This window comes from Cellvibrio sp. pealriver, from assembly GCF_001183545.1.
GTDB lineage: Bacteria > Pseudomonadota > Gammaproteobacteria > Pseudomonadales > Cellvibrionaceae > Cellvibrio.
Map to the genome: position 1 here is coordinate 3911136 of NZ_KQ236688.1, position 57671 is coordinate 3968806.

Consider the following 57671-nt stretch of genomic DNA (forward strand, 5'->3'; position numbering starts at 1 on the left):
GTTGAATTGTGCCTCGCTCACCACGGCACCAAATCCGCTTGCAGGGGGATTGGTAGTGGCAGTGCGGACAATGATGGATGACGCGCGATCATTGAAGTTGCTGATACAGCTGTTGTCGCCACGGATAGTGACTGAAGCACCGGTAAAGTCCCAATTCTCATAGAGCACCGCCTCGTAGCCTGCGGCAACGCGAATGGAGGATATTTGGTCGTTACGTGCCCCAAGCGAGGTCATCGCATTGACATCAAATGAGCCAGTATTAAAGCCTGCTGACCAGCCGCCATAGTTGCAGTGCTCATAGGCGGTGACGAGGCCGGTGGTGCCGCCACCGCTGCCGACGACTTCAATCCAGTTAAAGTTCCAATTGGCGGTTTGGGCAAATACGCCCAGATTGTAGGTGCCCGCATTGATATATACCGTGCGGCTTACCGTGGTCCAATTTTGCCAACCACCAGTGTTGGGGATGCTGAAATTGCCGAGTTGGATGGCACCTGCGTTTAAATCGACCGATGCGGTTGCTCCGGATGGGCTCGCCACGCGCATGCGGATGGTGTAGTTGCCGCTGGTAGGTATAGAGAGGTTGTTGTACACCAGCCATTCGGTTGCTGCTATCCAGCCGACGTTGTAGCCGCCGCCGGAATCGGTCGTCATCTCAATATCCACTGCATCATTGCGGAAGGCTCCGCCACTGTTGCCTGCGGTGGCATCGAAAAAAGCGTTGTAATTTTCAGCTTGGTAAACCACTGCTTGGCTGGGAGCCGCAAGTGCTGCACACAGAAGCAGGGCGGGCGTGGCCAAAAGCGGTTTATGGCGTAGCCGGGTGATACAGCGAGGGAGACCGGAAAATAGGTTGATCATTGTTATTGTCCTCATTGGATGGGTGCGGTTAATCAGGCCCCCATTGCACCGGAGTCAGAGGGGTGATGGAGCCTGATGCCAGAATGCAGATACATGGCCGGATGTGAGCGGTTGTTATTTTATGATCGCTTGCGTTGGTGATCCGGTGTGTATCTGGCCGGGCAAACTCACCGGTGCGGTCTCTATCTCAGGGCAAGCAGTACAAGCCAATCCAGAGCAAATCAGACCAGAGCGGTGAACAGTTTTTGCCAGCGAGTTGATCATTAAACATGCGGCGGGTGATTGCCAGTCCCAGTTTGGGTTTGCCTTTAACTGCCACTTTGACGCGCGAGTGCGACTTTTCTAAAAGGCGATAGTCAGGCGGCGATAGCAAAAACTCGAACTTTGACGACTTTCGTTGCGCAGTAGTAATAAGGCGTTCGGGTTTTGGATAGATGTGACAGCGGTATCATTTTCTGCTGAGAGAAAAAAGCGGTGTTTAGCGACCAGGGATTTTCATGAAAGTGATGAAAAACCTGTCATTCTTGTAAATTATTTTCTTTTCATGGCGTTTTTTTAATGATAGCCTAGAAAAAATGATCGTTTTTTCTGCTTTTGTTACGAAAAAAACTATGCACAAAGAAAATAATTTACAAAAAGTGCTAACGGATCGGCTGCTTAGCCCAACCGGTAAGGGGTTGGGAGATGTCAGTTTGCAGCCATCGATAGCCGCCACTCCCCAATTAGGCTGGAACCTGCTTGAAGAGCAGGTGAGTCTGCCGGTGGCGGTGCTCAGCCAGACGCGCATCCAACACAATCTGGGTTGGATGAAAGCCTTTATTAGTACTTACGGGCTAAAACTCGCACCTCATGGCAAGACCACCATGAGCCCGGCGCTCTTTCATCAGCAACTCGCCCATGGCGCTTGGGGTATTACTCTGGCAACTGCGCCTCAGGTGCAGGCTGCGCATCACTTTGGTGTGCGCCGTGTGCTGATGGCCAACCAGTTGGTCGGGCGCGCCAATATGGCGATCATCTCCCGCTTGCTGCAAGACCCTGAATTTGAGTTTTTCGTGATTGTCGATTCAGCCGCTAACGTCGAGCAGCTCGGGCAATTTTTTGCGCAGTCCGGCCAGACGTTGAATGTGCTGCTGGAGTTGGGCGTTGCTGGTGGGCGTACGGGTGTGCGCGATCCCCAAACCCGCGACTCGGTATTGGATGCCATCGCCCTTTACCCGCAGTCGCTCGCGTTGCGAGGGATTGAAGTGTACGAGGGTGTGCTCAAAGACGAAGCGGCCATCCGCGATTTCCTGCGTTTGGCCGTACGCGAGTTAATGACGCTGGAAGCGCACAGCCAATTGGCCGATGGTCAGGTCATTCTCACTGGTGCCGGTTCCGCCTGGTTTGATCTGGTCGCTGAAGAGTGGACAGGTGTCACCCTTGGTCGCCCGCTCGATATCATCCTGCGCCCTGGCTGCTATCTCACTCACGATGTGGGTATCTACAAAGCCGCTGAAGCGCGTATCCATGCCAGCAACCCGGTTGCTCGCGCAATGCAAACCAGCCTGCTGCCTGCGCTGCAGCTGTGGGCTTACGTTCTTTCCATTCCCGAGCCCGGCCTTGCCATTCTTGGCTTGGGCAAGCGCGACGCCGCGTTTGATGCCGGCCTGCCTATTCCTGCTATGCACTTCCGGCCCCAAAACAAGGTGCACCCCGGAAGCGAAGCTCCCATTGCTGCCCCTGCCGATTGGCAGCTCACGGCGATGATGGATCAACACGCGTTTATGAAGGTCTCGCCTGATGCTGACCTGCAAGTAGGCGATATGCTCGCGCTGGATATTTCCCACCCCTGCCTGACCTTTGATAAATGGCGGCAGCTGCTGGTGGTTGACGATCACTACACGGTAGTCGATGCCGTGGAAACGTTTTTTTAGGGCGCGCCATGGACGCTTTTTTCTCAGCCCTGCTCACGCCCGGCCAATGGTTATTGGTGTACGCCGCCATCAGCATCATTGCGCTGATTTTGTTGATTGCACGCTACCGCCTCAATCCGTTTATCACACTCACGTTGGTGTCGCTCGGTTTGGGGTTGATGGCGGGCATTCCGGCAAAAGATGTGGTGTTCGTTTATGAAGCTGGCGTGGGTAAAACCCTCGGCCACATTGCGTTAGTTGTTGCGCTGGGCACCATGCTCGGAAAAATGATGGCGGAATCCGGTGGGGCCGAACAAATCGCGCGCACCATGATCCGCTGGTTTGGCGAAAAAAATGTGCACTGGGCAATGGTGTTTATCGCCTTCCTGGTTGGCTTCCCGATTTTTTTCGAAGTCGGTTTTGTATTGTTAATTCCGATTGCCTTTAACGTGGCGCGCCGCACCGGCACCTCCATGTTGTTAGTCGGTTTGCCGATGGTGGCCGGTTTATCGGTCGTACACGGTTTGGTGCCACCACATCCTGCGGCGATGATTGCTGTCGGTGAATATCAGGCAAACGTCGGGCGCACGATTTTTTATGCATTGATTGTGGGCATTCCCACCGCGATTATCGCCGGGCCCATTTTTGCAAAATGGATTGCGCCCAAAATCCAATTGCCTGCGCACAATCCACTTGAAGAACAATTTATTCATGCCGATGCCGAGCGTCAGTTGCCTGGTTTTGGCATCACCTTATTCACCATCATGTTGCCGGTGGTGTTGATGTTGTTGGGCGGTTGGGCCGATCTGATTGCTGAACGCGGTACGCGCCTGAATGATTTCTTGTTGTTCATCGGCAATTCTGTTGTTGCGCTATTAATTGCAACCCTCGTGAGTTTTTACACACTCGGATTAGCGCGTGGATTTAATCGCGATTCTATTTTGAAATTCAGTCACGACTGTTTGGCTCCCACCGCGGGCATCACGTTATTAGTGGGCGCGGGTGGTGGGTTGAATCGTATTTTGGTGGAAGCGGGCATCGCCAAAGAAATTGTTGCCTTCTCATCGGATATGGCACTAACACCTTTGATGATGGGATGGCTAGTTGCTGCGTTAATGCGTATCGCCACCGGTTCGGCCACCGTTGCCATGAGCACCGCTGCGGGAATTGTTGCGCCAATCGCGCTTGCAGCGGGTTATCCGCATCCTGAATTGTTGGTGATTGCCACCGGTGCAGGCTCATTGATTTTGTCGCACGTCAATGACGGCGGCTTTTGGCTCATCAAAGAATATTTCAACATGACCGTTACCCAGACATTAAAAACCTGGACGGTACTGGAAACCATAATCTCTTTTGTTGCGCTTGCATTTGTATCGCTGCTCGCAGCCATGATGTAAGCGATAAACGTTTAAAAAAACAGGTCTTAAAACGATGACGGCGTTGTTCGATATTGTGTACCACATGCGCGCCAGCCGCGACCGCTTGTCAGCGACTGAGCAAAAAATTGCCGATGCAATTTTGGACGATATCGCATTCGCTGCCGCTGCCAGTATTGATCAGCTTGCGCTAAAAGCGGCGGTGAGCATCGCGACCATTTCGCGTTTTGCAAAGTCCGTGGGTTGTGAAGATATCCGCGATCTGAAATTAAAACTCGCACAAGCGAGCGCTGTCGGTACGCGTTTTTTGGCAGAAGTACCTGCAGTTGAAGAGAGCGCATTTTATTCGCAAATTTGCAGCGAAGTGGAATCAACACTGCGCGCTAATTTATCGCGTTTTGTAGAGGCAGATTTTCGCAATGCTGCGGCGTTATTAAACAACGCGCGGTTGATTTATATCGGCGGTATGGGTGGCGGTTCCACCATGTTGTCGGAAGAAGTGCAGTTCCGTGTGGCGCGTTTGGGCCTGGCCGTAACGGCCTACCATGATCCGGTGTTGTTGCGCATGTTGGCGGCCACTCTGACGGAAAAAGATGTACTGGTGTTGCTATCGGTCACCGGTGTTACACCGGAATTGTTGGAAGTGGCGGATATCGCCCGTGAATACGGCGCGCAGGTGATTGTGTTCTCTGCACCGCAATCACCGCTCGCGAGTAAAGCCAGTATTTTTATTCCAATCGTGACCGAAGAAACCGATTTTATTTACAAGCCGTCAGCCTCGCGTTACGGCATGTTATTGGCGATCGACATACTCGCTACTGAATTAGCGCTCGCGCGTAAAACCGAAAGTAAAGAATTATTGCGCCGCGTGAAATTTGCGTTGGATGAATACCGCGGCGGCGATAACCGTTTGCCATTGGGTGATTAATAACGAATTGATATGGCCTGTTGTTTTTGACGATATAGACAGGTGTAAGTAGGGAGCAAGTGGGTGAATTTTGATTTAATTATTCGCAATGCGCAGATTATTGATGGCTCCGGTTTACCGGCGTATCGCGCAGACCTTGCGATAGTTGCAGGGCGTATTGCTGCGATCGGCGATCTTGCCGGTGCGCATGCTGCTGCAATCCGCGATGCACAAGGACAGGTGTTGGCTCCTGGTTTTATTGATGTGCACACGCACGATGATTTGCAAGTGATCCATGCACCGGACATGCTACCTAAAGTGTCGCAAGGGATTACGACAGTGGTGGTAGGGAATTGTGGTATCAGCGCAAGCCCTGTCACTTTGAAAGGAAACTTGCCTGATCCAATGAATTTATTGGGTGCACCTGATGATTTTTGTTACGCCGATTTTGCCAGCTACAAACAAGCGGTTAATCGCGCGCAACCTGCGGTCAATGTTGCGGCGCTTGTCGGGCATACCGCACTGCGCAATAACCACATGGATCGCCTTGACCGTGAAGCAACGCGCGACGAAATTGAATTGATGCGTGTGCAATTGCGTGAAGCGCTTAAGCAAGGTGCGTTGGGTTTATCGTCGGGTCTGGCCTATGCATCGGCTTACGCCAGTACAACAGAAGAAGTGAAATTATTGGCTGAGGTGCTGAATGAAACCGGTGCAGTTTATACCACGCATTTGCGTACAGAATTTAATGAAATTATTGCTGCGCTGAATGAAGCATTTGATATTGCCGACCATGCCAAAGCGCCCGTTATAGTGTCGCATTTAAAGTGTGCCGGCGCAGGTAATTGGGGGCGCAGCGGTGAAATATTAAAGCACCTGGAACATGCGGCAGAACATCATCCGGTAGGTTGCGATTGTTATCCCTACAGCGCGAGTTCATCGACGTTGGATTTGCAACAGGTCACCAGCGATTTCGATATCGTCATTACCTGGAGCGAACCGCACCCTGAGCAGGGTGGAAAAAAATTAGCCGAGATCGCCAATGAATGGGATGTGAGTTTGTTGGACGCTGCAAAAAAATTGCAACCAGCTGGCGCTGTGTATCACGGTATGAATGAACAGGATGTGCAAAAAATTCTCGCGCATCCGTTAACCATGGTGGGGTCTGATGGTCTGCCGGTTGATCCGTTGCCACACCCACGTTTGTGGGGTGCATTCCCACGTGTACTTGGGCATTACAGCCGTGATTTGAAATTGTTCAGCTTGCCTGAAGCTGTGCGCAAAATGACACGTATGTCGGCTGATCGTTTTGGGTTGGATGATCGCGGCCGTATCGAAGTAGGCGCAGCGGCAGATGTAGTGTTATTTGATGCGGAAAAAGTACGCGATGCCGCTACCTTTACCAATCCACAGCAATTGGCCGAAGGTATCAATGCTGTGTGGGTGAACGGTGTATTGACCTACTCGCAACAACATTTAACGGGCAATCGCGCCGGGAAATTTTTGGAACGCCAGCGTGATTTACGAATTGGGTTTTATTAACAGTCGAGTGATATGAGCATCGGTGTTTCTTCTGTGACTCGCCGTGAATACGTCCATGTAGGCTCGAATGCGACATCCATGTCGCATACGGTCACAGAAGAAACACCGAAGCTCATTTACAAGATGATCGCAATAAAAATATAGAAAGAGATTTGTTATGACAGATATAAAACGTTATGGCGTTGAAGGTGGAAAAGGAACTGGCGGGCAGCATTTGCCATTCGCGCGTGCAGCAGGCGCAGATGGATGGTTATTTGTGTCAGGGCAAGTGCCCATGGTCAACGGTGAAATTATCGATGGCGGCATCGTTGCCCAATCACACCAAACCATTAAAAACGTATTGGCTATTTTAGCCGAAGCAGGTTACGGCCCTGAGCATGTGGTGCGTTGCGGTGTGTGGCTGGATGACCCGCGTGACTTTATGTCATTCAACCGCGTATTCATGGAATATTTCGGTGCTAATCCACCTGCGCGTGCTTGTGTTGTATCGAGCATGGTAGTGGATTGTAAAGTTGAAGTAGATTGCGTGGCCTATAAAAAACCATAAGCCACGAATGTAGATAAAACCATTAGATAAAATTAGATAAAAACGTTAGATAAATTTAGATATAAAGAGAAAGATAAAAACAGTTTATGAAAAAGTATTTGTTGTTCATCGTTACTGCATTGTTTCCGCTAATGGCCACCGCCAATAGCGGGAAGCTTGCGTTGATGCCCTATCCACAATCTGTAGTGGAGCAACAAGGGCAATTGGTAATGAATGAACAATTGCTGTTTGCGGTAGATGGAAAAGTAACGAAGGATCTTCATGTTACCTTGGATCTATTTGCTGACAGGGTAAAAGCACAAACCGGAAAAACAATTCACTGGAAAAAAACCAGTGAGAAAAAATCGCGTGTGCTGATTCGTATAAAAAATGCAGCGCCACTTTCAAATAGTGTGGCGCAGTGGGATGAGTCCTATCAGTTAACAGTTAATGCAGGTCGAATCGAATTATCGGCTGCGCAATTGGTCGGAGCACAGCGCGGTTTGGAAACGCTGTTGCAATTAATTGGTACCAACAGCCAGCTGACGATTCCGTTGGTGACGATTAACGATTTTCCTCGCTTTAAGTGGCGCGGTCTGTTGTTGGACACATCGCGGCACTTTTTTTCGGTGGATACAATCAAGCGTCAGATTGATGCAATGGCAGTAGCCAAATACAACATTTTTCATTGGCATTTAACCGATGACCAAGGCTGGCGTTTTGAATCCAAGCGCTATCCAAAATTACATACATTAGCCTCCGATGGCGAATACTACACCCGCGCACAAATGCGTGATGTTGTAGCCTACGCGCGTGCGCGCGGCATTCAGGTTCTGCCTGAAATAGACATGCCTGGTCACGCGAGTGCGATTGCAGTTGCTTATCCGGAGCTGATGTCTGCGCCCGGGCCTTATGCAATGGAGTATCGCTGGGGTGTGCACAAGCCCACATTAAATCCTGCGAACGAAAATGTATATAAATTCGCAGATGCGATTTTTAAAGAAGTCGCTGATATTTTTCCGTTTGAATATATCCATATCGGCGGTGACGAGGTTGATCCCGAGCATTGGAATACCAATCCGGCGATACAAGCGTTTATGAAAGCAGAGGGCTTAAAAAATCATCGTGCACTGCAAGCCTATTTCAACCAGCGTTTGCAATCACTACTGGAAAAACACCAGCGCAAAATGATTGGCTGGGATGAAATACAGCACCCGGACTTGCCCAACAATATTGTTATCCATTCCTGGCGTGGTCCGGATGGTGTGAGCGATGCAGTAAGCCACGGTTTTCAATCCGTATTGTCAACCGGATATTATTTGGATCAGCCGCAATCGGCTGCTTACCACTATCGCAATGATCCCATTCCCCCTGCGCCTGTAGTGATCGAAAATATATCCGCTAACGAAACACTTACGGCTTGGCGTTTTGAGATGCCGCGCAAACGTGGCAAGCCTGTTACAGGAACTTTCACGCTGACCAATCGTAATGGTTTTATTGATTTTACTGGCAAGTCGCGTCGTGAAGTGCAGTTAAAAAATATCTCGGATGTTGGCGCACGTTTTTCAGTAGATACCTGGATGGGGCCGGTGGAATTTTACGTAAGTTTTGCTGGTGATAAATTACAGGGGCGTGCGTTGGTGGGTAATGCACCTTACCGCGTAAGTGGTGAAAAAGTAGCGACAAATGTTGCACAAAAACAGTTACCCGTAACCGAGCCTGTGGTGCATTTAAGTGCACAACAAGAATCGTTAATTCTAGGTGGTGAAGCTGCGCTTTGGGCTGAAATAGTGAATGAGCAAAGCATTGACGTACGTTTGTGGCCGCGTGCATTTGTTGTCGCAGAAAGGCTCTGGTCGGCGCGGGAATTGCAAGATGAAAATAGTATGTATGCGCGGGTAAATTCAATTGCAACGCTTGCTGAAAAATCAGTGGGATTGCAGCATCGGCTACAGCAAGACCTGGCGTTGCAAAAATTGGCAGGTGACGGTGATATTAAACCCGTAAAAATATTTGCTGAGTTATTGGAGCCCGCACATTACTACCATCGTCAGCACGAAAAATCCGCTTACGAGACCTATTCCAAACAGGACCCGCTCAATCGCTTGGTTGATGCATTGCCAGCTGAAAATGAGAATTTACGGCAATTCAACCTGAGGCTAAGCCGCTGGTTGGAAAATCCGCAACATAATGCAGATTACTCTGCATTAAACGCGCAACTGCAGTTATGGAAAAACAATCTCGACAATTTAAAACCGGTTTTGCTGCTGAATCCCCAGTGGCAATCACTGGTAGAAAAATCGAACAGTGTTGTTGATAGCAGTTTGCGATTACTGGCATTGCGAATGAGCGGAGCGGCGCTTTCTCCGGCAGAGAAAACGCAAGTAAAGGATGTGATTTGGCAGGCGCGAACGCTGGATCAGGAATTGGTAATCGCCGCTGCGGTTTCGTTGGAAATCATTCTGGATTCGTTTACTACTTTTTAACCTTGATTACAGGGGAGAAGTTTTGTAAATGCGATTGACAACGTTGTCCAGCTGGATGTAAGTTTGGGGAGCCAACGGGTAGTCCTGAAGGCTCAGGTGACGAAGAATAATTGAAGGTGCGCAGCAGACATTACGGTGCCGATGCATAAAAAATTCGCTCATAGACCAGCGTAGCTGGTGTAAAGGGGAGGGCGAAGCATAGGCAAGTTACTGCAGCGTTAAATATAAATACGTTATCTATGATGACCTGCGCTATTGGTAGACTGATATGGTTGAAGTAGCCCTGTTTAATATTAATGACATTCCACTCTTATTCAGTGGATTCCTTGCGTTAGTGTTGGCTTTTTTGTTGTTTTTTGCCCAACAACCGGGGCGCATCAAAAAGCTTTACTGGCAATTGTTGGGCTTGTTCTTTTTCCTAAGTGCACTGCGTGTATTCGATACGTTGATCTATTGGAATATCAACTTGCGCGATACCTTGTCTCTCGTATCCGCGAATTTTTTCTTTCTGTTTGGATTCGTGTTTTTTTTGCAGGGGCCACTGTTGCTATGGTTTACGCGCGCAGCCATTTTTCGCGATTTTGAACTTAAGCGCCTTGATGCGCTTCATCTGGCACCTGCAGCGATTTATCCGATTTATATCTACCACATTTATCATGGTTTGGATCCAGAACAAAAAATGCAGTATGTGCATGATTGGGCCCATGTGATTGGTAACCCCTATTTTGAAGCGCTCATCTGGATTCAAAGAGTGGTGTTATTTGCATATAGCCTGTATTGCGTTTACCACTTGTATCAGTACAAACACCATTTGATTACACGTCATTGTGAGTTGAACAAGGTGGATTTGCATTGGCTGAAACTGTTGGTTATCGGATTTTGCTGTATTAATGGGTGGACATTCTTGACCTTAATAGATACCCGGTTTTTGCAATTGGCGGATGCCAGCATACTGGGCGAATCAGAGAGTTTTCTGTATTTGGTATTCATGAGTGTATTGATTGTTTATCTATTAAAGAATTCGCATGGTTTTTCGGATATTCAAATCGAGCACACGATTGCACCGGAGCCCACACCGGAGGAGCCCCAGCAGCAATTGGTAGAGAAGTTGACGCATTTTATGGAGCAAAACAAACCTTATCTGGAGCCGCACATAACGGTTGAGCGCTTGGCGATCAAACTCAATGTGTCTCCTAAACTCTTGTCTTGCACCATTAATAATAAGTTGCATATGAATTTTTTTGAGTTGATTGGCACCTATCGCGTCGCAGAGGCGAAAAAACGTTTGGCTGACTCAGAGCTGCGTCAAAAGCCGATCAGTGAAATTATGAAAAGTTGTGGTTTTAACAGTAAATCGGTTTTCAATCAGGCGTTTAAGAAAACCGTCGGTGTTACCCCAAGTCACTATCGCCAACAGCATTTGCATTAAGTGAAAGGTAATACTTTTGGTAGTGCGGGTTTTATTTTGAGAATGCAGGTAGCACAGGTTTGTAGGTCGCTGTTACTAATTCGGCACCATTACAAATCCGTGTAATGAATAACAGTGGAGTACCTGTGATGAAGATGATTAACAATATCCGTGAGCGATTGATGCAGCGCCTGTCTGTGGTGAGCGCTTGTGTGCTGCTGAGCATGATGTCTATCAACCTGTGGGCAGGTAGCGCATCGGCTGAAACAAAAGTCATCGGATACATCGCCAGTTTTACCGACATGAAAGCGGCGATTGATAAAACCGATTTAAGCAAATTAACCCATATCAATTTGTCGTTCACCAACCCGAATGCGCAAGGGAATCTGGTGGAAAATGGCGTGATGACCTGTATGCCCGGCATGCAAGGCGGCAATGTAACCGCAGCAGACGTGCGTTATGTGATTGATAAAGCGCAAGCGGCAGGCGTGAAAGTGTTGGCATCAGTTGCTGGTGGAGTTATACCAGCCTGTTCGGGTAATTGGGAGACATTATTGCAGCCTGCCAATCGCCAACAATTGGTCGATAACCTGATCGCTTTTATGGAAGAGTTTGGTCTTGATGGTATTGATGTTGATATCGAAGGCGTGCTGCTCACCAATATTGATAATGCGGGTAATTACACTCCTTTTATCCAAGCGCTCTCTGCGCAATTAGTCGCCCGCAATAAATTGCTTACCTGTGCTACGGCAAGTTATGTCGGTGGCATGATTCCGGTTTCGTCCATTCCCTATTTTGATTTCGTCAACATCATGTCTTATGACGCGATTGGCCCAAGTTGGGGCGCAGCCGGTACGCAGCATTCGACGTATGCGATGGCGGTTGACCACGTTAATGTATGGAAAAATCGCGGCCTCACCAAAGAGCAATTAGTGCTGGGCGTGCCGTTTTATGGCTATGGATTTGGCACGTATAAATCCGACTATACCTACGCCAGTATTCTCAACGAATTTGGTGCCGATGCTGCAAATAAAGATTTAATCGGCAACGCCTGCGCAGGTTGCAATTACATCACCTACAACGGTGCAGCAACTATTCAGGCAAAAACCAAGCTCGGTTTGGAACATGGCTCAGGCATTATGATTTGGGAGTTGTCACAAGATGCGGCAGGCGCGAATAGTTTGCTAAAAGTGATTGACGACGAAATTAAAAAATCAGCCAGTACTTCCAGCAGCAATAATTCATCCGCAGCCAGTGAAGTTGCCTCGTCTGTTGCGCTCTCTTCAACAGCGGCATCTGTTGCGCCTGAATCGTCAACAGCGGCTTCTTCCGTGAAGTCCAACGCAGGTCAATCATCCGGTGGTGGCGGTGGTTCAATGGGTTTGTTTTTTCTTGTGCTGTTAGCGCTGCTTGTCATCGCAAGACAATCTGGTGCTGTCGGGCAAATCAAAGCTTTTGGAAAAGCGAGGCGCAACGCATAGCCATGAAACCTGAAAGCCTGCAAAACATTGTTATCGTTGGGGGCGGTACTGCCGGTTGGATGACCGCAGCCGCGCTCGCGAAATTTTTGCAGCCACAGCAATACCGCATCACGCTCGTGGAATCGGATGTGATTGGAACTGTCGGCGTGGGCGAGGCGACGGTTCCACACATTCGTTATTTCAACGAAGTTTTGGGTATTGATGAAAATGAGTTTATGAAAAAAACCAATGCCACCTACAAATTAGGTATTGAGTTTTCAAACTGGGGAAAAGTCGGCGATGCCTATATTCATCCGTTCGGAATTTATGGCCAAAGCCACAATGACATCAGTTTTCATCACTATTGGCTGAAAGCAAACCAGGGGGGCGATACCACTAGTATCAGCGATTATTCCGTTGGCGTTGCGGCGGCATATGCAGAAAAATTTGCTTATCCCGATGCAGATACTCGCTCACTTTTTTCCAAATACAGTTATGCCTTCCATATCGATGCCTCTTTGTATGCACGTTTTTTGCGTGAATACAGTTGTGCTCGCGGGGTAATGCGTTGCGAGGGGAAAATCACCGCGGTGATGCAACATCCCGATACCGGTTTTATCCAATCAGTACAGCTTGACTCCGGTGAAATAATTGCAGGGGATTTATTTATTGATTGCTCGGGTTTCCGCGGCCTGCTGATTAATGAAACATTAGGCACTGCATTTGAAGATTGGAGTCATTGGTTGCCGTGCGACCGCGCTATTGCGGTGCCGTCGGCAAAAACCAGTGAGCCTTTACCTTATACCAAAGCGACTGCGCGGACAGCAGGTTGGCAGTGGCGTATTCCCTTGCAAAACCGCACCGGCAATGGACAAGTATATTGCAGCTACTACATCAGCGATGATGAGGTTGCTGCGAATTTGCTTGCCAGTCTTGATGGTGAGCCGTTAGCTAATTTGAATTACCTGCGTTTTAAAACGGGCCGCCGCATCACATCCTGGAATAAAAACTGTATCGCCATTGGTCTTTCAAGCGGTTTTCTTGAACCACTGGAATCGACCAGTATTTATCTGATCCAAATTGCGATCATGAAGCTGATCGAATTTTTCCCCTATGCGGATATGGATGCTGCAAACACGGATGAATTTAACCGTGAGCTGGCGATGGAATATGAACGCATCCGCGATTTTTTAATCCTGCATTACCACGCGACCGAGCGTGATGATTCCGCTTTCTGGAATTATTGCCGGACGATGCAAATTCCTGAAAGCTTGAAATATAAAATGGATTTGTTCCGCGAGCAGGGGCACGTAGAGCGCTACAAGCGCGGTATGTTTTTGGAACCTAGCTGGGTTGCTGTTTATCTGGGGCAGGGCATTGCTGCCAACAGGTATCATCCATTGGTGGACACAATGGATATGAGCCAATTGCAACAATATTTGCGTAGCGTGCGTGACACAATTGCAGCGGGAGTGCGCACCATGGCCTCTCACAGCGACAGTATTCAACGCGATTGCCGCGATGATCATACTGAAAAAAGTTGGCCGCCTGCGGCAATGAGTTTGTATGGGGTGTTCTCATGATAGAAAACTCCCAACACACCGGTATTTTTTTGTCTGAAAATGACAACGTTGGCTGCGCAAAAAACAATGCCGTTGCGATAAAACGCATTGCCATTGTAGGTGGTGGCATAACGGGCTGGACGGTTGCTGCCGGGTTGGCAAACGGCTTGCGCGGATTGAATATTGAAATAGCGCTTATTGATCACCCTGCGCAGACTGAAATCGATTTGCATACCGAAGCCACGACGCCGGCCTGTGTTGCGTTTCATCGTGCGCTGGGTATTTCCGAATTGGATTTGGTAATGAAAACCGGAGCCAGTTTTTTATTGGCGACCGAATTTAATGCCTGGTCTTCTGCGCAACAGCACTACTTTATGCCGTTTGTCGATCACGGTTTTATGCTCAACCGGATTGAATTCTCCCAATATGCAATCAACCACCACCTTGCTGGTAAGCCATTCAATTACGATGATTACTCACTCGCTTCTGTTGCCGCCAAAGCGGGGCGCTTTTGCCATCCTTCTGCGCAGTCATCATCACTTTTTTCTACGTTGGATTATGGTTTGGCGCTGAACACCAATGCCTATACAGACTATTTATCTGCGCTTGCGGTACCTATGGGTGTGGCACACATACAGGCACAGACTGACGGTGCTGTGTTGGATGAAAACGGGAATATCAACGCTATTCGTTTATGCGGTGCCGATTCCACAGTAAACCGCAATATAAATCCCATGTGGATAGATGAGGCAGGATCACTTGCGGCCGATTTATTTATCGATTGCTCTGGTGTTGCTGCCACGCTCATTGAAACAGCACTGCACGTAAAATGGTTGCCACTGGAAAATGTTCCCCCTGTGTCCAACGCATCTCCGCTGACGCATGTGTTAAGTAGTCTGCGACCATTGGATGCTGCTGCCGCTATCCCTGTGGTACGCGAATTACAACCCGCTGCAGCAGGCTGGGTTCAAACCTGCACAACGCAGACGCATATCGAAAAAAATTATTTTTACCATGCCGATTTTGCAACCCATGAACAAACCTTAGCTGCTCTGGGGGCTGATTTATCTGCAGTAAAAATTCATCCATTACGCACCGGGCGGCGCGCAACCTTTTGGCAGAACAACTGCATTGCGATAGGGCAGGCGGCCTGTAACCCCGATCAATTAGCGGCGGGAAAATTACATCTTGCACAAAGCGCGGTGCTGCGTTTGCTCAGCCTTTTTCCAGCGCAGGTGGATGCAGTGTTTAATCGCGCTGAATACAACCGCCTCACTCATCTTGAGTTGGATCACATAGAAGATTTCCATGCGCTGCATTACCAATTGGCATCAGTGCCGGGTGCAGATTATTGGCAGACCATCGCACGCGCGCAACTGTCCGACAGGCTGTTGCACAAATTGGAATTGTTTAAAGCGCGTGGGCTAATCGCCCACTACGAGAATGAAACATTCTCTGCCGGAATATGGACATCGTTATTGTTAGGCAATGGATTTTGGCCGCAACGTTGCGATCCGCTGGTTCGCTCAATGGATCAAGCCTGGATTAACCAGAATTTGGAAAAAATGAAGACGATGATGCAATCGGCGGTTGGTCATATTTCAATGCATCGGGAATATTTACAAAAAGCACAGGAAAAGAGAAGAGTTCAAACAAAATCATAGGATTGCAGCGTACTGGTTTTTGTATAAGTAATTGGCAACTTTAGGAAAATTTTTTTGACATGGTTTTTTAATACAGTTTAACAGTGATTTTTGTTTTTAAGATTAATGTAAGTAGGTTCGACTTTTAGTAGCAAGATGTTCGATTTTTATTTGCTTATAGAAACGCCAAAAGCTGAATGTTAAATTCGGTTTTTGATAAATTCGAATAACTTATTTTTTATAAAAATTTAAATTTCTTTTTTATAAAAAAATAACAACTGAATTTGTAGTAAGAGTAGTAAAAATGCAGTAAATGGAGTGCTCATTTAGGTTCGCATGACATGACTTTGTTGTGCGTTTCTGTGGGTTTAATACGAGAGAAAACAACTAAGGGGTTGGATATGTTTAAAAGTAAAAACAATATAACCGAAATGCCAAGCAAGCGATTTAATAAGTCCTTGCTGGCCGTTTCAATCATGGCGTTGAGCGTACCCACGTTCGCACAAACAACTGCACCTCAAGATCAAAATCTTGAAGAAGTAGTTGTAACCGGCATGAGAAGTAGTCTGGACTCCGCTCAAGAGTTGAAGCGCAGTGCGGATACTGTGAAAGACGTAATTACAGCATCAGATATTGGTGCGCTCCCGGATAAATCTGTAACAGAAGCGTTACAGCGTGTTCCTGGGGTAACTATTGAGCGCTTTGCAGCATCTGATGACCCCAACCATTTTGCTGATGAAGGTACTGGTGTTTTGGTTCGTGGTTTGGATCGTGTGCGTAGTGAAGTGAATGGACGTGATTCTTTCAGTGCAAACCCATATGGCGGGTTGAACTATGAAGACTTTTCACCTGAATTATTGAGCGCCGTAGAAGTTGTGAAAAACCAAACGGCAGATTTGATTGCCGGTGGTGTTGCGGGTACAGTTAATTTGATCACCCGTAAACCGTTCGATCAAGATGGCACTATGTCAGCCTTTACTGCTAAAGGTAGTTATGGTGACTTCAGAGAAGAATTTACACCAAGCTTCTCTGGTTTGTTCAGTACACGTTGGGAAACGGATGCTGGCGAATTTGGTTTCTTGATTAGTGGTTCATCATCTGAGTTTAAATCACGAGGTGATGGAGTTGGTGTTGCTAACTATTACACTCGTGGTGATGCGTTCATTGGTGTATATGATGCATGGGGTGGTTTGGTTGGTATTGATCCTAATTCACCATTAGATGGTCCTGCTTTGCCAGGTCAAGCTGCTGGAACTATTAATTATATACCGGGCCAATTTTCTATCCGTACTGCCGAGAACGATCGTGAGCGTACAGGTCTTACCACTTCTTTGCAGTGGCAAAGCGCTGATGAAACTATCGTTGCTACTTTGGAGCACATTAATTCAGAGGCATCGTTAGAGTGGCGTGAGCGTGTTATTGGTACACAAGGTCAGGGTTTTGCTGAATCGACTCGCTTTGGCGCAATTCTCGTTCCCAGCACCACCATGCCTACGGTGATTGATGATGAGGGTTACCTCCAGTCTGGCATCATGCGTCCGAATGCTGAGCTGCCAATGTCGTTATCCAGTCGTTGGAATTACACCGAAAATACAGTTGAGGACACCTCGCTTAATGTTAAGTGGACTCCTACCGATCAATTGACTGTTGAAGTTGACTATCAAAATATTCAGTCTGATCAAATTGTTCATAACTACGGGCATAACTCTCGTGTCATCACCAATGCTACAAATGGCGTTGCTCCAGGTGATGCGTATATCGATCTGTCATCTGACACACCAAAAATCGAGTTCTTGAGTCCGAAATTCACCAATCCAGGCATTACTGATGTGTGGGGTGCTCCACGTCATGACATGTTCTATGCAACAGCATTGGATCAGGAATCATTTAACGAGGCCGAAGCGGATAGCTTTAAGCTGGATGTTGAATACCAAATGGATGGAGTATGGAAGAGCATTAAGTCTGGTGTTTATTACTCCGAAAAAGATTTGGTTGTACGTGATACGGAATACTCAAACTGGGGTGCCCTGAACCGTGGCTGGGTGGATAGCGATATAAACTCTGCATCACCTTTGGCTATCCCTGATGAATTCGAAGTTGTTGACTTTGGTGACTTCTACAAGGGCGGTGTCCTGTCCGGTCAAGACCAGTTCCTTTTCCCAAAAATGAGCAATGTTGAAGATTTTATCGGTACTGCTCGTCGTAGTTGTGAAGAGGGCTGGAATAATGCGCCACATGGCGGCAACGCTGCGACCAGCGCATCCCAAGATAACCCTGAGTGTTTCCTGGCTAGTGGAGATTTGGGCAATCGTTTGCCACTGAGTGTGTTTGCTCCACACGATGTAACCTCAACAACAGAAGAGCGTGTTGAAGCTTATGTCCGTGCAGATTTCGATTGGGATGATTTGGCAATGCCTGTCAAAGCAAACCTTGGTTTGCGTTATGTCAGCTACCAACTTGAATCGACGGGTTATTTGGTTCTTCCTGCGCCAGTGAGCGGTGAAGCTGCTCCGATATTTAATGCAAAATATCCAAATCTTGCAGCACTGACTTCTCAAACGGGCCAGAAGCAAACTGTTGACGGCACAGATTACGATACCGTTTTACCTAGTTTGAACGTTGCTGTAAGTCTGACCGATGATGTGATTATGCGTTTTGGTGCATCTAATGCTCTTTATTTCCCTACGCTTGATCAAACCCGTAACTCACGTATTGTGAGCATGACTTCTACTAACGTGCGTCAAAATCCAGGTCAACCTGCTGGCCCGGAAAACCCGATAGTGGACGTCATTGGTGTACAGCTCAACGGTATTGCACGCAACCCATTCCTTGAGCCAGAAGAGGCAACCAACCTGGATTTAAGTACCGAATGGTATTTCGCAAAAGCGGGTTCTGTTACGTTAGCGATGTTCCATAAGTCAGTTGACAATTTGTTCCGTGAGCGCAGCTTCCTTGCGCCTGTCAGCAATTTGGAAACTGGTGCTACTGAGAATGTAAGTTTCTCTGGTCCTGCAAACGAAGGTAGCGGCAGTATCACAGGTTACGAAATTGCATACTCACAATTCTATGATTTCCTTCCAGGTATCTGGAGCGGTTTGGGCTTGCAACTGAACTACACTTATCTTGATCAAAGCGATCTTAATGATATGGAAAGTGGTTTGGGTGGCGTCCGCTTTGACTCTCAAGGTAATCCAATTAGTGATGGCCGCAATAGTTTCCGCGCCTTTACTAATCTGGGGCTTCCTGGTTACTCTGATGAAAACTACAACATAATTGGTATGTTTGAATATGCAGATGTTTCTGCTCGTTTGGCATACACATGGCGTTCAGATTACTTGGTAACTCGTCGCGACTCTAACGAGTTCGCTCCGATTTACAACAAGGCAGCTGGATATTTGGATGCAAGTGTTTTCTACGCCATCAATGAAAATTGGAAAGTTGGTGTTGAAGCAAGTAACTTGTTAGATACTGAAACTGAAACATTGGCGCAGATCAATCAAGAAGGGCTCCTCAAAGAGTCGCTTAACTTCACTACTGACCAACGTTTTGCTATTAGTATTAAAGGCACATTCTAAGCCGATAAGCTATTTTCAGTTTTGAAAAATGCGCCGTGAAAACGGCGCATTTTTTATTCCTGTGGACAAAGGAAGTTTGTTATTTTTTTAATGTTGTAGATAATCTGTAATTATTTGTTCACTTGGAGCTGTATTGAAAAATTATGAATCAAAATAACCAGTTTTCCGGCCGAGTTAATAAAATTGCAATCGTTGGTGGCGGCACAGCAGGTTGGATGACCGCTGCAGTATTTGCCAAAATTTTAGGTAAAAAAAACTACCATATTCAGCTTATTGAATCGGAAGAAATAGGGACCATAGGTGTTGGTGAAGCAGCCATTCCTAGCATATTGGCATTAAATAAATTATTAGGAATAGATGAAGTGGAGTTTATGCGTAAAACGCAAGCCACTTTTAAGGTTGGAATAGAATTTGTAAATTGGGGGCGTGTAGGTGATTCCTACATGCATTCTTTTGGAGCCTATGGCGTCAATATGGGCTTGCTTCATTTCTATAACTATTGGCTAAAGCTCTACAAGCAAGGAAAATCTTCTGATATCGGCGAATTTTCTATTACAGCGCAAGCTGCATTGCACAATAAATTTATACACCCAGTAAGTACATCCAATACACCTCTTTCCCAAATAAAGTACGCATATCATTTTGATGCGGGGTTATATGCCAGGCATTTACGGGCTTATGCAGAATCGATGGGTGTTAGTCGTATAGAAAGCAAGATTATTAAAGTGAATTTGAACAATGATGATGGTTTTATAAAGTCTCTTGTTCTTCAAAATGAATCCATTATTGAAGCGGATTTGTATATAGACTGTAGTGGGTTCAAAGGAATTTTAATCGAGGAATCTTTAAAAACTGGGTATGAGGATTGGAGTCACCTTCTTTTGTGCGATAGTGCGATCGCAGTGCAGAGCAAGAATGTTTCCGATCCACCACCCTATACCAGAGCAACTGCACACACAGCCGGTTGGCAATGGCGTATTCCTTTGCAAAAAAGAACAGGCAATGGGCATGTCTACGCCAGTCGATTTATGGATGACGATACCGCTCGAAGAATCTTGATTGAGAATATTGATGGTGATCTCATAACAGAGCCGAGGCTAATTCGCTTCAAAACAGGTATGCGTCGGAAGTTTTGGAATAAGAACTGTGTTGCCATAGGACTTTCCAGTGGATTTATTGAACCATTGGAATCAACTAGCATTCATCTGATTCAAAAAAGTATAGCTACACTATTTGAATGCTTTCCTACTGCAGGCTTCAATCAGGTAGATATTGATAAATATAATGACAAGCTTCAATCAGATCTTATGTTAATAAGAGATTTTGTTTTGCTTCATTATAAGGCAACTAGCCGAGAAGACTCTGAGTTTTGGCGTCATTGCAAGAATATGGTTGTGAATCAAACGCTTCAAAATAAAATAGCATTATTTGAAGAGTCCGGTAAAATTTTTAGAGACAATAATGAACTTTTTACAGAGGAGAGCTGGATTGCAGTAATGGCTGGACAAGGCTTAAGCGCGAAAGATTACAACCCTCTTGTTGATTCCTTGGATGATGTTGATCTTGAACGAATGGCAAAAGATATAAAAAGTGCAATTTCAAATTCTGTGTCAGTCATGCCAACTCACAAAGAGTTTATCGCTAATTACTGTCCACAAATGGAAAGTTAATTAAATTGTTGGCTAAATATATTTGCTGAGAGGCTGTGCTGATGTCAAAAGCAAGTAGAAAAATCCCTGAGTGGCATAACGTCAGCTATGAAATTTTTCACAATGAAATAGTTACAGCATATCAGCCTGCTGTTCTAAAAGGAGTGTTTAGTCATTGGCCTATTGTAAGGAATGGTAAAAAATCTATTGTCGAATTGGCTGCGTATCTTCGGCGGTTTGATTCATTTTCTCCTGTTGAAATATTTTTGGGTAATCCATCTATAAAAGGAAATTTTTCATATGAAAGTGGAGAGAGAAAATTTAATTTTGAACGACTCAGTGAAACATTTAGTTCGTGTCTTGATAGATTGCTCTCCGTTATAGATGTTGAATCTCCACCCTCTATATATATGGGATCTGCGCACATTGCCGACTGCTTGCCTGGTTTAATTGCTGATAATCCTTGCCATCTTGTTGATCCTGGATTGCTTCCTCGATTGTGGATGGGTAACGCAACAGTTATTCAGCCGCACTTTGATTACCCTGATAATATTGCGTGTGTAGCTGCTGGCCGCAGGCGGTTTACATTATTTCCACCAGAACAAATTGATAATCTTTATGTGGGTCCAATTGATTTTACTCCTGCAGGGCAATCAATAAGTTTGGTCTCAGTGAATGCGCCCGATTACAAAAAATATCCAAAATTCAAAATTGCCATTGAGTCCTCAATGGTGGCGGAATTGGAGCCCGGAGATGCTATCTATATTCCATCCCTTTGGTGGCACAATGTTGAAGCTCACGATAAATTCAACTTGCTGGTTAATTATTGGAGTAATCCGGGAATAGGAATGAACTCACCGCAAGACGCATTACTTCATGGACTGCTAACAATTAGTAATCTACCCGAAAAAGAACGTATGGCATGGAAGCATTTTTTTGATCATTATGTTTTTCATTTAAAAGAAAATCCTGTTGCACATTTACCTGTAGCTGCGAGAGGTGTGTTGGGTGAAATGACCCCAGAAAATTATCATAATATCCGCCGCTATCTTTATAAACTGATGGGGATTTTACGTTAAAAATGACATTTGATCTAAAAAGAGTGGCTGAATTTGAAGCCGAGGACTGCACCTCTTTTCGGCAGAAAATTCTGCCTGCCTATGAGCCAGTGCTTATAAAGGGCGCTTTTAATCATTGGCCATTGATTCGCGCATCGAAACAATCTTTGCAAGAGCTTGTGCGCTATATGATGCAGTTTAACCAAGCCAACCGAGTCGATGTATTTGTTTCTCCTCCTGAGGTGCAAGGAAAATTTTATTATCAGCAGGACATGCGGAGTTTTAATTTTAATCGAGTGCAAGTGCCAATAGATCATTGTGTTGCCAGAATCATCAATCACATGCGTGATGAGTTTCCTCCTGGAATTTATATGGGTTCAACGTTAGCTGAACTTTGTTTACCTGGCATGATGAAACAAAATACATGTGACTTTCTTGAATCCAGTGTCCAGCCGCGTTTATGGATGGGCAATCAAACGATAGTCCAGCCACATTTCGATCTCTCGGACAATATTGCAATAGTTGCTGCAGGGCGTCGTCGGTTTACATTATTTCCTCCTGAGCAAATCGAAAATCTTTATGTCGGCCCTATAGACGTAACACCTGCGGGGCAACCAATGAGTCTTGTTTCATTGGTTGATCCGGACTTTGAAAAATACCCTCGCTACAAAGAAGCGCTTTCCCATGCATTAGTTGCTGATTTGGAACCCGGTGATGCGATTTATATTCCATCACTTTGGTGGCATGGTGTTCAGGCGTTGGATAAATTTAATCTATTGGTTAATTATTGGTGGAATAATTCAGCCGCAGGAGACGAAGATCCATATGCGGCACTGATACATGGAATACTTACAATCAGTGCGTTGCCTGAAAAAGAGCGACATGCATGGAAACATTTTTTTGATCATTATGTTTTCCGTAGCAACGGTCATCCGCTAGAGCATGTTCCATCGGAGATGCATGGAGTATTGGGAGAAATGACTCCTGAGCTCTATAACACAATAAGAAAATATCTGTATTCGCGTATGAAACGCTAATAAAACGGTTCTGTTTTTTCCTGAAAAGTTCGACTTTCATCCCTACCAAAATACGTTATTGCTGGCCTGCAATCCGGGTGTTAATGTGGTTTTAAGGTATATGTCGGGTAGTTTTTTGAAGGTGGGTAGGTGTGCTTATGTCAGATTCTATAGCTTCTGCTGTAAGTGTAACTGCCAGCGGTAAACCGCAACAAAGTAGTAAATGGTTAGCGTGGTTTTACGGCGTTAACCTTGGTTTGATTGTGGCTTTTATCGCGCTGTTAATCAGCTCTTGATTCTTCACTCTGATGTTATTGCCTTACGGTTTTTAACCGTGTTTTCCCGTGACTTGCCAGAGCTAAAATTCTGGCTTTTTTTATCGCAGTTTTTTCACAGCCCTTGTTGCTTCGGTTATTTCTCTGGTTTTTCTTATCGCACTTTGGTGTGAATCCCTTCTCGCTATTCCATCCCACTCCTTGCGCTTGCCAAAGTGGCACGATCCGGACGTACGGGTTATTTCAATTGCATCTGCCTCACGCGTTTAAATAGGGTGTGAACGGGTTGTCATTTATTCATCCCACTTCTTTATTCCCAGGTAAGACTTTGCGGTGATGGGGTGCGACATTGATGTCGTGCGTTGAGGTGTTTTTTAGCCGGTGTTAGCGTGGTTTTGATGTTATTGCTTGACGACACTAATAACGAACAGAGGCTAACTCCTTATGCGTGCAGATCTTTCTTCTTTTTCACAATCTTATTGCGTCATTAAACGTTGGCTGGGTGTGGCGTGTGCGGCAGTTGCGGTATCCGCCAGTGTTGCACAGATGGCACAGGCGCAGACCAAAGTGGTGGGTTACATTCCCTCCTATAAAAATATGCCGGCTGTTATTGACCGTACCGATTTAAGTAAATTAACCCATTTGAATTTGTCGTTTCTCAACCCGAATGCGAGTGGTGCGTTTTTAAGTGGTGGTAATCCGGTATGTATGGAGGGCGCTAGCGCTGCAGATATTCAATACGTGGTAAATAAAGCCCACCAGGCCGGAGTGAAAGTATTGGTGTCGGTTGCCGGTGGTGTGTTGCCAGCCTGTTCCGGCAATTGGCAAACGTTGTTGCAACCAGCAAACCGCGCGACGGTAGTGAATAATTTATTGCAGGTGGTTAATACGTTTAATCTGGATGGTTTGGATATTGATATTGAAGGTGTGGTGCTCACCAATATCGATAACGCCGGAAATTACACGCCGTTTATCCAGGCGCTGCGCAACGGATTGCCAGCAGGAAAATTACTGACCTCGGCAACCGCGTCCTATGTCGGTGGAATGGTGCCTACATCATCGCTGCCGTATTTTGATTTTGTAAACATCATGTCGTACGACGCAATTGGCCCGGGTTGGGGGCCAGCTGGTGTTGAGCATTCCCCTTATTCAATGGCGGTGTCTGACATTAATATCTGGAAAGCGCGCGGGCTCACCAAACAAAAAATGGTGTTAGGTGTTCCATTTTATGGTTATGGATTTAATGGTTACGCCGCTGCATATGATTTCAATTCCATCGTCAGTCAATTTGGGGCGGGCGCTGCACAGGCCGATGTGATTGGCACTCGCTGCGCAGGTTGCAGTTACATTACCTACAATGGCATTCCCACTATTCGCGCTAAAACCCAACTCGCGTTGCAAGAAGGTTCGGGTGTGATGATTTGGGAATTGTCACAAGATGCTGCGGGCGCAAACAGTTTACTTGCGGCAATTCACAGTCAGATTGGTAGCGGCGGCGGTTCAAGTTCCTCAACATCAACTGCATGCCCTGCGTGGGTCAGCGGCCAAAATTATGCCGTGGGCGATAAAGTCACTTATCAAGGCGGCTACTACATCGCGGAATACGCAAACCCCGGTTACATCCCCACCGTAAGTACGTATTTTTGGGAGCCGATTGCGGCATCGGCTTGCGGTGGAACATCATCTTCCAGTTCATCATCGGCTGCATTTACCCGTTTGATTCAAGCGGAAGCCTATACCTCGATGAGTGGTGTGCAACTGGAAACCACAACCGATACCGGCGGTGGCCAAAACGTGGGTTGGATTGATGCGAATGATTGGATGGCTCACGCCAATATTAACTTCCCATCGAGTGGCACTTACCGTGTTGAATACCGTGTGGCCAGCCCGAGTGGTTCGCGTTTATCACTGGATTTAAATGCCGGTGCAATCCAGCTTGGGCAAGTGAATATTCCCGCAACCGGCGGTTGGCAAAGCTGGACTACGGTGTCGCACAACGTGTCGATTAATGCAGGCACCTACGCCGTGGGTATTTTTGCCCCGCAAGGCGGCTGGAACCTGAATTGGATTCGCATCACCAAACTGTGATCTCCAAACATTAGTCGCAAGGATGCGCTGATTAGTTTCTCCATCCTTATATTGCTGGTTTCATTCTCCCCCGGATTTGCGGATCGTTATGATCCGCTTTTTTTTGCCCATTTTTTGTCTGGTTTTGTGTCATGACATTATCGAGCCGGGCATTTGGCAAGCATCCGCACTTCAGTCCGCACCTCAGCAATTCATTTCTGTTTCTTTCTTGTTCAAAAATCGCTGCATTACCAAAAGTCACACTCAAAATGGTGGGTTCGACTTTAAGAAATCGTTTTAAGTGCGACTTTTAGTAGATGTGGTTCGAGTTTTTTTGAGCTGTAGAACCCCTGAAAACACGAGTGTTAGATTCGAAATGACCGTGTTTGCGGCTTTTACCGCGCAACGGATGGTCAATTTCTACTTCGTGAAAATTACAAAGGGGTTGGTTATGCGCAACAACGCAAACAGACAAACAGACGAGAAAAAAAGCGGGATAGGCGGTGAGATTGGCGGTAAGAAACCAGAGCTGAACATTGGCGGTCGGGGATTCAAGAAATCCCTGCTGGCGCTTTCCATCATGGCGATGGGGGCGCCGGTGTTGGCGCAAACGGCTAATGCAACTGATCCGGATCTGGAAGAGGTGGTGGTGCAGGGTATCCGCACCAGTCTTGAGGATGCGCAAGCGCTCAAGCGCGAAGGCGATACGGTGAAGGATGTAATTACCGCATCGGACATTGGTGCACTGCCGGACAAAAGTATCACCGAGGCGTTGCAGCGTGTGCCGGGTGTGACCGTTGGCCGCTTTGCCGCGCCGACAGACCCGAACCACTTTGCGGCGGAAGGTCGCGGTGTGTTGGTGCGTGGCCTTGACCGCGTGCACAGTCAGTTCAATGGCCGCGAATCCTTCAGTGCCGGTAACTGGACTTCCGGTTTGAGCTACGAAGATATTCCACCGGAATTAGTGGGCACGGTTGAGGTGATCAAAAACCAGACCTCGGACATCATCGCCGGTGGTGTAGCGGGTACGGTGAATTTGATTACGCGTAAACCGCTCGATATGGATGGCCGCAAAATTTTTATCTCGGCCAAAACCAGCTACGGTGATTTGGTCGATGATTGGTCGCCCTCCTACTCGGGCTTGTTCAGCGACCGCTGGGATACCAGTGTGGGTGAATTCGGGTTTTTGATCAGTGCATCAACATCGGAATTTACCGCGCGCGGTGACGGCATCAACCTGAGTAACTTCTATGAGCGCAGTGCGACCCAAACGGAATATCCGACTTTGGGTAACACCGAGCTGCCAGGTTATGCCGGGCAGAAATTATTTATGCCGACCGGCCCCTGGATGCAAACCGCTGACTCCAACCGTGACCGCAACGGTTTTGATGTGGCGCTGCAATGGCAAAATCCGGATGAAACACTCAAGGCGACCGCTGAATTTATCCGCTCGGATTCCGAGGAAAGTTGGCGCGAGCGCGTGCTCTTCCCAACCACCAGTTCACAAGGGTTTGATGCTGACTTGATGAATGCGGTGTTGGTAGGCAACGACGCAACCTTTGACGAAAACGGCTACTTCACCAGCGGCACCATCAGCTACCCGTGGAACGTGGCGTACCTTGCCTCCTCGCGCGGCGACCGCACCGAAAGTATCGTGGAAGATGCCAGTTTCAATCTGGTTATCACACCGGATGACAAATGGAAAATCGAACTGGATTTGCAAACATTGGATACCAGTTACGACCGCGAAAATAACACCATCAACAACCGTTTTGCGATGTCGGATGTGTTCCTCGATTTGCGCACCAAAGTGCCAACAGTGAAATTCCTGGGCACTAATGCCAGTGGCGGCGCACCGGATTGGATGGGTTGCCCTGCCGGTGCAAATCCGGGCACCACCGATTTGTCTGACCCTGCTGGTGCCTGTGATTACTATCAAGTGTCAATCATGGATACCAATGTGGACGCAACCGGTTCGATGGATGCATTCACTGCGGATGTGGAATACCAGATTGACGGTGGCTGGCTGAAATCGGTTGCCGGTGGTGCCTATTTCGCTGATATCGACCGCACCACGCAAGACGATGAATACATCAACTGGGGTGCTGTCTCGCACACTTGGGGTACTGCGCCTACCGCAGGTTTAGCGGGCAATCCTGAACTTTACGAGGCCGTTAATTTCGGCAGCGATTTTATGGGCGGCAGAGGTCTGGCCGGTGATAACCGCACCTTTTTGTTCCCGCGCATGAGCAACACCCAGGAAAAAAATCTGCTGGCCTACGATGCATTCCTGATGGAAAACGGATTGAACAACGGCGGCTGGCACAACCGTGCAGCGCGCGTGACGATCGATGGCAAACCCACCGATGCCAAAGGTTATTTGCCGCACGAAACGGTTACGACCGGCATTGATCGCGAAGAAGCTTACATTCGTTTTGATTTTGCAAACGATGAATTGGCTATGCCGATCAAAGCCAATTTTGGTTTGCGCTATGTAAGTTATGGCGTGGATGCTTCAGGGACATCGCGCTTTAACAAACCGGGTTTGGGCGATGTTGCACAAGCGTATTACGAACAAAAATTCCCTACTTACGCGCAATTTTTTAACGGCGATGGTTCAACGGTGAATACCGCGAAACCAGACACTTACACTACAACGTTGCCCAGTTTTAATTTAAGTGTGGGCGTGACCGATGATGTGATCGCGCGTTTGGCATTATCAAAAGCAGTGTTTTTCCCATCGCTTTACGATATGCGCAACACCGTCAATTACAACGCTGCCGTAACTTCAACAGAAGATCCTGCTAACCCCGGCACCATTGTGGATATGCAAGTCAGTGCAAATGGTGTTGGTGGCAATCCGTATTTACAACCGGAAGAATCTGACCAAATTGATTTGACGGCGGAATGGTATTTCAGCGAAGTGGGTTCTTTGACACTGAGCTTATTCCATAAAGACATCACCAATTTATTCCGTGAACGAAATTACTTAACCACAGTGACGAATCCGGTGAGCGATGTGTCGCTCGATATGTTGGTGCGTAAACAAGTCAACGAAGGCGAAGGAAAAATCCAGGGCTTTGAAATTGCGTATCAGCAATTTTACGATTTCCTCCCCGGCTTCTGGAGTGGATTGGGTACGCAGTTTAATTACACCTACGTATCGCAAGATGATTTGGAAGATACCAAAAACGGCACCAGTGTTTCCGTTGGTGGTGACCGCAATGCGTTCCGTAATTTCAATAATTTGCCGTTGCCCGGATTGTCGGAAGACACCTATAACTTCGCGTTGATGTATCAGTACGAAGGGATAGAGGCGCGCTTTGCGTACAACTGGCGTTCCGAGTATTTGATTACGCGTCGCGATGCCAATGCCTTTGCACCGATTTTCAGCGAAGACCAAGGCTATCTGGATGCGTCCATCTGGTACACGATCAATGACAATTTCCGCATTGGTATTGAAGGCAGCAACCTGTTGGATGAAATGACGCTCACGCGCACGCAGTTTAATCAGGATGGTGTCACTACACCGAAAAACTTCTCGTTAACGGATAGACGTTACGCGTTATCAGTGCGTGCGACGTTTTAATTTTAACGCTTCATAAGCTTGCAAAAAACACATTGCACATTCCCTGACAATGTCATGGTTGTGCAATGTGCCTACTTAAAAACAACAATGAAAAAATACTGTAACTCAAGCGGGGAAGGGCAATTGTCATGAATGAGCGATCGCATAAAGAGTATCAATCGCATAGCGAGTATCAGTCGGATGCAATCCGATCAGAAAAAACAATAAAAGATATTTTAATTGTCGGTGGAGGCACCGCTGGTTGGATGGCTGCCGCAGCGTTATCGCATGTGTATAAAAATCGCCAATGCCGCATCCGTTTAGTGGAGTCCGATCAGATCGGCACAGTGGGAGTGGGCGAAGCCACCATTCCGGTTATCCAAAAATTTAATCAAATGCTGGGCATTGATGAAAATGATTTTATTAAGCACACCCAAGGCACTTTTAAATTAGGCATCCAATTTGTGAATTGGGGACGTATTGGCAACAGCTACGTACATCCCTTTGGCCCTTACGGCATGAGCATGGGCTATTTAAGTTTTTACCATTACTGGTTGCGCCATGCGGCGGCCGGTAAAACGGTTGATCCGGGTGAGTATTCCATTGCAATCCAAGCGGCGTTGCGCGGGCGTTTTATGCCGCCAGCAAAAATGCCCAACTCGCCGTTATCGCAAATTTCCTATGCTTATCATTTTGATGCAGGGCTTTACGCAAAATATTTGCGCAATTTTGCTGAAGCGCGCGATGTAGAGCGTATTGAAGGCGAAATCGAACAGGTAAAACTGCGTGAAGAAAATGGCTTCATTGATAAAGTGATTTTGAAAAACGGGCAGGCATTATCGGCGCAACTCTTTATTGATTGCACCGGCTTTCGCGGATTACTCATCGAAAAAGCCATGAATACCGGCTACGACGATTGGACACATTGGCTGCCGTGCGATACGGCCGTCGCAGTGCCCAGCAGCAATATATCGGCACCCTTGCCCTATACCCGTTCAACGGCGCACGCCGCTGGTTGGCAATGGAAAATTCCATTGCAGCACCGCACGGGTAACGGCCATGTGTTTTGCAGTAAATACATGAGCGATGAACAAGCAAAAAAAATTCTGCTGGATAATATTGAGGGCGATGTACTGGCAGAGCCGCGCTTTATCCGTTTTAAAACCGGAATGCGAAGAAAATTCTGGAATAAAAATTGTGTGGCTATGGGGTTGGCAAGCGGATTTTTGGAACCTCTGGAATCTACCAGTATTCATTTAATTCAGTCCAGTATTTCCAAACTTATTGCGCTATTGCCGATGGCAGAGATAGATCCAACCGTCATCGAAAAATACAACGAATTGCTCACGTCCGAATTCACCTATGTGCGCGACTTTATCATTTTGCATTACAAGGTCAGCCAGCGCACAGATTCTGAATTTTGGAATTATCGTCGCCATATGCAGGTGCCAGAATCTTTGCAGAAAAAATTGGATTTATATCATGCCTCTGGCCGGTTGTTTCGCGATAACAATGAATTGTTTGACGAGGTGAGTTGGTTTGCGGTTATGCAAGGGCAGGGGCTGCGTGCGCGGGATTATCATCCACTTGCAGACCAAATTGAAGCGGCTGAATTTCAGCGAATAATGCAGGAAATAAAATCCGTCATCAGTCGCGCTGCCGATGCTATGCCGAGCCATGCTGACTACATCGCAAAACACTGTAGTGCACATAATTTTCTGAAAGAGGCGATGCAAATGCAATCAGCATAATTTCCCGGTTTTGGTATATCTACAGCGCTAGTGTTGTTAAACGATTGATGTGGTTTGAGTGATGAATGCATTAACAAGTTCTACCCGTTATCTCGCATTGGATGCGCTGCGCGGGCTTACGATTGCGATGATGATTTTGGTAAATACTCCGGGCTCCTGGGAATTTATTTATCCCCCTTTTGCCCACGCCGATTGGAATGGCTGTACGCCGACTGATTTGGTGTTTCCGTTTTTTTTGTTTGTAGTGGGCTCAGCAATGTATTTCTCTTTTTATAAAAATGGATTGGATCAAAGCGAAAAATGGTTGCTGCCATCTATGTTCATAATAATTGTGCGCCGGGCGCTGATTATTTTTGCACTTGGCTTGTTATTCAATGGCGTGCTTGGTGGCTGGGACAATCTGCGTGTGATGGGTGTGCTACAGCGAATCGCACTTGCCTATATGCTTGCTGCATTCATTGTATTGAGCGTTAGTCAACTGATGGTGTACGTGGTAAGTGCACTGCTATTGCTGGGGTATTGGGCGTTATTGGTTTCAGGTGCTCAAGGTGATCCGTTTGGGCTAACCAGCAATGCCGTGGTTGTGCTGGATGTGATGCTGATCGGTCCTGATCATATGTACACCGGAAAAGGTATTCCTTTTGATCCGGAAGGTTTGCTTAGTACCTTGCCTGCCATTGTGAATGTATTGATCGGGTTTGAATTAACGCGTTTTTTGGTGTTGCAACCCAACCGTTTTTACAGTGTGAAAATATTATTGTTGATCGGTGCGAGTGGAATTCTATTTGGGTTGCTATGGAATATTTGGTTACCGATTAACAAATCGCTGTGGACCAGTTCTTTTGTTATTTATAGCGCAGGGTATTTTTGTATCGCATTGGCAGTATTTGTGTGGTTGGTCGATGTCAAACAACAATACTCATTCGCGCAGCCGTTGATTATTTATGGTTCCAATTCCATTTTTATTTATATGTTGGCTCCGTTTTGGGTGCACGCTTATCAATATTTTCTGATAGGTAATAAAGGCATAACGTTTTACGATTTTTTATATGGTGTATTAGCACAGGTTTTTCCGCCTGCTATGGCATCGCTTGTTTTTGCGCTGTTGCATGTTTTGCTTTTTTGGTGCGTAAGCTGGGTTTTGTATCGTCGAAAAGTATTTATCAGAGTGTGATGTGGAAACAAAATTGGCGCACGGAGTGAATGTGACCAATCGTGCACTAATCGGAACCACTTTTGTAGCCTGTGTTCGACTTTTGTTCGCAAGGGTTTGACTTTAGCGCCGCGCATTGTTGCGCTTTCGGGCTGGTGCTAGCGTGGTCAATGCACTCTGTAGATTGGTGGTCGTGTGATATTTGTGTGGTAGTCGTCTAGTAGTAACGTTTCAGAGTGCTGCGTTATCGGTATCGGGGCAATTGGATTGTTAATGTAATTGGCCTCGATAATTTTTTTTGATGAAAACTGGTGAGAGGGAACAATAATGAAATTTCCACTAAGTAAATCATTGCAACAATTTTGTGCTTGCGCAGTCGGTCTGCTGTGTTTGTCTTCCTTGCCTGCAGTGGCGCAAACAGAACAAATTTTATTTGATGATTTTAGTTATTCCAATAACACGCAATTAACCAACAACGGTTGGCGCTTGCGTACCTGGGCGGGCGGTCCTGGTTTGGCAAATGGAACATGGAGTGCAAATAATATTTCGTTTGTGACCGATCCTGCATCGCCATCTAATAAATTCATGCGCTTGAAAGCGGGCACTAATATTAACGGCAGTACTATTGCAAATAATAATTCAACCTCGGGCAGTGTGTCGCAAGCAGAAGTTGCCCGCACGGAACAAATTTATAAAAACGGAACCTGGGCTGCGCGCATGTATTTTAATGATGCGCCCAGCACCGGTGCCGATGGCGATACGGTGATTCAGACGTTTTTTGGTTTGACGGATTACATTGAAGGTGCGGAGCCTTACAGTGAAATTGATTTTGAGTATTTGCCCAACGGTGGTTGGTGGACTGGTTCGGCTACGCCGAGTATGTGGTCGGGAACATACCGTATTGTTGACTGGAGTGATGAAAGCAATCACGGTGTAACGCGTACCCAGGGGAGCTTGCAAGGCTGGCATACACTCGTTATGCAAGTGCAAGACGGTCATATCGCATTTTACATCGATGGCAATTATCAGACTTCGTTCAGTGGTGCAGTTGCGCCGGATTACCCAATGTATCTGATGTTCCAATTGTGGTTCAGCAACGATTGTTTTGATGCGGCGTGTAATACCCGCGGTTACATTAATAACAGCAATTACCGCGAATATTATGAGGACGTTGACTGGGTTTATTTTGAAAAAAATAACATCGTCTCGCCAACATTAATTCCACAAAAAGTTGCGAACTTGCGCGCAGCGGGAACAAGCTACATACAAAACATCAATGGTAATAGCACCAGTTCAATCCCCGCATCATCAACGCCTGCAAGTTCAAGTAGCGCGGCCGCACAGCAATGCAATTGGTGGGGAACGATTTATCCTATTTGTACGCACATCAGCTCCGGTTGGGGTTGGCAAAATAGCGCGGATTGCGTTGGTATCCAAACATGCCAAACCTTATCGCCTCCTTATGGTGTGGTAGGCGCAACTGCATCCAGCAGTTCGCGTTCCAGCACACCACAAAGCTCCAGCAGGGCATCATCCAGTGCTGCGCCGTTTACACGTTTAATCCAGGCAGAAAGTTATTCGGTAATGAGCGGTGTACAACTTGAAACCACGACGGATTCTGGTGGTGGGCAAAATGTCGGCTGGATTGATACGGGGGATTGGATGTCATACGCGAATGTTAATTTCCCCACCAGCGGTACTTATAAGGTGGAATACCGTGTTGCAAGCCCGACCGGTTCTGCGCTGTCGTTGGATTTAAATGCCGGTGCAATCCAATTAGGCCAAGTCACTATTCCTGCAACCGGTGGCTGGCAAAACTGGACAACGGTTTCGCACAATGTACAAGTCACTGCCGGTACTTACAGTGTGGGAATTTATGCTCCACAAAGTGGCTGGAATGTTAACTGGCTGCGCATCACCAAAATCTAAAACGCCTTATCGGTAAGGCGCGCAACAATTTTTCACTCGTTATGTCCTCCCCGGACTTTTGCGGATCTGCTTGCAGATCCGCTTTTTTATTTATCCGCAACGCACATCTGGCTTCTGAATCGAGTCGGTAAGGATTGGTTAAGTAGCACCGCCATGGCTTTTATTGCATCCAAAAAAGCATAGACTTCGTACTGATTGTGTTGGCGTGTCGCCAATACCCTGCGGAAGGAGAAATGGTTGTGAGTCTATTTACTAAAACGACACTGAGTTTGGTGGGAGCGGCAATTATGAGTATGGCGAGTGTGGCAGCGTCGGCCTGCCCGGACTATATGAAAGGCGAATACCGTAAGTTGCATTCCAAAGATTCGGTAAATATCTGTGAGCTGATGGAAAACAAGGCGGTATTGGTAGTGAATACGGCGAGCCATTGTGGTTTTACATCGCAATTCAAAGAGCTGGAAGCCTTGCATAAGAAATACAAAGACAAAGGTTTGGTAGTGGTGGGTTTTGCCAGTGATGACTTTAAACAAGAAGATGCCGATGAAGAGAAAGCCGCTGAAATTTGTTATTTAAACTACGGTGTGACCTTTACCATGCTGGCACCTACCCACGTAAAAGGTGAGCAGGCCAACTCATTGTTCAAGGCTTTAGCGAGCCAATCCAAAGAGCCCAAATGGAACTTCAATAAGTATCTGCTGGGTAAAGACGGAAAGGTTGTTGAGCATTTCGGAAGTATGACAAAGCCAGATTCAGCGAAGCTGGCGGGAGCGATTGAGAAGCTTCTCTAAGTTGATAAATATTTAGCGGTATCCAAAAAATCAAAAAGCCCTTCATGAAAATGAAGGGCTTTTTGATTTGCGCGTCCCAAAATTTATTCGGCGCTCACTACCACGGTTTGTGTGTAGATAACCTCACCGCCCGGTGTTGGAACTGTGATGTCGATATTGAATGTTCCGAAAGGAGTGCCCGACGTTGCAGCAACAACGGTTACATTGACTCTTGCGGGGCTTAACGATGCTGCGATTGGGCCTTTGAGGCCAATAGTAGCATCTGCATTTTTGAGGTTGCTGGTATCAACATCAAGCGTAGTGCCGGCGGGCAGTCCGTGACCGTTTTCATCCGCCATCCAGAACCAAATAGTTTCGAAATCTGGGCCACTATTGCCGGCAGAGGATGAAGCCCCAGATGATGCGGCAGCCGAACTGGATGATCCTTGTGGAGTGGCCTTTAACTTCACATTGCTATTGATGAAGGGGAATACGCCATTGCGGAACAGCATGTTGGTACTGTTCATTACAAGCAATAAGTCTTCGCGAATTGTGACACCTGTTTTGGTACAGCCATCTCCTTCGTTTTGGCACAGAACGCCGTTGTACATACCATTTTCAATGGTATGTGCATTGTCTTTATTGAAGTCTGTGAATTCTTCATCTGGGTCACGCTTGCCGTTTTCGTTTTTGTCGATGTAAGCCTCAACCAAGTCGTCACAGGGAATGATGCCTGAGTTGGCTGGGGTCTTGGCTGACGATGGAGGAACGTTTGCGTCGCAGTCACCGCCATTGTTGTAGGATCGGAAGATATCTCCGCGGCGAGTGGGGTCAGGGTCGCTAGGATTCGGTTTGTCGAAATAGCCATTCCCGTTGGCATCGATAAAGCTTTCGTTACCAATCGCTGTGGCAAGGACGGTTACACGGCCTGCGCGTTCCAGTGCGCAAGCATCTGCATCTGGGACTGGGTTGCCAATAGCATCAACGCAGAGAATACGTTCAACCGAGTTGTTTGCACTGTTGCGAGTTGGTTTTGGTGCTTGGCTGATCCATCTGACGGTACATGCGCCATCAGTAGTAGGGCAGCCAGATACTATTGAGCCGCCTTCAGTCGTAAAAGTAACCGCTGTGCCATTTGGTGGAGGGTTGTTAAATGCATCAGCCATACGGATGGTGATCTGCGATTCTATGCCGTCATAGTTCCATGCTCCGATAGGAAAAGTATTCGTTGCCGAAAGCGACATACTGTCCTGATCAGGAATGCCGGTTGATACGATCAGTTGACTTGATTGGGTAGATATTTCGGTGCCACGCGCTTTGGCAGTTACGCGCACGGTGGTGGCCACTGCACCGGCTTGCACGGTGGTTTTTGCATAACCTGCGCTATCAGTTTTGGTGGTTGTATCCGTCAGGCTGAGGCCGCCTACAGAGGTGCTAAGTGAAAAATCAACATCTACCCCTTTCATTGGGGCTCCAGTCGCGCCCAGAACACGGAAACGAATGTTGGACACTTCTTTCCCTCCTGTGCCCTTCAAATTCACCAGTGTTGGGTCTGCCTCAATAAAAGAAACGGTCTGGATGGTATCTGAGGCGATATTCAATGTTGCTCTGGCTGTTTTAGTGCTGCCAGCAAGTACCGCACTCGCGGTAATTTCATCGTTACCTACGCAACCATTAGCGGTATAAGTGATAGAGGCCTGACCATTGGTGGTGGAAACATTATTAGTGGTTGTATCGCCGTTCTTGAGGATGGCCTCACCGGAAGCAACGCATACTGAGTTGAATGTCACATTGACCGGATTGGTTACCAATGTATTGGTTGGGCTTACAACATTGATTGTCAGTGTTGTGCTTCCACCGGGAGACAGGGTCGCATTTCCGATGCCCACGCCAATCTGGCCAGCAACAAAATCAGCGCCGCTGCCGAGACCTATAGATGTTGGGGTTGTGGTATCTACTGTGCCAGAGCTGACGCTACTGGAGCCACCGTTAATCAGCGGTGAATCGCCACCGCCACCGCAAGCGGAGAGTAACAGGCTCAGAGCAGCTGCACTGACTATCGTCGTCGTTTTTAGAGTATGCATGGTGTCTTCCTAGGTTTCCGAACGCCGAAAGATGGGCATAAGGCGGCGGCTGGTATTGAATTCAATGATATAAACGGCATAAAGAATCGGCGCTAAGCTCTTGAGCTTATTGATACTTATTGGCCAAAGCTAACGTTAGCTCATATCTTTTGAATGATAAAGAGCTAGGCGTTTAAAAAACGCGCTCCTGAGTGCAAAACGCGGGATATTTGTGCGTTTATTAGCATTTTATGCGTCACTTGGAGCTTCTTTCCTTTCGCATTTTGCCGCCGGGCTGTTTTTATTTCTGTGTCCCAGTCGCACAAGCCTTATAATCTGCGCACTTTTTTATCTTGTGAGTGTTGCTATGAATCTGCCTGTTCTTGTTCTTAATCCCCAAGCTGATCGCCGTTTGAAACTGGGGCATTTATGGATCTATAGCAATGAGGTGGATGTTGCCAAGTCACCACTCAAAGCCTTCTCAATGGGGCAGCAAGCGCTCGTCACCAGCAGTAATGGTAAGCCGCTGGGGATTGCTTTGATCAATCCGAATGGGTTGATCTGTGGTCGCATCATCAACCGCGATGAAAAGCATCCGTTAAATAAATCCCTTCTGGTGCATCGTATCAAGCAGGCACTTGCGTTGCGTGAACTGGCTTTTGATGAGCCTTTTTATCGCCTGATTTACGGCGATTCTGATTTGTTGCCGGGGCTGGTGGTGGATAGGTTTGGTGATTATCTGGTGGTACAAATTGCCAGTGCAGGCATGGAATTGGTCAAGGATGAGATTGTTGAAGCATTGGTTCAGGTGCTGGCACCCGAGGGCGTTTTACTTGCCAATGAGCACAGTGCACGAGTGTTGGAAGGATTGCCTGAATATACCCAGGTAGCTTACGGCGAGGTGCCTGAGTCGGTTGAGTTGGTGGAAAACGGTACGCGTTTTATGGCTCCGGTGCATGGTGGGCAAAAGACAGGCTGGTTTTACGACCACCGTATGAATCGTGCGCTCTTGCAGCAATACGTTCACGGCAAGCGTGTGTTGGATGTGTTTTCTTATATTGGTGGATGGGGGGTTCAAGCTGCAGTGGCGGGTGCCAGTGAAGTGTTTTGTGTGGATGTTTCTGAAGCTGCGGCAGATGCGGTATTAGAGAACGCCCAGCTCAATGGGGTGGCTGACCGGGTTGCTGCTATTCAGGGCAAGGCGATCGATGTTCTTAAAGAGCTGATTGCGAGCGACGAGCGGTTTGATGTGGTAGTGCTTGACCCTCCTGCTTTTATCAAAAAGCGCAAAGACCAAAAGGCGGGTGAGGCCGCGTATCGTCATATTAATGAATTGGGAATGCGTTTATTGGGACGTGACGGATTGTTGGTGTCGGGCTCATGCTCTATGCATTTGGGAAAAGATACGTTGGTAGAAATTGTGCGGGCTGCAGGCCGCCATCTGGATCGCCATGTACAGATTATTGGGCAGGGTGGGCAGGGTGCCGATCACCCCGTTCATCCTGCCATCCCCGAGACTGACTATTTAAAAGCGGTGTTTGCGCGTGTGTATCTGGCGTAAACACCCTCTGGTTAGCTAATCGCGCAGGCTTAGCATCGTCCAGTCGCGTTCGCGTGCGATGTGGCTAAGGCGCTCATCCGCATCCACGGCAACTGGATTGTCAACCAGCTCAAGGAGGGGCAGATCGTTGATTGAATCACTGTAGAAATAAGCGCCTTCCAATGAGTGATGGTTGCTCTTAAGCCATTCATGTAGATGGGTAATTTTTCCTGCTTGAAAGCAGGGAGTGCCCACAAAGTTACCGGTGTAGCGGCCATCAACCACTTCCGGATCGGTAGCTAATATGTCATCTACGCCAAGACGTTTGGCGATAGGGCGCGTCACAAATCCGTTGGTGGCGGTGATGATAAGCAGATGATCACCTTGTTCACGGTGTCTCTTCAAGAGTGCCTCTGCTTTGGGAAGCATCAGGGGCTCGATGTGTTTCTGCATAAATTCTGCGTGTAATTTTTGCAGGTCTTCCATGCTGTGTTGGGTCAAAGGGGCAAGTGAAAACTGCAAATAAGCGCGAATGTCCAATGTTCCATTTTTATAATCGGCGTAAAAGCCATCATTGGCGTGACGATAGACTTCCGCGTCCACCAATTGCTTTTCCACTAGAAATACGCCCCAACTGTGGTCGCTGTCGCCCGCAATTAGAGTGTTGTCGAGATCAAAAATAGCCAGCGCCACAATATTCCCCGTTTTGGTTAGTTCTTTAGGTGCAAAATTGCTCGTAAAAGGGCGCTAGGATAGCGGGCGATATCCATAGGCTCAATGCAAATCCATTTCTCAGATTCAGGGTTGCGGGTTTGGGTAAGCCTGATATAGTGCGGAAAACGCTGTTTTGTGGAACATGTTGCACCCTGATTTAGTGGTACAAATTGGCATGATTCCCCACAGTAAAACCTTTTATATGGACTGTTCCCCCGTGATAGATTCTGATGGATTCCGCCCGAATGTGGGCATTATTTTGACCAATGATCAAGGGCAGCTCCTCTGGGCCCGGCGTGTCGGGGGGCAAGATGCCTGGCAGTTTCCCCAAGGTGGTATCAACCCGAGCGAGACCCCTGAGCAGGCGCTGTATCGTGAGCTGCATGAAGAAATTGGTTTGTACCAGAGTGATGTAGAGATTCTGGCGTGTACCCGGGGGTGGTTGCGTTATCGGCTGCCGCATCGTCTGGTGCGCCACAACTCACTTCCTCTGTGTGTAGGCCAAAAGCAAAAATGGTTTCTTTTGCGTATGTTGAGTGATGACTCAAAAGTCAGTCTCAATAACGGTGGGAGAGCCGAATTTGATGATTGGCGTTGGGTGAGCTATTGGTATCCGCTGGGTAAGGTGGTCTCGTTCAAGCGTGATGTGTACCGGCGCGCGTTGAAAGAATTGTCCCTGTATCATTCGCATATGGAGGAGCGCGGCCTCCGACTTCGTTAGCATCAAAAGCATAAATAGAAATTAATCCATCTGACAGGTTTGATCATCACCCTTATGTTGAACTCACTTCGCTCCATCGTTCAGGAAGTAAACGCCGCGCGTGACATGAAAACCGCGTTGGCGATTATTGTTACGCGAGTGAAGCAAGTGATGGCCACCCAGGTGTGCTCTGTCTATTTGCGTGATGCAAAAGGCGATTATGTGCTCATGGCAACCGACGGCCTTAATGCCGATGCGGTGGGGCGGGTGCGACTTGCCGCGGGCGAAGGCTTGGTTGGTCGTGTTGTGGTACGTGAAGAACCTATCAATCTTGAGCATGCAGAGGCTCATCCCAGCTATCAATATTTCCCTGAAACCGGAGAGGAGCGTTATAGCTCGTTTTTAGGGGTACCCATTATCCATCATCGTAAAGTGTTGGGCGTACTGGTTGTCCAGCAAGTAGAGCAGCGCCGTTTTGATGAGGGTGAAGAGGCCTTTCTTGTCACTATGTCTGCCCAGTTGGCCGGCGTTATTGCCCACGCTGAGGCGACTGGTGGTGTTATGCCTGTGGGTACTAAAGCCAAGGCTGCCCAATCCAAGTTTGTGGGGGTGTCGGGCGCATCGGGGATTGCTATAGGCGAAGCCGTTGTTATTGCACCGGCTGCAGACCTACGCTCTGTTCCCTATCAGGCCTGCAAAGACGTTGAGCTTGAAATCGACTTTTTCCAGCGCAGTCTGATGGCTGTGCGCGAAGATATCAAATCGCTCGGAGAACAGCTAAAAGCCCGTATCAATCGTGAAGAGCAGGCTTTATTTGATGCGTATCTTGCGATGTTGGATGACGCATCCTTGGCGAGTGAGGTGGTTGGTCGTATCCGCAAGGGAGCAAATGCGTCCTATGCCTGGAGCGAGGTGATCATCGAACATGAAAACATTTTCAACAGCATGAATGATCCCTATCTGCGCGAACGCGCTACTGACCTGCGCGATCTGGGGCGTCGTGTGCTGGCGTATTTGCAGGAATCCAATCAAAAAACACGCGTCTACCCGGATAAAACCATTCTGATTGGTGAAGAGTTGACGGCCTCCATGTTGGGTGAGATCCCCAAAGAAAAGCTGGCGGGGCTAGTGTCTGTACAGGGCTCATCTAACTCACATGTGGCAATTCTTGCCCGGGCGATGGATATCCCTACGGTGATGGGGGCAGTGGATTTACCTTTCACCCAGATTGATGGCAGGTCAATTATTGTTGATGGCTACAAAGGCACGGTCTATTGCGACCCCGGTGCCCAGTTGCGCAAACAATACAAAGCGATTTTTCTGGAGGAGCAGGCGCTGGTCAAAGGCCTCGAAGCGCTGAAGAACCTACCCTGTGAGACAAAAGATCGCTACCGCCTACCTCTCCATGTCAATACCGGGCTGATGGCCGATGTTGTTCGTTCGCTGGAGCGGGGAGCGGAAGGGGTGGGATTGTATCGCACGGAAGTTCCCTTCTTGCTGCGCGATCGTTTTCCCAGCGAAGAAGAGCAGCGCGCCATTTACCGCGAACAGCTGGAGGCATTTGCGCCTCACTCAGTGACTATGCGGACGTTGGATATCGGCGGCGATAAAGCCTTGCCCTATTTTCCAATCGAAGAGGACAACCCGTTTTTGGGGTGGCGCGGAATTCGCGTAACCCTTGATCACCCCGAAATTTTTCTGGCCCAGATCCGTGCCATGATCAAAGCCAGTGAGGGGTTAGATAATCTACGCATCCTGTTGCCAATGATCACCAATGTGCAAGAAGTGGATGCATCCAAAGCCTTGATCCTGCGCGTCTATAAGGAGCTGTTAGAGGAAGGGTTCAGGGTTCGCAAGCCGCAAGTCGGCGTTATGATTGAGGTTCCTGCTGCTGTTTATCTTGCGCCGGAGCTATCGCGGCGGGTGGATTTTCTGTCTGTTGGCAGTAACGATTTGACCCAGTACTTACTGGCTGTGGATCGCAATAATGCGCAAGTTGCTGATCTTTATCAGGCTTTCCATCCCGCGGTGTTGCGCGCCCTGCAATATATTGTTTATGCCGCTCATGATGCGGGTATCAGTGTCAGTATTTGCGGTGAGCTTGCGGGTGACCCGGGGGCAGCCATATTGTTAATGGCGATGGGATACGATGTCCTGTCCATGAATGCAACCAATTTGCCCAAGGTAAAGTCGGTTATTCGTGGCATTACCTATGAACATGCCAAAAAATTACTGTCTGATGTGATGCGCATGTCAAATGGTGATCAGATCCGTGAACACATCGCACGCGAACTGCGGGAATCAGGATTAACTCGTTTGATTCGTCCCGTCACATCGGATGCCGGCTAAGTGAATGTCTTTGGCTGGTCATAAATAGTCGTCATAATCGACGGCCGTCAATTTGTAGGTGTACCAGGTTTAACTGCTTATGTTGCAATACCCCGATCTAAACCCCGTGGCTTTTACCATCCCTATTGGGCCCATCACTTTGGGCGATATGACCATTGGCCCGTTTAATGTGCATTGGTATGGGATTATGTATCTTCTGGCGTTTGCCAGTGCTTGGCTGTTGGCGTTGTATCGTGCCAAAGCTCCGGGAGCCGTGATTAACAAGACGCAAGTTGAAAACCTGATTACCTATGGTGCCTTTGGTGTAATTCTTGGCGGGCGATTCGGATATGTCATCTTTTACAGCTTTGATCAGTGGATGGCTGACCCGCTATTGTTGTTGCGGGTTTGGGAAGGTGGAATGTCGTTTCATGGCGGTTTGATAGGTGTCATTGTGGCCATGTTGATTTATTCCTATCGAATTAACCGTTCATTTATCAGTGTCATGGATTTTGTGGCACCGATAGTGCCGCTTGGTCTTGGTTTTGGCCGGCTGGGAAACTTTATCGGCCAGGAGTTATGGGGGCGTATTAGCGATGTCCCTTGGGCTATGGTTTTTCCAAAGGCGCTTCCAGAGGGGGTGGCTCGTCATCCAAGTCAGCTATATCAAGCGTTCTTTGAAGGTTTGGTGTTGTTTATCATTGTGTTCTGGTTTTCTTCCAAGCCTCGCCCGCGTGGCGCTGTATCGGGTGTTTTCCTGATAGGCTATTCGATCTTTCGTTTCAGTGTTGAATTTGTGCGCGAGCCAGATCAAGGGATCGGGTTTGATCTCATGGGGTGGATGACTCGTGGGCAATTGCTTTGCGTTCCTATGTTTCTGCTTGGGCTTGGATTACTGATTTATGCCTACAAGTTCGCTGACGGAAAGGCCAAGAATTAATCGTTTTCTATTTTCTGTGTGAGTTGTTTGATGAAGCAATATCTTGATTTGATGCGCGATGTGGTTGAAAACGGAGTGCAACGAGGAGACCGTACCGGCACCGGAACCCGTTCGGTTTTTGGTAGGCAATTGAGATTCAATCTAAACGATGGGTTTCCATTAGTAACAACCAAAACTGTTCATCTCAAGAGTGTTATTGTCGAGTTATTGTGGTTTTTACAGGGGCGCACAGATGTTACCTGGCTGCAAGAGCGTGGTTGCAGTATCTGGAATGAATGGGCAACCGAGTCGGGTGAGCTGGGGCCTGTTTATGGAAAGCAATGGCGCAGTTGGGCCTGTCCAGATGGCTCTACAATCGATCAAATTACCCAGGTTATTGAGCAGATCAAAAAAAATCCCTACTCCCGTCGCTTGATTGTCTCTGCATGGAACCCCGCTGATTTACCCGATGAGTCTATGAGCCCACAGCAAAATGTGGAGCATGGGCGGATGGCGCTGGCAGCCTGCCATACTCTATTTCAATTTTACGTGGCGGAAGGAAAGTTATCTTGTCAGTTGTACCAGCGTAGCGCGGACCTGTTTCTCGGAGTACCTTTCAATATCGCCAGCTATGCATTGTTAACTCATATGATCGCGCAGCAGTGTGATCTGGGCGTTGGCGATTTTGTGCACACCTTTGGTGACTGTCATCTTTACAATAATCATATTTCTGACGACATAGTTTACGAACAATTAACACGCGAGCCCAAAAACTTGCCTACACTTAAGATCTGTCGTAAACCTGAGTCGATTTTTGATTACGAGCTTCAGGATTTTGAATTCCAAGGTTACCAACCCCATCCGCGTATAGTTGCGCCTATTGCCATTTAGTGGTTTGTTGGTTGTTGGCAAATAAGTAGTCAATAAGAAGGCGAATACCCTGCATGAAATTAGCCATCATCGTGGCCGTCGCCAAAAATGGTGTTATAGGGCGCAATAATCAGTTGCCTTGGCATCTCCCGCAGGATCTCAAATATTTCAAATCGGTAACATTAGGAAAACCGGTAATAATGGGGCGCAAAACCTATGAATCTATAGGTCGCCCTCTTCCCGGTAGATTTAATATTGTGATTACCCGTAATCCTGAATGGGTTGCTGAGGGGGTCAAGGTTGCCCACAGTTTTGGTGAGGCGGTGCAAGTGGCAAACGGACTCGGCACCTCTGAGGCAATGATTATAGGTGGTGCAGAAATTTATAAGGCTGCACTGTCTGTTGTACAGCGAATTTATCTTACGCGTGTTGATCTGGAGCCTGATGGCGATGCTTTTTTTGCTGAACCTGATTCTTCAATTTGGTCATTGATATCCAGTGTTGATGGTGAGGCTGATGCCTCTCCAGGCTATACCTTTTTGACATATGATCGCTTGGATGAATATGCGGGTGACAAATAGCCCGTCGATTTTCTGAAAGTGTGAAGTAGTTTTATTTTTGTTTGTTGTGTTACTGGTGACCTTATTAATTGCGATATGTGTTACCAGAGTGATACCTAAATACACACGTAAAAAGCTTAAGGATAAATCATTGGAAAGTAAGCCGTAGCGCTTATTACAATGCCGCCGTTCTTAGCTGCCTCAATACGAGGCTACGTGGATAACGCGTCTGCGGCAGCGGGTTGCCGCAAACTCACTTGATTGAACACCCAGTTGGGGGGATTATGAAAAAGCAGCGATTGAAAGCAGTGGCTATTACCACCATGCTTTCTGCCGGCGCGCTAATGGGTAGCGTTGCCATGGCAGATCAAAGTCTGGATGCAGTACTTAAAGCAGGCCAAGCCAAGACTACTCTGGCGCAAGATTCTCAAAAGCGTATCGATAGACTGGCTCAAGAAACCGATGACTTGACTCAAGAGTTCAAGAGTCAAAATAAGTTGATCGAAGATCTGCGCGTTTTCAACGCCCAAATGGAAAAACAAGTTGCAAAACAATTGACTGTAGTAACCGAGTTGGAGCAGTCAATCGAGAAAGTAACTGTAATCGAGCGCCAAATTCAGCCATTGATTTTCCGCATGCTTGATAGTCTTGAGCAGTTTGTTAATTTGGATAAGCCTTTCTACTTGGATGACCGCAAAGCAAGCTTGGATATGGTTCGTGCCAACCAAGATCGCGCTGATATCTCTGTATCAGAGAAATTCCGTCAAGTGCTGGAAGCCTACAAAATTGAGTCTGCTTACGGCAGCACTATCAGTGCCTACAAAACTACCCTGAACCTTGATGGTCAAGATCGCGAAGTTAATATTCTTCGTGTAGGCCGTATTTCTCTGATGTATCAAACAACTGATGCTCAATCGAGTGGTTATTGGGATGCAGCCCAAAAAGCTTGGTTGCCTTTGGATAGTTCTTACAACAGTGAAATCCTTAAAGGCTTGAAGATTGCTCGTGATCAGGCAACTAAAGATATTATGACTATGCCAATTCAAGCTCCGGAGGCAGCACAATGAAAATGAAGTTTGTTAAAAGCTGTCTGATGCTGGCGGCGGCTGGCTTGCTGAGCACCAGCTTTGCTGTTGCACAAGAGAAAGCACAGACCTTGGATCAGTTGCTCGATATGGTTAAGAAATCACAAATTAGTGAGTCTGCCGAGCACAAACAACGTGAAGCTGAGTTTGCCCGTGACAAAGCAAATCAAGCGAACTTGCTGGCGCAAGCTAAGGCTACTCGCCAAGCTGAAGAAAATCGCTCTCAAGCTCTTGAGAAAAAATACGCAGAACAGCAACTGTTGGTAACTCAGAAAAGGGCTCAGTTAAATGAGCGCCTGGGCTCCATGCGTGAATTGTTTGGTCATTTGACCTCTACCGCAGGTGATTTGCGTGCAACTCTGGAAACTTCCTTGGTGAGTGCGCAATACCCTAATCGCGGTGATTTCCTTGATGCTCTCATCGAGAAGATGAATGGTAGTACCCAATTGCCGGATATCGAAGAAATTGAACGTCTTTGGTACGAGGTTCAGCGCGAAATGGTTGAAACTGGTCGCGTTGTGAAATTTAACGGTACTGTCATTAAGCCTAATGGTGAGCAGTCACAGCAAGAAATCGTACGTATTGGTGCTTACAATCTGGTATCGAATGGTACCTACCTGAGCTACAACTCTGGAAAAATTGAAGAATTAGGTCGTCAGCCTGCTTCTGATATGCTGTCTGCTGCCAGTGCATTGCAAAATGCATCAACAGGTGTAGTGGATGTGGGTATCGATCCAACAGGCCCTGTTGGCGGTCAGTTGCTTGCAGCACTTATTCAAAAGCCAAATCTTAGAGAGTATCTCGATCAGGGCGGCTCCGTAGGATGGGTGATTGTATATGTAGGGATTTTCGGGATTCTGTTAGGGGTCTGGCGTATGATTGTACTCTTCGGTATGAGTGCAAAAGTTAACTCTCAGCTGAAAAATCCTGCTAACCCAAGCGCCAATAACCCATTAGGGCGTGTACTGAAAGTGGCACAGGAAAACAAAAATGTTGATGTTGAAACGCTTGAACTTAAGCTTGAAGAGGCTGTGTTAAAAGAGCGTCCTTCAATTGAAAGCGGATTGGCAATATTGAAGATTATTGCTGCTGTTGCTCCTTTGCTCGGATTGTTGGGTACCGTAACCGGTATGATTACCACCTTCCAAGCAATCACAATATTTGGTGCTGGTGATCCTAAGAACATGGCAGGCGGTATTTCTGCTGCACTTATCACCACTGTTCAAGGTCTTTTAGTTGCTATTCCTATGGTTCTGATGCACACCTTCGTTAATGGTCGTGCTAAGTCAGTAATTCACGTCTTGGATGAGCAAACTACTGGCATTATTGCCGAAAATACCGAGCGCAAGTAGGAGATTAAACCATGCAGGCTTTAATGGATTTTTTCGGAAACCTTAAAGCCTTCTTGGATCAAGGTGGTTTTGTGATGTATCTCATTGCTGCCTTGACCTTTGTTATGTGGGCACTCATTTTTGAGCGAGTTATCTACTTCAAGGGCAATCTAAGAGGGCAGATTCAAAGTCAATTAAATGCTTGGGAGGCTCGCAAAGAGCGCAAGTCCTGGAATGCTCACCAAATCCGCAATGCAATGATTTCTCGCATGAACGATAAAATCAGCGCAAACCTTGATTTGATTGGTGCACTTGTTGCGATTTGTCCATTGATGGGGCTGCTGGGTACAGTAACGGGTATGATCGACGTATTTGGTGTTCTGGCAAATACCGGTGGTGGTGATGCCAAGTCAATGGCGGGTGGTGTATCAAAAGCTACTATCCCTACAATGGCTGGAATGGTTGCTGCAATTTCAGGTGTTTTTGCTAGTACTTATTTGACTCGTGTCGCTGACAGTGAAAAGGCATTGTTTGCAGATCATTTGACAATGGATCACTAATTACAGTGATCCATTGGTGGTGATAAATTTTAACCTGTATGAAAGAGATGTCTCATGAGCAGGAATAATCCCAAACGAGAAGAAGAGGCTCAAGCAATTGACTTAACGCCCATGTTGGACGTTGTGTTCATTATGTTGATCTTCTTTATTGTTACTGCAACTTTCATCAAAGAAACCGGTAAAGATGTGACCCGGCCAGATGCGAACACTGCGGATGACAAGCCAAACGCAAGTATATTGATTGCCGTTGGTGCTGATAATGAAATCTGGATGGATAAGAAAAAAATTGATTCGCGTAATTTGCGCCAGGCAATAGAGCGTATGCGTGTAGACAATCCAAAAGGTGCTATTTCTATTCAGGCTGATAAAGATGCTGATATCAAGTTTGTAGTTGAGGTAGCGAACGCAGCTCGTACAGCTGGCGTAACCGACGTAAGTGTATCTACTGAGAAGAATTAATAGCTATGAATCCTACTAAAGTAACCATAGCGGGAATCCTCGGGGTAGTTACCACACTTGGACTCCTGTTTTTGATGAATAGTTTGGTTAACACAGAGTTTGCTCCACCTGATGAATCAAAGTCTGTGAAAATCCCAGATATTCGCATGTCCGACACCAAAATTGAAACTCGCATGGAAGATGCCAAGCCAGAAAAACCACAAGAGCCTGAAACTCCTCCTGATTTGCCGGAGCCAGAGTTTGAAGCTCCAGATGTTTCTGGCGATGCATTAAACATGAGTGCTCCTGTTGCCAAGGCTGATATTGATGTTGGTGGAAACTCATTGGCTTTTAGCGAGGGCGAATATCTGCCTATCGTGAAGGTTCCGCCTGAGTATCCAAGTACAGCTTTGTCGCGCGGAATTGAAGGTTTCTGCACAGTGGTTTACACAGTGACGGAAACTGGTACTACGCGTGATCCTCAGCCTATACCTGATCAGTGCATCACCAAAGAAGGTAAACCCACTACTGTATTTAACCGTGCATCTGTTAAGGCTGCTCTGAAATTCAAATACAAGCCGAAAGTGGTTGATGGGAAAGCGGTAGAAGTTCCTGGTGTGAAAAACCGCTTCACTTACGAGATGCAGAAATAAGGGGTAATGAAATGAAACAAGTATTTCCTGCCGTTTCAGTTGCTCTTAATCGCACTCTGTTGGCTGGTTTGATCGCTGTATCGCCTGTATTGATAAACAACGCGCTTTCAGTAGTAGCACCAAGTGTCCAATTGTCTGTTGCGCATGCGCAAGTAACGGCAAAAAACAAATATGCCGGTGCCCAGCAGCGTAAATTTCCCAATGTAACTGAGTCATTTGGTAAAAAAATTACTGAAGCTGCTAACTTTCTCCAGCCGCAAGATGAATCAGTTAAGCCTGATCCTCGTAAAGCCATGCAGCTCTTGAATCAGATGGAAGCTAACTCCGCAAAAGCTAATCCATACGAAAAAGTATTGTTACACCAATATATGGGCTATGCATACTTGGGGGTGGAGAATTATGCAAAGGCTATCGAGAGCTTCAATAAAATGCTCGCGTTAAGCCCCAATATGCCATTAGCTACGGAATCATCAACTATCCGTATCGTTGGCCAGCTCTATTCACAGCTTGATAACCCTAAAAAAGCGTTAGAAACATTGCTGAAGTGGACAGACTTTGCGGACAAATTGAAGCCCGAAGATTCTTACATGTTTGCCACTTTGTATTATCAATTGGATGACAGTAAGAATGCTTTATTGAATATCAACGAAGCAGTAAAAGTACAAGAAGCCGCAGGCAAAGTTCCTGCAGAGTCTTGGTATATTTTGCAGCGCGGATTGTATTTTGATAAAGAAGATTATAAAGGCGGTTTGGTTGTTCTAGAGAAGCTGATTAAGCATTATCCAAAAGCACAATATTGGAAGCAGCTCTCTCAAGTCTACCGTGTGCTGGACCGTACAAATGATGCACTCCATGCTATGGAAACTTGCTATTTAATGGGTGGTCTGACTACAGAAAGAGATTTGGTTAACCTGGCTTATTCTTTCCTTGAAGCTGAAACCCCCTACAAGGCGGCTAAGGTTCTGAGAAAAGGTATTTACACTGATAAAGTCATAGAGCCAACGGCTAAAAACCTGAAAACTCTAGCTGATGCATTACGTCTCGCGCAAAACGCCAAAGAATCTTTGGTTGAGTATGAGCGCGCAGCCACTAAGTCAACAGATGGTGAGTTAATCATCGGTTTGGCTCAGGCTTATCTTGCGAATGATAAATTCAAAGATGCGTCCAAGTGGGGGCGTGATGCTTTGCGTAAGGGTGGCATTAAGCGTGTTGATTACGCTAACTTAACTGTTGCCCAGGCAGAGTTTGAGTTGAAGAATTATGATGAAGCTATCAAGTTCTTCAGAGAGGCTGGTAAAGATGCTCGTTCATCTAAAGTAGCCGCTCAATGGATTGCTTTCTGTGAAAGAGAAAAGAAAAAGCAAGAGCTGGCGAATCAAGATTAATTTATTTGCTTGTCAGCTAAAAACAAAAAAGCCAGCACAAGCTGGCTTTTTTGTTTTGTGTGGGACACATTGCCATACTGAAAGTCAGATTTTCAGTATGGCAATAACGCTTAATCGAGCTTACTTAAATCTCTTACCGCGCCTTTGTCTGCGCTTGTGGCTAGCATGGCGTAGGCTTTAAGCGACGCAGTCACTTTGCGGGGGCGCACTTCGGAAGGTTTCCACGCAAGAGCACCTTTAGCATTTTCTGCTGCACGGCGAGCATCCAATTCTGCATCTGACAACAGTACGTTAATACTGCGGTTGGGGATGTCGATATGAATGATGTCTCCTGTCTTTACCAAGCCAATTGCGCCTCCTGCTGCTGCCTCTGGTGAGGCGTGACCGATAGATAAGCCTGAGGTGCCACCAGAGAAGCGCCCATCCGTTAGCAGTGCGCAGGCTTTACCAAGGCCTTGGGATTTAAGATAGCTGGTTGGGTAGAGCATTTCTTGCATGCCAGGGCCGCCTTTAGGGCCTTCGTAGCGGATTACAACTACATCACCTGCTTTTACTTTCCCATCGAGAATATCTTTAACAGCTTGATCCTGACTTTCTACTACGTAGGCTGGCCCCTCAAACACCCAGATGCTTTCATCTACACCTGAAGTTTTAACGACACAGCCATCCAATGCGATATTGCCCTTCAAAACAGCGAGGCCGCCCTCTTTGGAATAGGCGTGTTCAACAGAGCGAATACAGCCCTCAACGCGGTCGGCATCCAGCGTAGGCCAGCGTGTAGCTTGACTAAAAGCGACCTGGGTTGGGATTCCTGCTGGGCCCGCGCGGAAGAATTGGGCGACAGATTCATCGCTGGTACTGACGATATCCCACTTATCCAGGCCTTCCTGCAATGTTTTGCTGTGAACGGTAGGGACTTGACTATGGATTAACCCGCCGCGATTCAGCTCTGCAAGAATGCCAAAAACACCGCCGGCACGATGGACATCTTCCATGTGATATTTCTGGGTGTTGGGCGCGACTTTACAAAGCTGCGGCACTTTGCGGCTCAGACGATCGATATCTGTCATGGTGAAAGGCACTTCCCCTTCTTGAGCCGCTGCAAGCAAATGGAGAATGGTGTTAGTGGAACCGCCCATTGCTATGTCGAGCGCCATAGCATTTTCGAAAGCTTCGAAGCTGGCAATAGAGCGTGGCAATACACTTTCATCGTCTTGTTCGTAGTAGCGTTTGGTGATTTCAACTATGCGACGACCAGCCTCAAGGAACAGGCGCTCGCGGTCAGCGTGAGTTGCCAATGTAGATCCGTTGCCAGGAAGGGATAAGCCCAGAGCTTCAGTCAGACAGTTCATCGAGTTGGCGGTAAACATACCGGAACAAGAGCCGCAGGTTGGGCATGCGGAGCGTTCATACGCTTTAACAAGCTCATCGCTGGCATTTTTATCTGTGCCAATAACGATGGCATCGACCAAATCGAGTTTGTGGTCAGCAAGTTTTGTTTTACCTGCTTCCATGGGGCCGCCGGAAACGAAAATAACCGGAATATTCAGGCGCATTGCCGCCATTAACATTCCCGGAGTGATTTTGTCGCAGTTAGAAATACACACAATGGCATCAGCGCAGTGGGCATTGACCATGTATTCAACGGAGTCGGCGATGATGTCGCGCGATGGCAAGCTATACAGCATGCCGTCATGACCCATAGCGATGCCATCATCTACCGCGATGGTGTTGAATTCTTTTGCCACACCGCCTGCTTTCTCGATTTCACGCGCAACTAACTGCCCCAAGTCTTTAAGGTGCACGTGCCCCGGTACGAACTGGGTGAATGAGTTGGCGATGGCGATGATGGGCTTTTGGAAATCCTCATCTTTCATACCTGTCGCACGCCACAATGCGCGTGCACCAGCCATGTTGCGGCCTGATGTGGTGGTTTTGGAACGGTAGATTGGCATAACGCATAACCTCATGAAGCCTGTTGCTTGTGCTAACGGCGGTGGGGAAATTCAGTATTGTAAAAGGTGTTGTGAGGATAAGAAGCATACCAGAAAAGGCGGAATTCCGGCATTGGCATCAGGTACCGTCATGCAGGGTACTGCCCCGGGGCAATCGGGGCAGGGGATAAAATGATTATTCCAATGGTTTCATAAAGATCTTGGAGTTGCGCTGGTAGTTATACAAAAGTTGTTTCTGTACCGGCAGATCCTCCAATTTACCCTGCATAAAACCTTGCTCAATAAACCAATGTGCCGTTTGTGTGGTGAGTAAAAATAATTGTTTGATTTTCTGCTTGCGCGCTTGTGCCTCAATCTGTTGCAACAGTTGTGCTGCGCGGCCACCATTCCGATAATCCGGATGCGTTGCGACGCATGACAGCTCAGCCATATCGCCATAAGGGTAAAGTGCAGCGCAGGCGATAATAGTTCCGTCTTTTTCCATGACATGAAATTTATTGATTTCGATTTCCAATGCTTCGCGTGAGCGCCTTACCAAAATACCTTCCTCTTCAAGAGGGCGAATTAATTCGATGATTCCACCGACATCATCGATAGTGGCGGAGCGTAACTGTTCGTAATGCCCGGAATAAATCATTGTACCCAGGCCATCGCGGGTAAATAGTTCGGTGAGCAAAGCGCCATCTGTTTCGTAGCTGATGAGTTGTGCTCGCTGTACACCTTGCAAACAACTCAAATAACAAGCGCTGATCGCTTGTTGCAAATCAAAACTGATTTTATCGCCTTGTTCGGTGAGGTAGGTTTTACACTCTTGCAAGGATAATTGACGAATCAAATTTCCTTCGCTGTCGCTTACACCATTGCCTGCAACGAACGCCAAAAATTTATCTGCTTTAATGGCGCTTGCAACATGGGTTGCTACATCGCTGAACGACAAATTAAAAATTTCGCCCGTTGGTGAGTAGGCAATAGGTGATAACAGCACAACAGCACCGGAATCCAGTGCTGCATTCAGTGAGCGCGTGTGAACTTTGCGAACTTTTCCGGTGTGCTGTAGATCGACGCCATCAATCACACCGTAAGGCATGGCGACAACAAAATTGCCGCTGATCACTTGCATGTCGGCATCGTGCATTGGCGAGTTTGGCAGGCTGGTAGACAGTGCCGCTTCAACAATTGTGCGTGTTTCACCAATCGCTTGAATAACAAGATTCAAACTTTCACTATCAGTAATTCGCAAATTTTTATGAAAGTTGCTGTAGGTATCGGCAACTTGTAAGCGTTCATCGATTTGCGGGCGTGCGCCGTGTACAAGAACCAGTCGCACATCAAGGCTGCATAGCAACGCAATATCATGAACGATATTGTGAAAATTAGCGTGTGTGATGGCTTCGCCCGGCAGCATCAACACAAAGGTTTTATCGCTGTGTCTGTTGATGTAGGGTGTGGAATGACGAAACCACTTTACATAATCTTGAGTGTTGGCTGGCACAATGGTTCTCTTTTCAGTGTTAACAAATCTGATGTTTTACATGCTGGTAATGATGTCGTTAAACATTTTTTACACTGGCAATTGTGTTTGTCTACAGGCAAAATTTTTCGATCAATTTGCGCAATACGTTAACTGCCGGGGCGATTTGACTCAGTGGAATAAATTCATCGGGTTGATGCGCCTGATCGATTGAGCCTGGCCCCAGCACTAACGTCTGCATGCCAAGCTGCTGCATAAACGGCGCTTCGGTAGCAAAGGCAACACTGTCGGAGTGGTTGCCCGTCAGTTGTTCGCAGGCTTTCACCAGTTCGCTCTGTTCGTCTTCACCAAATGGATCAACGCCTTCAAACAATGAGGATAAAATAATATCGGTTCCGCTGCGTTCTGCGATAGGCCGTAAACGCTGCCGGATAATAGAGCGCAATTCATCGTTATCCATCCCCGGCAATAAACGCAAATCAAAATGTAATTCGCAGCTGCCGCAAATGCGGTTGGCTCCATCGCCGCCGTGAATGCAGCCCAAATTCAGTGTTGGCGTTTGCACGGCAAATGCCGGGTCGCGATATTTCAATTGTAATTCGCCGCGCAGTTGCATGAGCTCCGTCATCACCAGATTCATTGCTTCCAATGCATTTTTTCCGAGAGCAGGGTTAGATGAGTGACCACTGTGCCCCTGCACGCGAATGGCTTCCATCATAATGCCTTTGTGCGCACGAATCGGCACCAGATTGGTTGGCTCACCGATCACCGCGTAACGTGGTGTTGCGCCTGGTATGCCCGTGCGAGCCAGCGCGCGGGCGCCGCTCATGCTGCTTTCTTCATCCGCAGTGGCGAGAACCACAAGTGGATGCCGAAAGGTGTGCGACAAATAGGGTTTAACCGCTTCAATAATGACCGGGAAAAACCCTTTCATATCGGTGGCACCCAAGCCGTATAACTTGCCGTCTTTTTCGGTGAGAATGAATGGATCGGTTTGCCAGCGGTTGGCATCGTAGGGAACAGTATCGCTATGCCCCGCGAGTACAAGTCCACCATCGCCGCTACCGAGGGTGGCGATCAAATTGGCTTTGTCAGTTTGCTCAAGTGGCATCACCTTTGTGTTGAAGCCCAAATCCGCAAAACAGTTGGCGAGATAATCAATAACTGCGCGGTTACTCATATCCCACTCGGGCACGGCGCAACTGACCGATGGTAATGCCACCAGTTGCTGCAAGTGATGTTGGTAATGTTTGAAATCAACGCTCATGAGTGGCTCGCCGTTACCCATTAAATACTATGCGGGTGTTATCGATGATTGCCGGTAAAAATGCAAGTACTGCGAGACTACTGAAAAGCAGACAATAAAAAACCCGAGGCGGAATACCGGCTCGGGTTTGGGAAGTCCGGCAGTGGCTTAGTTGAATACGCCTTTGAAGAAAAAGAAGAACAAAATTGAAAGGCCGGCACCCGCAGGCAGAGTGATCAACCAAGAGGCAAAGATGCCGCCGATCACTCGCAGGTTCAGTGCACCAATACCGCGAGCCAAGCCAACGCCGAGTACCGCACCTACCAGTGTGTGCGTAGTTGAGATAGGTAAGCCAATACCGGATGCGATTACAACGGTTGCGGCCGCAGCCATTTCAGCGGCAAAACCACGGCTTGGGGTGAGTTCGGTAATTTTTTTACCGATGGTCTGCATCACTTTGTATCCATAAGTAGCAAGACCGACAACGATACCAATACCACCCAGCAGAAGTACCCAAGGTGCCACAGCGGCTTTGGCGCTCACTGCACCGGATTGAATAACGCTAATGACGGCAGCCATAGGACCAACAGCGTTGGCGACATCATTTGAACCGTGTGCAAATGCCATAGAGCAGGCGGTGAAGATCATCAGTACACCGAATACACGCTCAACACTGGAGAAACGGTTGTTTTTATCGGCAGCGGCATCCTGGGTGATACGGCTGAGCAAATACATTCCTATACCTGCCACAATAAGACCAATAACGGCCGCAATCATCATCGCTTGAATAAAGCTGAATTCCAGGTGATGTTCTTTGAGGACGTACTTAAGGCCTTTGAGAATAGTGACCATCGACAGGAAAAAGCCAACGGCAAACATATAAAAAGGAATGTAACGTTTGGCATTTGCGAAAGGATCTTCAGTATCGAGGATTAGATGTTGTACCGAGCGGAAAATCCAGAAAGAGAGAATACCTGCAACCAAAGGAGAGGTGACCCAGCTGCCCACGATGCCCCAGACTTGACCCCATTGCACCGCATCAACCGAGATGCCAACAGCGGCGAAACCGATAATCGCGCCTACGATAGAGTGGGTGGTGGATACTGGCCAACCGAGGATACTGGCGATTAACAGCCAGGTACCTGCCGCAAGGAGTGATGACAACATGCCAAACACAAATAAATCCGGATGGCTGGTCATTACATCCAGCTCAACAATGCCGCTGCGGATGGTTTCTGTTACTTCACCGCCTGCGAGATAGGCACCGGCAAACTCAAATACCATCGCAATCAGGATTGCCTGTTTCATGGTCAGTGCGCGTGAGCCTACCGAGGTGCCCATGGCGTTGGATACGTCATTAGCACCAATACCCCAGGCCATAAACAGGCCGAAGACACAGGCTAGAACGAACAGCACTTGGCTGTATTCAGCAAATAAAGTCATGGTGAATTACCTAAAAATTAAAAACAGTTAGTGCGCCAGCAGCAATTGCAAACGGCCACCGACATCGTGGGCGCGGTTGGCGATATCACCCACCCAGTCAATGATGTTGTAGAGGAACATCACATCAACAGGCGGCAACTGGGCTTCCAGGGCAAACAGAGACGTGCGTACCCCAATTTCGAGTTGGTCGGCTTTCTCTTCGAGGATGTCCAATTCCTTGATCATATTTTCAACGACGGTCAGCTCGCGGCCGCTAAAGCCGGTTTCGAGCAGTTCATCGAGCTCGTTGATGGCGGTGAGAGCTTGTTCGGCAGCGGCGACGCTTGCGCGCACAAACTCATTCATTTGGTCTTTCATGCTGGCGGGGATGGTCATGCGGCGCCCCATGATGATCCCGGCGATGTCTTTGGCGCGGTTGGGGATGCGGTCTTGCATGGTCAGCAGTTCCAGCAGGTCGGTACGGGGTACAGGCAGGAACAGGCTTTTGGGAAGGTGGAGACGGAGGTGCTTTTTGATTTCGTCGGCTTCGTTTTCAAACTTGACGACTTGTTGCTGGATTTCACTGGCGCGAGTCCAGTCATCACTGGTCACTGCTTCAAAAAAGCTGGTCAATTCAGCGGCGGCTTTAACAGCCAATGCCATGTGTTCTTGCATGGGCTTGATGGGCGAGCGGCCAAACAGGTTCGACAGGTTAGCAAAAGGCATGGACTACCCCTCCGGTTAAAAGTGTGCGCAGTATAAAAAGATCGCCTGCCAAGGTCACGCGGCTTTATTGCGTTTTTATGACAAACTTATGATGCTTTTTGGGTGGTTATTTGCTAGGCATTTACCCCTTCGGGATTATTAACAGGCTAGATGATGCTTGTGTGAATGCCAGCCTGCGGCGTGTTGTATGGCGGCGTGTGTGGATGATCCTGTGGTGAGGTGTGCAGACGCTTGGGCCTGGAGCCGCTACAATCCCTGAAATCCCCTCATTCGCAAACAGGAATAACAAGATGGCGCAGGTGTTGGACCGGGTATTGGATTTACGTGGCTTGATTCAGGATCTGGTCGCCGATGGCCGTATGCGTCAGATCGACGCCAATCTGTTACTGGGGGCATCGCGCACACGCGAGCAGGCCATCATGCATCCGCTTGCGTACGTCGCAAGCCAAAATATGGAAGATGTCCTTCGCCCTGGTAAAAATCTGGATGGCGATACCCTGACCGAGTGGCTGGCGGCCAAAGCACAGCTGCCGCTGGTGCATATCGACCCGATGAAAATCGATGTGTCCAAATGTACCGAGGTGATGAGCTACGCCTTTGCCAAGCGCCACGGCATCCTCTGTGTGAAAGTCGAGGCCGATCATGTGGTGATCGCCTGTACCCAGCCGTTTATGGCGGGCTGGGAGCCGCAAGTCGAGCATGTGGCGCGCCGCGCGGTGAAGCGCGTGGTAGCCAATCCTGCTGATATTGAGCGCTATATGGTGGAGTTTTACACCCTTGCTCGCTCGGTGTCGGGCGCAAGCGGTGCATCAGCTGGCTCGGCGATTACCAACTTTGAGCAGTTGGTGGAGTTGGGTAAGGCGAGTGATCCTGATGCCAACGACCAGCATATCGTCAAGATCGTAGACTGGCTTCTGCAATATGCCTATGACCAGCGCGCGTCGGATATCCATATAGAGCCGCGCAGGGAAGTCGGGCGCATCCGCTTCCGTATTGATGGTGTTCTTCATTACGTTTACGAATTGCCCGCGAATGTAGCCACCGCTGTGACCAGTCGCTTTAAAGTGCTGGCGCGCATGGATATTGCCGAAAAGCGCAAACCGCAGGATGGTCGCATCAAAACCCGCCGCAGTGATGGCAGCGAGATCGAATTGCGTATGTCCACCTTGCCGACCGCTTTTGGTGAGAAGTTGGTGATGCGTATTTTTGATCCGGAAGTCCTGCAGCGCAGCTTCAG

At 47.5% G+C, this 57671-nt stretch carries 42 protein-coding genes (2 of these 42 cut by a window edge); 34 read left to right on the top strand and 8 right to left on the bottom strand.

Features of this window, described 5'->3' with window-relative positions:
• Nucleotides 1-858, bottom strand: partial view of a glycoside hydrolase family 19 protein gene (locus VC28_RS20015; RefSeq protein ID WP_231591820.1) — the 5' portion only. Its footprint begins 591 nt before the window's first position; 858 of the gene's 1449 nt are visible here — the first part of the coding sequence; the start codon lies at nt 856-858; the stop codon falls past the left edge of the window.
• A 611-nt stretch (nt 859-1469) separates the two neighbouring features.
• Between VC28_RS20015 and VC28_RS16995 the strand changes: the two genes are divergently transcribed.
• The 21 genes from VC28_RS16995 (at nt 1470) to VC28_RS17095 (ending at nt 34489) form a co-directional block, all read left to right on the top strand.
• The gene (locus VC28_RS16995) at nt 1470-2771 is read left to right on the top strand and encodes an amino acid deaminase (RefSeq protein ID WP_049632491.1); all 1302 of its coding nucleotides are present in this window, start codon (nt 1470-1472) and stop codon (nt 2769-2771) included.
• 8 nt (nt 2772-2779) lie between these two features.
• Nucleotides 2780-4147: a GntP family permease gene (locus tag VC28_RS17000; RefSeq protein ID WP_049631694.1), complete on the top strand. Its 1368-nt coding sequence runs from the start codon at nt 2780-2782 to the stop codon at nt 4145-4147.
• Nucleotides 4148-4181: 34 nt separating this feature from the next.
• Complete coding sequence (locus tag VC28_RS17005) at nt 4182-5054, top strand: MurR/RpiR family transcriptional regulator (protein ID WP_049631695.1); 873 nt, start codon at nt 4182-4184, stop codon at nt 5052-5054.
• A 63-nt stretch (nt 5055-5117) separates the two neighbouring features.
• Nucleotides 5118-6575, top strand: coding sequence for an N-acyl-D-amino-acid deacylase family protein (locus tag VC28_RS17010; RefSeq protein WP_049631696.1), 1458 nt, complete (start codon nt 5118-5120; stop codon nt 6573-6575).
• A 157-nt stretch (nt 6576-6732) separates the two neighbouring features.
• Nucleotides 6733-7122, top strand: coding sequence for a RidA family protein (locus VC28_RS17015; RefSeq protein WP_049631697.1), 390 nt, complete (start codon nt 6733-6735; stop codon nt 7120-7122).
• Nucleotides 7123-7208: 86 nt separating this feature from the next.
• Nucleotides 7209-9587, top strand: coding sequence for a beta-N-acetylhexosaminidase (locus VC28_RS17020; protein WP_049631698.1), 2379 nt, complete (start codon nt 7209-7211; stop codon nt 9585-9587).
• Between the two features lie 268 nt (nt 9588-9855).
• Complete coding sequence (locus tag VC28_RS17025) at nt 9856-11016, top strand: helix-turn-helix domain-containing protein (RefSeq protein ID WP_049631699.1); 1161 nt, start codon at nt 9856-9858, stop codon at nt 11014-11016.
• A gap of 128 nt (nt 11017-11144) precedes the next feature.
• Nucleotides 11145-12476, top strand: a complete 1332-nt coding sequence (locus VC28_RS17030; RefSeq protein ID WP_197085558.1) for a glycosyl hydrolase family 18 protein — start codon at nt 11145-11147, stop codon at nt 12474-12476.
• 2 nt (nt 12477-12478) lie between these two features.
• On the top strand, nt 12479-14038 hold the full coding sequence (locus VC28_RS17035) for a tryptophan halogenase family protein (protein ID WP_049631700.1): 1560 nt from the start codon (nt 12479-12481) through the stop codon (nt 14036-14038).
• Nucleotides 14035-15681 carry a tryptophan 7-halogenase gene (locus VC28_RS17040; RefSeq protein ID WP_049631701.1) on the top strand — a complete coding sequence of 549 codons (1647 nt, stop codon included), beginning with the start codon at nt 14035-14037 and terminating at the stop codon, nt 15679-15681. Before VC28_RS17035 ends, VC28_RS17040 begins: the two co-directional genes overlap by 4 nt.
• Nucleotides 15682-16061: 380 nt before the next feature.
• A complete protein-coding gene (locus VC28_RS17045; protein WP_049631702.1) occupies nt 16062-19235 on the top strand; it encodes a TonB-dependent receptor in 3174 nt (1057 codons plus the stop codon).
• 143 nt (nt 19236-19378) lie between these two features.
• On the top strand, nt 19379-20905 hold the full coding sequence (locus VC28_RS17050; RefSeq protein ID WP_049631703.1) for a tryptophan halogenase family protein: 1527 nt from the start codon (nt 19379-19381) through the stop codon (nt 20903-20905).
• A gap of 41 nt (nt 20906-20946) precedes the next feature.
• Entirely contained in the window at nt 20947-21963 is a 1017-nt protein-coding gene (locus VC28_RS17055; protein ID WP_082191597.1) for a cupin-like domain-containing protein, read from the top strand.
• Between the two features lie 2 nt (nt 21964-21965).
• Complete coding sequence (locus VC28_RS17060) at nt 21966-22979, top strand: cupin-like domain-containing protein (RefSeq protein WP_049631705.1); 1014 nt, start codon at nt 21966-21968, stop codon at nt 22977-22979.
• A gap of 137 nt (nt 22980-23116) precedes the next feature.
• Entirely contained in the window at nt 23117-23254 is a 138-nt protein-coding gene (locus tag VC28_RS19795; RefSeq protein WP_156184352.1) for a hypothetical protein, read from the top strand.
• 423 nt (nt 23255-23677) lie between these two features.
• Nucleotides 23678-25321 carry a carbohydrate-binding protein gene (locus tag VC28_RS19800; protein ID WP_156184353.1) on the top strand — a complete coding sequence of 548 codons (1644 nt, stop codon included), beginning with the start codon at nt 23678-23680 and terminating at the stop codon, nt 25319-25321.
• Nucleotides 25322-25751: 430 nt separating this feature from the next.
• Nucleotides 25752-28889, top strand: a complete 3138-nt coding sequence (locus VC28_RS17075; RefSeq protein ID WP_197085559.1) for a TonB-dependent receptor — start codon at nt 25752-25754, stop codon at nt 28887-28889.
• Between the two features lie 128 nt (nt 28890-29017).
• Nucleotides 29018-30619 (top strand): tryptophan halogenase family protein, encoded by a 1602-nt coding sequence (locus tag VC28_RS17080; protein WP_082191598.1) that lies wholly within the window; start codon nt 29018-29020, stop codon nt 30617-30619.
• A 61-nt stretch (nt 30620-30680) separates the two neighbouring features.
• Nucleotides 30681-31793, top strand: coding sequence for an acyltransferase family protein (locus tag VC28_RS17085; RefSeq protein ID WP_049631708.1), 1113 nt, complete (start codon nt 30681-30683; stop codon nt 31791-31793).
• 306 nt (nt 31794-32099) lie between these two features.
• The gene (locus tag VC28_RS17090; protein WP_049631709.1) at nt 32100-33701 is read left to right on the top strand and encodes a carbohydrate-binding protein; all 1602 of its coding nucleotides are present in this window, start codon (nt 32100-32102) and stop codon (nt 33699-33701) included.
• 239 nt (nt 33702-33940) lie between these two features.
• On the top strand, nt 33941-34489 hold the full coding sequence (locus VC28_RS17095) for a glutathione peroxidase (protein ID WP_369799049.1): 549 nt from the start codon (nt 33941-33943) through the stop codon (nt 34487-34489).
• Between the two features lie 83 nt (nt 34490-34572).
• On the opposite strand, the gene VC28_RS17100 is transcribed toward VC28_RS17095, so the two are convergent.
• Nucleotides 34573-36552 (bottom strand): Ig-like domain-containing protein, encoded by a 1980-nt coding sequence (locus VC28_RS17100; RefSeq protein WP_049631710.1) that lies wholly within the window; start codon nt 36550-36552, stop codon nt 34573-34575.
• 346 nt (nt 36553-36898) lie between these two features.
• Between VC28_RS17100 and VC28_RS17105 the strand changes: the two genes are divergently transcribed.
• Nucleotides 36899-38092 carry a class I SAM-dependent rRNA methyltransferase gene (locus VC28_RS17105; RefSeq protein ID WP_049632496.1) on the top strand — a complete coding sequence of 398 codons (1194 nt, stop codon included), beginning with the start codon at nt 36899-36901 and terminating at the stop codon, nt 38090-38092.
• A 15-nt stretch (nt 38093-38107) separates the two neighbouring features.
• On the opposite strand, the gene VC28_RS17110 is transcribed toward VC28_RS17105, so the two are convergent.
• Complete coding sequence (locus VC28_RS17110; protein ID WP_049631711.1) at nt 38108-38764, bottom strand: histidinol-phosphatase; 657 nt, start codon at nt 38762-38764, stop codon at nt 38108-38110.
• A gap of 238 nt (nt 38765-39002) precedes the next feature.
• Here VC28_RS17110 and VC28_RS17115 point away from each other — a divergent pair, with 238 nt between their 5' ends.
• The 11 genes from VC28_RS17115 to VC28_RS17165 all read left to right on the top strand — a co-directional run bounded on the left by VC28_RS17115 (nt 39003) and on the right by VC28_RS17165 (nt 49614).
• Entirely contained in the window at nt 39003-39506 is a 504-nt protein-coding gene (locus tag VC28_RS17115; RefSeq protein ID WP_049632497.1) for an RNA pyrophosphohydrolase, read from the top strand.
• Nucleotides 39507-39560: 54 nt separating this feature from the next.
• A complete protein-coding gene (gene ptsP / locus VC28_RS17120; protein ID WP_049631712.1) occupies nt 39561-41834 on the top strand; it encodes a phosphoenolpyruvate--protein phosphotransferase in 2274 nt (757 codons plus the stop codon).
• A 79-nt stretch (nt 41835-41913) separates the two neighbouring features.
• A complete protein-coding gene (lgt, locus tag VC28_RS17125; RefSeq protein ID WP_049631713.1) occupies nt 41914-42753 on the top strand; it encodes a prolipoprotein diacylglyceryl transferase in 840 nt (279 codons plus the stop codon).
• A gap of 30 nt (nt 42754-42783) precedes the next feature.
• Entirely contained in the window at nt 42784-43623 is an 840-nt protein-coding gene (locus VC28_RS17130; RefSeq protein WP_049631714.1) for a thymidylate synthase, read from the top strand.
• A gap of 53 nt (nt 43624-43676) precedes the next feature.
• Nucleotides 43677-44183 (top strand): dihydrofolate reductase, encoded by a 507-nt coding sequence (locus VC28_RS17135; protein WP_049631715.1) that lies wholly within the window; start codon nt 43677-43679, stop codon nt 44181-44183.
• A gap of 263 nt (nt 44184-44446) precedes the next feature.
• Nucleotides 44447-45229: a DUF3450 domain-containing protein gene (locus VC28_RS17140; protein ID WP_049631716.1), complete on the top strand. Its 783-nt coding sequence runs from the start codon at nt 44447-44449 to the stop codon at nt 45227-45229.
• Nucleotides 45226-46599: a MotA/TolQ/ExbB proton channel family protein gene (locus VC28_RS17145; RefSeq protein ID WP_049631717.1), complete on the top strand. Its 1374-nt coding sequence runs from the start codon at nt 45226-45228 to the stop codon at nt 46597-46599. The genes VC28_RS17140 and VC28_RS17145 overlap by 4 nt, the downstream gene beginning before the upstream one ends.
• 11 nt (nt 46600-46610) lie before the next feature.
• Nucleotides 46611-47138: a MotA/TolQ/ExbB proton channel family protein gene (locus tag VC28_RS17150; RefSeq protein ID WP_049631718.1), complete on the top strand. Its 528-nt coding sequence runs from the start codon at nt 46611-46613 to the stop codon at nt 47136-47138.
• A gap of 54 nt (nt 47139-47192) precedes the next feature.
• Complete coding sequence (locus tag VC28_RS17155) at nt 47193-47597, top strand: ExbD/TolR family protein (RefSeq protein ID WP_049631719.1); 405 nt, start codon at nt 47193-47195, stop codon at nt 47595-47597.
• Between the two features lie 5 nt (nt 47598-47602).
• Nucleotides 47603-48229, top strand: coding sequence for an energy transducer TonB (locus VC28_RS17160; RefSeq protein ID WP_049631720.1), 627 nt, complete (start codon nt 47603-47605; stop codon nt 48227-48229).
• Nucleotides 48230-48240: 11 nt separating this feature from the next.
• Nucleotides 48241-49614: a tetratricopeptide repeat protein gene (locus VC28_RS17165; RefSeq protein WP_049631721.1), complete on the top strand. Its 1374-nt coding sequence runs from the start codon at nt 48241-48243 to the stop codon at nt 49612-49614.
• A gap of 110 nt (nt 49615-49724) precedes the next feature.
• Here VC28_RS17165 and ilvD read toward each other — a convergent pair whose 3' ends face one another.
• The 5 genes from ilvD to VC28_RS17190 form a co-directional block, all read right to left on the bottom strand.
• A complete protein-coding gene (gene ilvD / locus VC28_RS17170) occupies nt 49725-51569 on the bottom strand; it encodes a dihydroxy-acid dehydratase (protein ID WP_049631722.1) in 1845 nt (614 codons plus the stop codon).
• Between the two features lie 175 nt (nt 51570-51744).
• Nucleotides 51745-53061, bottom strand: a complete 1317-nt coding sequence (gene argA / locus VC28_RS17175) for an amino-acid N-acetyltransferase (RefSeq protein ID WP_049631723.1) — start codon at nt 53059-53061, stop codon at nt 51745-51747.
• Nucleotides 53062-53152: 91 nt separating this feature from the next.
• Complete coding sequence (gene argE, locus VC28_RS17180) at nt 53153-54307, bottom strand: acetylornithine deacetylase (RefSeq protein ID WP_049631724.1); 1155 nt, start codon at nt 54305-54307, stop codon at nt 53153-53155.
• 147 nt (nt 54308-54454) lie between these two features.
• Nucleotides 54455-55729, bottom strand: coding sequence for an inorganic phosphate transporter (locus VC28_RS17185; protein WP_049631725.1), 1275 nt, complete (start codon nt 55727-55729; stop codon nt 54455-54457).
• Nucleotides 55730-55756: 27 nt separating this feature from the next.
• Nucleotides 55757-56434, bottom strand: a complete 678-nt coding sequence (locus VC28_RS17190) for a TIGR00153 family protein (RefSeq protein ID WP_049631726.1) — start codon at nt 56432-56434, stop codon at nt 55757-55759.
• 290 nt (nt 56435-56724) lie between these two features.
• On the opposite strand from VC28_RS17190, the gene VC28_RS17195 reads away from it, so the two are divergent.
• Nucleotides 56725-57671 carry the 5' portion of a type IV pilus assembly ATPase TfpB gene (locus VC28_RS17195; protein WP_049631727.1) on the top strand. 823 nt of this gene lie beyond the right edge of the window, so 947 of the gene's 1770 nt are visible here — the first part of the coding sequence; the start codon lies at nt 56725-56727; the stop codon falls past the right edge of the window.

What these genes read in the sequence shown, in the direction of transcription:
- VC28_RS16995 (WP_049632491.1), top strand. Translation starts at nt 1,470, where the DNA reads ATGCACAAAGAAAATAATTTACAAAAAGTGCTAACGGATCGGCTGCTT.
- VC28_RS17000 (WP_049631694.1), top strand. Translation starts at nt 2,780, where the DNA reads ATGGACGCTTTTTTCTCAGCCCTGCTCACGCCCGGCCAATGGTTATTG.
- VC28_RS17005 (WP_049631695.1), top strand. Translation starts at nt 4,182, where the DNA reads ATGACGGCGTTGTTCGATATTGTGTACCACATGCGCGCCAGCCGCGAC.
- VC28_RS17015 (WP_049631697.1), top strand. Translation starts at nt 6,733, where the DNA reads ATGACAGATATAAAACGTTATGGCGTTGAAGGTGGAAAAGGAACTGGC.
- VC28_RS17020 (WP_049631698.1), top strand. Translation starts at nt 7,209, where the DNA reads ATGAAAAAGTATTTGTTGTTCATCGTTACTGCATTGTTTCCGCTAATG.
- VC28_RS17025 (WP_049631699.1), top strand. Translation starts at nt 9,856, where the DNA reads ATGGTTGAAGTAGCCCTGTTTAATATTAATGACATTCCACTCTTATTC.
- VC28_RS17030 (WP_197085558.1), top strand. Translation starts at nt 11,145, where the DNA reads ATGAAGATGATTAACAATATCCGTGAGCGATTGATGCAGCGCCTGTCT.
- VC28_RS17035 (WP_049631700.1), top strand. Translation starts at nt 12,479, where the DNA reads ATGAAACCTGAAAGCCTGCAAAACATTGTTATCGTTGGGGGCGGTACT.
- VC28_RS17040 (WP_049631701.1), top strand. Translation starts at nt 14,035, where the DNA reads ATGATAGAAAACTCCCAACACACCGGTATTTTTTTGTCTGAAAATGAC.
- VC28_RS17045 (WP_049631702.1), top strand. Translation starts at nt 16,062, where the DNA reads ATGTTTAAAAGTAAAAACAATATAACCGAAATGCCAAGCAAGCGATTT.
- VC28_RS17050 (WP_049631703.1), top strand. Translation starts at nt 19,379, where the DNA reads ATGAATCAAAATAACCAGTTTTCCGGCCGAGTTAATAAAATTGCAATC.
- VC28_RS17055 (WP_082191597.1), top strand. Translation starts at nt 20,947, where the DNA reads ATGTCAAAAGCAAGTAGAAAAATCCCTGAGTGGCATAACGTCAGCTAT.
- VC28_RS17060 (WP_049631705.1), top strand. Translation starts at nt 21,966, where the DNA reads ATGACATTTGATCTAAAAAGAGTGGCTGAATTTGAAGCCGAGGACTGC.
- VC28_RS19795 (WP_156184352.1), top strand. Translation starts at nt 23,117, where the DNA reads ATGTCAGATTCTATAGCTTCTGCTGTAAGTGTAACTGCCAGCGGTAAA.
- VC28_RS19800 (WP_156184353.1), top strand. Translation starts at nt 23,678, where the DNA reads ATGCGTGCAGATCTTTCTTCTTTTTCACAATCTTATTGCGTCATTAAA.
- VC28_RS17075 (WP_197085559.1), top strand. Translation starts at nt 25,752, where the DNA reads ATGCGCAACAACGCAAACAGACAAACAGACGAGAAAAAAAGCGGGATA.
- VC28_RS17080 (WP_082191598.1), top strand. Translation starts at nt 29,018, where the DNA reads ATGAATGAGCGATCGCATAAAGAGTATCAATCGCATAGCGAGTATCAG.
- VC28_RS17085 (WP_049631708.1), top strand. Translation starts at nt 30,681, where the DNA reads ATGAATGCATTAACAAGTTCTACCCGTTATCTCGCATTGGATGCGCTG.
- VC28_RS17090 (WP_049631709.1), top strand. Translation starts at nt 32,100, where the DNA reads ATGAAATTTCCACTAAGTAAATCATTGCAACAATTTTGTGCTTGCGCA.
- VC28_RS17100 (WP_049631710.1), bottom strand. Translation starts at nt 36,552, where the DNA reads ATGCATACTCTAAAAACGACGACGATAGTCAGTGCAGCTGCTCTGAGC.
- VC28_RS17105 (WP_049632496.1), top strand. Translation starts at nt 36,899, where the DNA reads ATGAATCTGCCTGTTCTTGTTCTTAATCCCCAAGCTGATCGCCGTTTG.
- ptsP (WP_049631712.1), top strand. Translation starts at nt 39,561, where the DNA reads ATGTTGAACTCACTTCGCTCCATCGTTCAGGAAGTAAACGCCGCGCGT.
- lgt (WP_049631713.1), top strand. Translation starts at nt 41,914, where the DNA reads ATGTTGCAATACCCCGATCTAAACCCCGTGGCTTTTACCATCCCTATT.
- VC28_RS17130 (WP_049631714.1), top strand. Translation starts at nt 42,784, where the DNA reads ATGAAGCAATATCTTGATTTGATGCGCGATGTGGTTGAAAACGGAGTG.
- VC28_RS17135 (WP_049631715.1), top strand. Translation starts at nt 43,677, where the DNA reads ATGAAATTAGCCATCATCGTGGCCGTCGCCAAAAATGGTGTTATAGGG.
- VC28_RS17140 (WP_049631716.1), top strand. Translation starts at nt 44,447, where the DNA reads ATGAAAAAGCAGCGATTGAAAGCAGTGGCTATTACCACCATGCTTTCT.
- VC28_RS17145 (WP_049631717.1), top strand. Translation starts at nt 45,226, where the DNA reads ATGAAAATGAAGTTTGTTAAAAGCTGTCTGATGCTGGCGGCGGCTGGC.
- VC28_RS17150 (WP_049631718.1), top strand. Translation starts at nt 46,611, where the DNA reads ATGCAGGCTTTAATGGATTTTTTCGGAAACCTTAAAGCCTTCTTGGAT.
- VC28_RS17155 (WP_049631719.1), top strand. Translation starts at nt 47,193, where the DNA reads ATGAGCAGGAATAATCCCAAACGAGAAGAAGAGGCTCAAGCAATTGAC.
- VC28_RS17160 (WP_049631720.1), top strand. Translation starts at nt 47,603, where the DNA reads ATGAATCCTACTAAAGTAACCATAGCGGGAATCCTCGGGGTAGTTACC.
- VC28_RS17165 (WP_049631721.1), top strand. Translation starts at nt 48,241, where the DNA reads ATGAAACAAGTATTTCCTGCCGTTTCAGTTGCTCTTAATCGCACTCTG.
- ilvD (WP_049631722.1), bottom strand. Translation starts at nt 51,569, where the DNA reads ATGCCAATCTACCGTTCCAAAACCACCACATCAGGCCGCAACATGGCT.
- argE (WP_049631724.1), bottom strand. Translation starts at nt 54,307, where the DNA reads ATGAGCGTTGATTTCAAACATTACCAACATCACTTGCAGCAACTGGTG.
- VC28_RS17185 (WP_049631725.1), bottom strand. Translation starts at nt 55,729, where the DNA reads ATGACTTTATTTGCTGAATACAGCCAAGTGCTGTTCGTTCTAGCCTGT.
- VC28_RS17190 (WP_049631726.1), bottom strand. Translation starts at nt 56,434, where the DNA reads ATGCCTTTTGCTAACCTGTCGAACCTGTTTGGCCGCTCGCCCATCAAG.